The organism is Vibrio sp. 10N.247.310.17, from assembly GCF_041466605.1.
Lineage (GTDB): Bacteria > Pseudomonadota > Gammaproteobacteria > Enterobacterales > Vibrionaceae > Vibrio > Vibrio tasmaniensis_A.
In genome coordinates, this window is record NZ_JBFSTC010000010.1 from 18,738 (window position 1) to 76,408 (window position 57,671).

Consider the following 57,671-nt stretch of genomic DNA (forward strand, 5'->3'; position numbering starts at 1 on the left):
AGCTTCGCTTGCTGTTGGAGTAGAAGATTCAGCTTGTTGAGCCTTCTTGGCTTTAGCGCGAGCAATAGCCGCAGCGACAGCATCTTTCTTGGCATCGCCAGAGCTTTTAGCTGGAGCTTCACTTTCGGTTTGAGCAGCTGATTCTGCTTGTTGTGCTTTCTTCGCTTTAGCACGAGCGATAGCTGCAACAACAGCATCTTTCTTAGCATCGCCAGAACTTTTAACCGGAGCTTCGCTTGCTGTTGGAGTAGAAGATTCAGCTTGTTGAGCCTTCTTGGCTTTAGCACGAGCTATTGCAGCAGCGACAGCATCTTTCTTAGCGTCACCTGATTTTTCAACCGGAGCTTCAGAAGCTGATTCTGTTTGTTGTGCTTTCTTGGCTTTAGCGCGAGCTATAGCTGCAGCGACCGCATCTTTCTTAGCATCGCCAGTACTTGCAACTGGAGCCTCGCTTTCTGTTTGAGTAGAAGATTCCACTTGTAGAGCCTTCTTGGCTTTAGCGCGAGCAATAGCCGCAGCAACCGCGTCTTTCTTAGCGTCACCTGATTTTTCAGCAGGAGCATCAGTTGCTGCTTGTTGTGCCTTGCGCTCTCGAGCTTGTCGTTTACGTTCTTCACGCAGTTTCGACATTTCAGAATTGTCTGGTTCAGCGCTATCCGCTTTCTGAGCCGCAGCTTGTTTTGCTTTTGCCTTGGCAATCGCAGCAGCAACCGCAGGTTTCACCGCTGGTTCCGCAACAGGAGCTTGGTCTGCCGCGGCTTTTTGCGCTTTAACGCGAGCAATCGCAGCTGCAATCGCATCATCACCATCCGCAGATTTCATATCTTTACGACGGTTGTCAGCTGCTTTCTTAAAGCGGTTTTCACGTTCTGCTTTGTCACGCTCCATACGAGCGTTTTTCTCTTCGAAACGAATCTTGGCGCGCTCTGCTGCAGCGGCTTCATCTTTTCGAGTTTTGATCTCAGCTTTTGCTTGGCGGTAGTACTGAACAAGAGGAATTTCACTTGGGCAGACAAATGCACAAGCACCGCATTCAATACAGTCTTTAATATTCAGTTCTTCACACTTATCCAACTCGTTGGCTTTCGCATGCCATTGCAGTTGTTGAGGAAGAAGTGATGCGGGGCAAGCCTCGGCACACGCGCTACAACGAATACATTCCATCTCGTAAGTGCTTGGAGAGATCTCACGACGCGTTGGCGCTAAAATACAGTTCGACGTTTTAGTGATTGGCACATTGGCATGTGGCAAGGTGAAGCCCATCATAGGGCCACCCAAAATTAAACGCGGAAGCTTTTTATCGGCTTTGTAGCCAAACTCTTCAAGTAACTCATGTACTGGTGTGCCTAATAGCGCCCAAACATTACGAGGTTGCTTAAAGGTTTTACCGGTTAATGTCACAACGCGGTTAACCACAGGTTCGCCGTCAATTACCGCTCGCTTAATCGAGTAAAGAGAGCCGACGTTCTGAACCAAAACACCAATGTCTGCAGGGATGCCGCCAGCCGGAACCTCTTTATTAGTAAGGATCTTTATCAGCTGTTTCTCACCACCTGAAGGGTATTTAGTTGGGATAACACGAATGACGATATCTTTGTCTTTCGCTGCAATCTCAAGTGCTTTTATCGCGTCTGGTTTGTTGTCTTCAATGCCGATAACCGTCAGCTTTGGTTGAAGAATGTGTTCAACCACTTCGATGCCTTTTAATACTTCGTCGGCATGTTCTTGAAGCAACTTGTCATCAGAGGTGATGTAAGGTTCACATTCCGCAGCATTGACGATCAAAATGTCGGTACGACCTAAGCCTGATTGAAGCTTCTTAGCCGTAGGGAAGCCTGCGCCGCCCATGCCTGAAATACCAGCTTGGCGAATCACATCAAGCAGTTCGTCAGAGGTCTTTGTCGAGAAATCTTCAACTGGATTTTTTTCAATCCAAGCGTCTAAGCCATCAGGTTTAATAACCACGCACACGTCGCTCAAGCCAGAAGGGTGAGCGGTGGTTCGTGGTTCGATAGCGGTAATCACACCCGATGTTGGTGCATGTACTGGCAAAGTAAAACCAGTCTCTAAGGCCGTCAGTTGTTGACCTTTGAGTACGGCATCACCGACAGCAACCAATAAGTTACCAGGCTTACCGATGTGCTGTTTCACTGGAAGAACGATTTCTTCTGGGAGCCTTGCATGCACGATATCAGTAGTATTCGACTGTTTCTTGTTTTCAGCAGGGTGCACACCGCCCGGGAAGTTCCAAATTGAGCCCGTGCGAATTTGTTCAATTAAAGAGATCATACTAACCCTATGCCTTAGGCTCTGACGCGGTCGCATCAGTTGCTTGGTTAGTGATATCAGTAACAGGAATGATGTTCATCTGCCATTTCCAATTTTCAGTCGTTGTTGCCACTGGAATCATTTCGATACAGTCAGTAGGGCACGGTGCGACACATAGATCACAACCTGTACATTCATCTTTGATTACTGTGTGAAGTGCCTTGGTGCCACCAACAATGGCGTCGACAGGGCAAGCTTGAATGCATTTGGTACAGCCAATACACATATCTTCATGGATGAAGGCAACGGTTTTTACTTTGTTATCTAAGTCATGAACGGAGTCTTCAACTTCTACGCCCATTAAATCTGCTAGCTTTTCAATAGTTGCTTGGCCGCCAGGAGGACATTTGTTGATCTTGTCTCCGTTAGCGATCGCCTCTGCGTATGGGCGACAACCAGGGTAGCCACACTGGCCACACTGAGTTTGCGGCAATATAGTGTCGATTTGATCGACGATCGGATCGGCTTCAACTTTAAAACGGATAGAAGCAAAGCCCAAAATAGCGCCAAAAACAGCGGCTAAAACGGCGAGTGCAATGATTGCAATTAAGATGGTACTCATTCTTACTTCACCAACCCAGTAAAGCCCATAAATGCCAGAGACATTAGGCCTGCTGTGATCATCGCAATCGACGCGCCTTTGAATGGCATTGGAACATCAGCAACCGCAATACGTTCACGCATCGCAGCAAATAGGATCAATACAAGAGAGAAACCAACCGCTGCGCCGAAACCATAGATGATCGACTGAATGAAGTTGTGGTTTTCATTGATGTTCAGAAGTGCCACACCTAATACCGCACAGTTGGTGGTGATAAGAGGCAGAAAGATACCCAATAGGCGATAAAGGGTAGGGCTAGTTTTGTGAACGACCATTTCCGTAAATTGAACAACCACCGCAATAACCAAGATGAAACTCATGGTACGCAGGTATTCAATACCCAGAGGGGTAAGGATGTAGGTTTCTACTAGGTATGCAGATACCGACGCTAACGTTAGAACGAAAGTCGTCGCGAGGCCCATGCCAATAGCAGTCTCCAACTTCTTGGAGACGCCCATAAATGGACATAGCCCTAAAAACTTCACTAGCACAAAGTTATTGACTAGCACTGTGCCAACCAACAACAAAAGGTATTCGGTCATAATGGATTAATTCTTGAGATTCCGATCCCGATATTATCCTGTTTTGCTCACCTAATAACAACCAAGGATCACTAGGGATTTAGACACTTGGTGAAAAAAACATCAGGTAATCGATTGATTACCAAAGCTGCAGTAAGTATAGACATAGATTTTGACGGTGTGAGCGTGCAGCGGTATATCACAATGATCTTTGTCTGATCATTTGAGTACTCAGTGATTTCACTTTTGTCTTCGGCCAAAAGGTCGAAATTGGTTGAAGTAAATAGCGAACTTTTGAGTCAATTGATTGTTGCTAACTCAAGGCTGTTGCTCGGTTGCTTAGAGGGCTTTTAGGAAAGTGAGTACGTTAAAACGCAAAAAGCCGCATCGAGTGATGCGGCTTCTTTAAATTTGGCCCCCTTGTCGAGACTTGAACGCGGGCGGCTAGGTTTGTGACATTAACTTGGAACAAGTTAGTCGCAGTTATATACGAAAAAAGCCCAATCTTTCGATTGAGCTTTTTTCTGAATTTGGCTCCCCTTGCAAGACTTGAACTTGCGACATACGGATTAACAGTCCGCCGTTCTACCAACTGAACTAAAGGGGAATTGCTTGTTAGCGACGCGAATTCTAATAAGACTCCTATTTTCTGTCAATAAAAAATAGCAGAAAAAAACAAGATAAAAAACTTTACTTTCTTGAACGCCTTATCAGATTTAGCTTTGCTTTAGTTATCCACCAAAATTGTGGATAAGTATGTGCGTGAAACTTTAACAACAATAATTGGGATAAATCTGAAAATGTTAAAATCTGCGGTAACGTGATGTATTTAAAAGTTTTATATCGAAACATTACGATTGTATAACTTTTTAAGATTATAAAATAAACAGTAAAACAAGTGCTATTTTTAGATTTTTTGGGGAAAAGTAGTGGATTAAAAATCGAGTAATTTAGCTGAAGAGATCTTGCAGGGGCACAGATAATACCAAGTTCCAAAAATAAAAGCTATAACTGATATCTAATCTTAAGATGCATTTCTCTAGATAATAGTTGCAACGACACTCCTCCTAGAGTGACAATGACCTGATTAAATAAACAGTATGGAAATGGCGACCTATGAGTAAACTCTTTGACTTGGTATCGGACTACAGTCCGTCCGGTGACCAGCCGACGGCAATTACCAAATTACTAGATGGACTAGATTCTGGTTTGGCGCATCAAACTCTATTAGGGGTAACGGGCTCGGGTAAAACCTTTACGCTTGCCAATGTCATTTCCCAATCACAAAGACCTGCCATTCTGTTAGCACCGAATAAGACGTTGGCTGCTCAACTTTATGGTGAGATGAAATCCTTCTTTCCAAATAATGCCGTTGAGTACTTCGTATCTTACTACGATTACTACCAGCCTGAAGCGTATGTACCAACCACGGATACGTTCATTGAGAAAGATGCGTCGGTGAATGCTCATATCGAGCTGATGAGACTTTCGGCGACCAAGGCCTTATTAGAGCGAAAAGACGCCATCATTGTGGCTTCTGTATCGGCTATCTATGGTCTTGGTGATCCTAAATCGTATTTGAAAATGATGCTTCACTTGAGTCGTGGTGAGGTCATGGATCAGCGTGATATTTTGCGCCGTTTGGCGGAGCTACAATATTCAAGAAACGACGTCGCATTTGAACGAGGTCAATTCCGCGTGCGTGGTGAAGTGATTGATATCTTCCCGGCTGAATCTGACCAAGATGCCGTGCGAATTGAAATGTTCGATGATGAAGTGGATTGCATCAGTATCTTTGACCCACTAACTGGTGCGGTTAAGCAAAGAGACCTGCCTCGCTTTACGGTTTATCCAAAAACGCACTATGTCACTCCACGAGAGAAAATCCTTGAAGCGATTGAGAAGATTAAGGATGAGTTGCGTGATAGAGCTCAATATTTAAAAGACAATAATAAGCTTCTAGAAGAACAGCGTATCTCTCAAAGAACTCAGTTTGATATCGAGATGATGACCGAGCTTGGCTTCTGTTCTGGTATCGAAAACTATTCACGATACTTGAGTGGCCGTGCTGAAGGGGAAGCGCCTCCGACGTTATTTGATTACTTGCCTGATGATGGTCTGTTGATTATCGATGAGTCACACGTGACCGTGCCGCAAATTGGCGCCATGTATAAAGGTGACCGTTCGCGTAAGGAAACTCTAGTTGAGTTTGGTTTCCGTCTGCCTTCGGCATTGGATAACCGTCCAATGAAGTTTGAAGAATTTGAGTCTATAGCCCCGCAAACGATTTTTGTGTCGGCCACGCCGGGTCATTATGAGATTGAGAAATCAGATGGTGAGATTGCTGATCAAGTGGTGCGTCCTACTGGCTTACTTGACCCGGTTATTGAAGTAAGGCCTGTCGCTACTCAAGTTGATGATTTACTGTCTGAGATAAGAATACGTTCTGTTAAGGAAGAGCGTGTGCTTGTCACGACGCTAACTAAACGAATGGCAGAAGACTTAACCGAATACCTTAGTGAGCATGGTGTTAAGGTTCGTTACTTGCATTCAGATATCGATACCGTTGAGCGTGTAGAGATCATTCGAGACCTACGTTTGGGCGAGTTCGACGTGTTAGTGGGCATTAACTTACTTCGTGAAGGTTTGGATATGCCTGAAGTGTCGCTGGTGGCGATTCTTGATGCTGATAAAGAGGGTTTCTTACGTTCTGAGCGTTCTCTGATTCAAACCATTGGTCGTGCAGCTCGTAACTTGGAAGGTCGAGCTATCTTGTATGGTGACTCGATTACCAAATCAATGAGAAAAGCGATTGATGAAACTGATCGTCGTCGTGAGAAACAGCAAGCCTATAACGAAGAGCAAGGTATCACGCCACAAGCGCTTAAACGTAATATCAAAGATATTATGGAGCTGGGTGATCTAACCAAGTCGAAGCAGCAGCGCCAATCGAAGCAAGTTCCTCTATCTAAGGTTGCAGAGCCTTCTGAAAGTTATGCAGTACTTACACCGCAACAGCTTGATAAAGAGATCAGCAAGCTAGAAGCTGCGATGTATCAGCATGCTCAGAACCTAGAATTTGAATTGGCAGCACAGAAGCGTGATGAAATTGAGCAACTAAGAAAGCAGTTTATTACCAACAGCTAATCTCACTTTTCACTTAAGAAGTTGATCCCCTCAAGACAAGAATTGAGAGTGTTTCAGGCAAAAAAACAGCCAGTAGTAAATGTTCTACTGGCTTACGTTTGTGAACACTCGGTCCACTAACAACGTCAGTTGGCTAGGTGACCCGAAGGTCATTTATACCGTTGCATCGTTCGTGCCAGATAGATAAAACATTGATTATTTGAAGTAAGTAAAAAAACACACTACAAATATTGTGGCTAATTTGCATAATGCAAAGCGGAATGCGACTATAATAAGAAATGCAAATTATAAATGGCTAGGATATGCAATCAAAAACGCTAGATAACAAATCGAAGTATTTGTTGATGGTCGAGGATACCGCTTCGGTAGCAGCTTTATATCGCTCGTATCTTACACCGCTCGAAATTGATATCAACATTGTCGGCACTGGCCGCGATGCAATCGAGAGTTTGAATCATCGAATCCCAGACCTTATTTTATTAGATCTACGTCTGCCTGACATGACGGGTATGGACGTGCTATTTGCTGTAAAACAAAAATACCCTGAAGTTCCGGTTATCTTCATGACGGCTCACGGTTCTATCGATACCGCCGTAGAAGCCATGCGTCATGGTTCTCAAGATTTCCTTATCAAGCCGTGTGAAGCCGACCGACTCCGTATTACGGTGAACAACGCGATCCGCAAAGCCACCAAACTTAAAAATAGCTCGGAACATCCGGGAAACCAAAATTACCAAGGCTTCATTGGTAGTAGCCAAACCATGCAGCAGGTTTACCGAACTATCGACTCTGCAGCATCGAGTAAAGCCAGTATTTTCATCACGGGTGAAAGTGGTACGGGTAAAGAGGTATGTGCAGAAGCTATTCATGCGGCGAGCAAGCGTGGTGACAAGCCTTTCATCGCGATTAACTGTGCGGCTATCCCTAAAGATCTAATTGAAAGTGAGCTATTTGGCCACGTTAAAGGCGCCTTTACCGGTGCTGCAACTGATCGTCAAGGTGCCGCTGAACTTGCTGATGGCGGAACACTATTCCTTGATGAATTGTGCGAAATGGACTTAGAGCTGCAAACCAAGCTGCTGCGCTTTATCCAAACCGGTACTTTTCAAAAAGTTGGCTCTTCGAAGATGAAGAGTGTCGATGTTCGTTTCGTATGTGCAACCAACCGTGACCCTTGGAAAGAAGTACAAGAAGGTCGCTTTAGAGAAGATTTATACTATCGTTTATACGTGATTCCATTGCACCTGCCGCCATTGCGCGAGCGCGGTGAAGATGTCATCGAGATTGCGTACTCGTTACTAGGTTACATGTCGGTTGAGGAAGGTAAGGCGTTTGTGCGTTTTGCTCAGGAAGTGCTTGATCGCTTTAATCAATATGAGTGGCCGGGTAACGTTCGTCAGCTACAAAACGTATTACGGAACGTGGTGGTATTGAATAACGGCAAAGAGATTACTCTCAACATGCTTCCACCACCATTGAACCAACCGATTGAAAACAGCTTGCGCTTGAAAGAGAAGCAGAACGAAGACATCACGGTAAAAGATATTTTCCCATTGTGGATCACTGAGAAGACGGCTATCGAACAGGCCATAAAAGCGTGTGACGGCAACATTCCCCGCGCGGCCGGTTTCTTAGATGTCAGTCCATCGACGATATACCGTAAGTTGCAAACGTGGAATGCGAAGCAGTAATCACCAAACAATAAGAAAATCATAATGACGAAAGTATTAAATCAGCAAAAAGTTGATGAGCTCGCCGGTGAAATAGGGCAAGAGAATGTACCAGTTTTGCTGGAAATCTTCTTAGGTGAGTTGAAAGGCTACTACGAACATCTAGAGATAAATAAAGCGTCGGATACATCTAAGTACCTGGCTGATATAAGCCACGCACTTAAAAGCAGTGCTGCGAGCTTTGGCGCAGACTCTTTGTGTAGTTTTGCGATTAGCTTAGACGCAAAAGTGAAGCAAGCATTGCCTGTAACCGAGATTGATTTCCAAGATATGCAAGAGCTCCTGTTATCAACGTACACTGAATATCAGCAGTTGATGACGGATCTCTAAAGCGGCTAGTTATTAAAGAGACTAAAAAAGGAGCATGATGCTCCTTTTTTGTTTTTACTGGTCTCTGTCGTCTAGCCTAAGCTATAAGCTATAAGCTATAAGCTATAAGCTATAAGCATTAAGCATTAAGCATTAAGCCAGTTGATCCCTAATCGCTTGTTGGAGTTTTAAACGGTCGTGTCGCCAATCTCGGTTAGGAGAGGCAAGATCAGTGGTCACACAATTCCATTGCCCTTCTAATTCAGGGTGTGGTTCATTGCCCAGTACAATGTCTATCTTTCTTGCCTTACAGGTACGTTCACACCACTCCAATTGTTCTTGAAGCGTCATTTTTCCTGCAGGGCCGTGCTCTGGCGAAAGGTTTTCAACGAAGATAACTTTTGCCTTGGTATTTTCCGCGATTGCTTTGCCAATTTCTGGCAGTAGCAGCGGGGGCATCACACTGGTTAAAAAGCTTCCTGGTCCAAGGGCAATGCAGTCTGCTTGCTCAACTGCAGCAACAGCTTCTTTGGTTGCAGGTACTTCTGGAGATAAGTCCATCATGCGCAGCTTTTCTGTCATGTCATCAACGTTAGTTTCGCCAGTTACCCAACGACCGTCCATTGATAAAGCCGTGAGATCGGAAGGGTGCTCAGTCATCGGGACGATATTGACATCGACCTTGAGCATATTTCGAATTAGGTTAATTGCTTCCAATGGGCGAACGGAAAGGTTGTCTAGTGCCGTTAGCATTAGGTTACCTAAGTTGTGACCATCGAGTTCACCTTGACCGCGAAAGCGATATTCAAACATCATCGAACTGATCGAAGGTTCTGTGATTAATTGGTTGATACAGTTACGAGTATCTCCCCAAGCAATACCACCTTGGCAGTCTCGAATTCTTCCGGTGGAACCACCGTTATCTGTTGTTGCAACAATGCCAGTCGCATTGCTACCAAAGTCTTTTAATGCAGCTAGCATACGACCTAAGCCATGGCCTCCACCGATTGCTACGACTTTCTTTGAAGAGTAAATATTCATTTTTTGTTCTTGTTAGATTATTACCAACTATAATTTAGGTTAAATGCTTCTCGTCAGATACTCAACAAGAGTTATTTTGAGGGTTTGATACGTTTTTTTTGCCGATGTGACCCGTTTTTTGTCATCAGAGCTAGATTCACGTACAAATATTAAGTATTTTATTACTCAGCTACTGTGCGTGTGAATATAACGTGCAGTTGCCATAACTCCGAGCTCTCGCATGCTAAGTCGCACAGTGGTATTTGCTGTACCGATACGCATCAAGAGCCAGTGACATGTTGTCACAAGGGCTTAATTGGAAATGATTATGCCTCCCGTGTTTGGAAAGGTGTTCCGTGGCGCAACAATTCGAAGATAGATTCCATCGCAAGTTTTATTACTTGCGCTTGTCGGTTACAGACGTCTGTAACTTTAAATGTACTTACTGCTTGCCAGATGGTTATAAACCGTCAGGGCAAAAAAACTCGTCTTTTTTAAGTGTTCCCGAGATCAAACGTATTGTGAAAGCGTTTGCAGATTGTGGCACCTCTAAGATCCGCATTACTGGCGGAGAGCCGAGCCTGCGTAAAGACTTTCCTGAAATCATACATACTGTTGCTTCTACTCCAGGCATCGAAAAAGTAGCCACGACAACGAATGGCTACCGCATGGAGAAACAAGTAGGGCAATGGCGTGATGCTGGTTTAACCCATATAAACGTGAGCGTGGATAGCTTAGATTCGCGCATGTTCCATCAGATCACTGGTGAGAATAAGTTTACAGAGGTTATGCGAGGCATTGATAAAGCGTTTGAGGTTGGCTTTGAACAAGTCAAAGTCAACGTCGTATTGATGAAAGACCTCAATAGTCAGGAATTACCAGCCTTCCTTAATTGGATCAAAGACAAACCTATTCAATTACGTTTTATCGAGCTGATGAAAACCGGCGAGATGGACGAGTTGTTCGATAAACACCATGTGTCTGGCGTTGCGATCCGCAACCAGCTTATTGCTAATGGTTGGCTGTTAAAAGTCAAAGCCGTTAATGATGGCCCCGCGCAAGTGTTTGTCCACCCAGACTACAAGGGTGAAATCGGTTTGATCATGCCTTACGAGAAAGACTTTTGTGAGAGTTGTAACCGACTGCGTGTTTCTGCGACCGGTAAACTTCACTTATGTCTGTTTGGCGACCATGGTGTTGAACTGAGAGATCTGATTCAAGAGGATCAACAAGAGCAAGAGCTCATTGATCGAATTCAGGCTCAGCTTCAAACCAAGTCCGTTAGCCACTTCTTACACGATGGCAACAGTGGCATGACTCCAAACTTGGCGTCAATCGGCGGTTAACCCGCTATATACTCTAAAGCATTTTATCGCTCAGCTTCTTTAAGCTGGGCGAATCAGTCTAATCATCGAAAAATTTATATAGGTGAACAAATGGGTCACGCAGAAAGCAAATTTCAAGCAGCAAACATCGCAGTACTAACCGTTTCAGATACTCGTACAGAAGAAAATGACACGTCAGGTGGTTACCTAGCTGAGCATGCTAAAGAAGCAGGCCACAACGTGGTTGATAAGCAAATCGTTATCGATGACATGTACAAGATCCGTGCGATCGTATCTCAGTGGATTGCTGACGAAAGCGTTCAAGCGATTATAATCACTGGTGGTACGGGCTTCACCTCTCGTGACAGCACGCCTGAAGCACTTAAACCACTATTCGACAAAGAAGTAGAAGGCTTTGGTGAGCTTTTCCGCCAAGTGTCTTACGAAGAGATTGGTACATCAACGATTCAATCTCGTGCGATTGCGGGTTTTGCTAACCACACGGTTATCTTTGCGATGCCAGGTTCTACAGGTGCGTGCCGTACAGGTTGGACTAAGATCATCAAGCAACAGATGGATGCGAGTCACCGTCCTTGCAATTTCATGCCACATCTTTCTGTATAAGGTGGATTGAGCATGAGCCAATTTACACACATTAACGCGTCTGGCGAAGCGAACATGGTCGATGTATCGGCTAAAGCAGAGACAGTACGTGAGGCGAGAGCAGAGGCTTTCGTTCAAATGTCAGCAGAAACGCTAGAGCTGATTGTTTCTGGCAGCCACCATAAAGGTGATGTTTTCGCAACGGCACGTATTGCTGGTATCCAAGCAGCGAAGAAGACGTGGGACTTGATTCCACTGTGTCACCCTTTGCTACTGACTAAAGTAGAAGTACAACTTGAAGCCATTGAGTCTGAAAACAAGGTTCGTATCGAATCGGTATGTAAGCTTGCTGGTAAGACAGGCGTAGAAATGGAAGCGCTAACGGCTGCTTCTGTTGCTGCACTGACGATTTACGATATGTGTAAAGCTGTTCAGAAAGACATTGTTATCGAGAACGTACGTCTGCTAGAGAAGACAGGTGGTAAATCAGGTCACTTCAAGGTGGAATCATGATTACGGTACTTTTCTTTGCACAAACTCGTGAACTTGTCGGTGTTGATAGCCTAGAGGTCGATGCGCAATACAATACTATTGAAGCGATTCGTAGCCACCTTGTAACACAAGAAGGCAAATGGGATATCGCATTGGAAGAGGGCAAGCTGCTGGCAGCACTCAACCAATCAATTGTACCTTTGACGACTGAAGTGAAAGACGGCGACGAAGTGGCTTTCTTCCCACCAGTTACTGGAGGTTAACCATGAATGACTCTCGAGTTATTGATCCAAGAGTATTAGTGACTGCTGAAGACTTTTCTGTGGGTGACGAATACGATTATCTAGCTCAAGGTACGGCTGCGGGAGCGGTTGTGACGTTTGTAGGTAAAGTTCGCGACATGAACCTTGGCGACAACGTGATTGGTTTGTCTCTAGAACATTATCCGGGTATGACAGAGAAGTCTCTGAGTGAGATCTGTGACCAAGCTGAAGCGCGCTGGCCTATCCAGAAGATGCGAGTGATTCACCGCGTTGGTGACCTAGATATCGGTGACCAGATTGTTTACGTTGGTGTATCCAGTGCACATCGTGGCGCTGCCTTCGAAGCGTGTGAGTTTGTTATGGACTTTCTGAAAACCAAAGCGCCGTTTTGGAAAAAAGAACGTACTACTGAGGCGACTCGTTGGGTTGACTCTCGAGACTCCGACGCGAAAGCAGCGGAGCGTTGGGAGAAATAATCCACTCCCTAGCGTGTTTCGCTCTTAACGTGAAAGTGTATTTCAGGTTGGGACGTAGATAGTAAGAAAGCCGACGTTTGACGTCGGTTTTTTGTGCGTGCTACAAAGTGATTTATAAATAAAAGGTTCTTTAATAAATGGTTAAGCAGTCAAGTTGCATATGAATTCAACGCGTGATTTAGTCTGTCTTGGTGCATTTCCAAATCTGTTTTGGTGCAGTGCTTTATGCTGTTTTGTATAAAGTGATAATCCTCACAAATAGTGCAGTCTATTTAGGGGATATGTGATGTGCAATTAGATTTCATGTGGCATTAATGTTAATTTGCCGACAGTGTTCTAGCATAAGATGCTAAATAAAAGTATCAATTCAGATACATCAACACTAAAGGCTGTTTTTTAATTAATTCCTATGTGTAATTAACTATTCATTAGGTTTTTATTAGAGATTTACACTGTGACCTTGAGTAATTCGGAGAATTATCCGATTTTTTGCGACTTGTTTATGGCAAATTACTTCAATGGTTGATAGTGTGTGCCTCAATCTTTGTAAGGTTTTAGATTTTTATGCTTAAATTTTTAGCTAAATAAATCTAAATCACTGCCGTTCAGTGAACTTAGCAAAGAAGTCATGGATGCAATACGTAAAACTTGGAGTTTATTAAATGTACAAGAATAAAATCACTCAGGCCCTTCTTCTAGGTGCTGGTTTGGCAGTGGCTGCCACTTCTACTCTTTCTATCGCTGCTGAAGTTCCAGCAGGCACAGAACTAGCAAAAGTTCAGGAACTTGTTCGCGGTAACGGTACTGAAGTTGCGACTATCGACCCACACAAATCTCAAGGTGTACCAGAATCTCACGTAATTCGTGATCTTCTAGAAGGTCTAGTGAACCAAGATGGCGAAGGTAATACAATCCCAGGTGTAGCCGAAAGCTGGGAAACGACGGACAACAAAACATTCACTTTCCACCTACGTAAAGATGCAAAATGGTCTAACGGCGATCCTGTAACAGCTGAAGATTTCGTTTACAGCTGGCAACGTGCAGTCGATCCTGCCACTGCTTCTCCATATGCTTGGTACATGGAATATACCAAGATGGTGAACGCGAAAGACATCGTAGCGGGTAAGAAAGACAAGAGTGAGCTAGGTGTTAAAGCTGTAGATGCAAACACGCTTGTTGTTGAACTAGATACAGCGGTACCATATTTCGTAATGATGATGGGCCACACAACAATGAAGCCGGTACATCAGGCGACTGTTGAAAAATTCGGTGACCAATGGACTAAGCCGGGTAACTTTGTAGGTAACGGTGCATTTGCTGTCGATAAATGGGTTGTTAATGAACGCCTAGTACTAAAGCGTAACGATCAATACTGGAACAATGATAAAACTGTTCTTAATAAAGTAACGTTCCTACCAATCGAAAACCAAGTTGCGGAAATGAACCGTTTCCTATCTGGTGAAATCGACTTTACAAATGAACTTCCAACTGAGCACTTCAAGCGCCTTAAGAAAGAGTATGCTGAAGATGTATCTGTAGCGGGTAACCTATGTACTTACTACTACATCTTTAACACTAAGAAAGCACCATTTGATGATGTTCGTGTACGTAAAGCAATTTCTTACGCAATTGACCGCAATATCGTAAGTGACGCAATCTTAGCGCAAGGTCAAAAACCAGCTTACTTCCTAACACCTGAAATTACAGCTGGCTTTAACCCTGAACTTCCTGCTTACGGCAAGATGTCTCAAAAAGAACGTAATGAAGAAGCTGCACGCCTTCTTGAAGAAGCGGGTTACGGCAAAGACAACCCACTAAACTTCAACCTACTTTACAACACGTCTGAAAACCATAAGAAGATTGCTGTAGCGTTGGGTTCTATGTGGAAGAAAACACTGGGTCTTAAAGTAACGCTTGAAAACCAAGAGTGGAAAACTTACCTATCTTCTAAAGATTCAGGTGATTTCGAAGTAGCACGTGCTGGTTGGTGTGGTGACTACAACGAAGCGTCGTCATTCCTAACGCTAATGAAGAGTAACAACACTACCGGTGGTGTTCACTACGATAGCGCTGAGTACGACCAAATCATTAATAAAGCACTTAACTCTACATCAGCAGAAGAGCGTGAAGCACTTTACCTAGAAGCTGAGGCGTTAATGGCTAAAGACATGCCTATCGCACCTATCTACCAATACGTGAAATCACGTCTACTAAATCCGCACGTTGGTGGCTTCCCTACTAACAACGCGGAAGATAAGATCTTCTCGAAAGACTTATACATCAAAGCTCAATAATAAGAGCTTAGATTCTAAAAAGTTAATATAACTGTAACGATACAGACACTACATGCGCAGGGCGCGCATGTAGCGTCTTTCTAATTTTAATTGTCACAGACTGAAAGAGTGAGTTTATGCTTAAATTCATTATGAAAAGGATATTTGAAGCGATTCCAACCATGTTGGTGTTGATCACTATATCTTTCTTTCTCATGCGTTTCGCACCGGGTAACCCGTTTTCAAGCGAGCGTCCATTACCGCCAGAAGTTATGGCTAACATCGAAGCTAAATATGGCTTAGATAAACCTGTATTTGAACAGTACACCACGTACTTGACCAACATCCTTCAGGGTGATTTTGGTCCATCTTTTAAATACCAAGATTACACAGTAAATGAGCTGATCGCGGTTGCGCTTCCAGTATCTGCGAAGGTAGGTTTTGTTGCCTTTATCTTCACATTATTGATGGGGGTAACGGTCGGAACCATTGCCGCCTTGAAGCACAACACCTGGATCGACTACACCATAATGTCGACCGCCATGCTCGGGGTGGTGATGCCATCCTTCGTGTTGGCTCCAGCGCTTATCTACCTATTCTCTCTACACTGGCATATATTTCCAGCAGGTGGTTGGCACGGTGGTACGTACATGTACATCGTCCTACCCGTTATCGCGATGTCTCTTTTATACGTAGCAACCTTTGCTCGTATCACTCGCGGTAGCATGATTGAAACCCTAAACAGTAACTTTATCCGTACAGCTCGAGCTAAAGGTCTAAGTTACCGTTATATCGTTCTTAAACATGCGCTTAAGCCAGCAATGCTACCTGTTGTTTCATACATGGGGCCTGCGTTTGTAGGTATCATTACAGGTTCAGTTGTTGTTGAAACCATCTTCGGCCTACCGGGTATTGGTAAGCTGTTTGTTAATGCCGCGTTTAACCGTGATTATTCGTTAGTAATGGGTGTAACCATTTTGATTGGTTTCCTATTCATCTTGTTCAACGCAATCGTTGATATTTTACTAGCGCTTATTGACCCGAAAATTCGCTACTAGCAGGGACGCATGGTTATGTTGAAGAAAAAAGAAAACTTAGAAGCGATCGAAAAATTCTCTGAGAGTTTGGAAATTGAAGGTCGTAGCTTGTGGCAGGATGCGCGTATTCGTTTTATGCGTAACAAAGCCGCAATGATCAGTCTGTTCATTCTAATTGTTATGGTGCTATCGGTAATCTTCTTACCTATGTTGGCACAGCATGCTTACGATGATACTGACTGGTACGCAATGCACGTAGGCCCAAATGCTGATCACTGGTTTGGTACCGACAGTTTAGGCCGTGACCTATATGTTCGTACGATGATCGGTGGCCGTATTTCACTTATGGTTGGTGTGATGGGTGCATTCGTAGCGGTACTGATTGGTACGCTTTACGGTGCAGCTTCAGGCTTCATTGGCGGTCGCACTGACCGAGTGATGATGCGTATCCTAGAGATCCTATACGCAGTGCCATTTATGTTCCTAGTTATCGTACTGGTGACATTCTTTGGTCGTAATATCGTACTTATCTTCGTTGCTATCGGTGCGATTGCTTGGCTCGATATGGCGCGTATTGTACGTGGCCAAACGTTGAGTTTACGTAGTAAAGAGTTCATTGAGGCTGCGCACGTATGTGGTGTCAGTAAATGGAAAATCATTACACGTCATATCGTACCGAACGTATTGGGTATTGTTGCGGTTTACTCAACGCTACTTATTCCAAGCATGATCCTTACTGAATCATTCTTATCTTTCCTTGGTCTTGGTGTTCAAGAGCCTATGACAAGTTGGGGCGCGCTGTTACAAGAAGGCTCGCAAACAATGGAAGTTGCTATTTGGCAACTGGCATTCCCAGCGGCATTCATGGTAGTTACGCTGTTCTGCTTTAACTACGTAGGTGATGGTCTGCGCGACGCGCTTGATCCAAAAGACAGATAAAGAAATAGCAATTAAAAGCTATAAAAGATTAAGGAAGCAATAATGAGCTTATTAGATGTCAAAGATCTGCGCGTCGAATTTACCACGCAAGATGGTATCGTAACCGCAGTAAACGACCTGAACTTCTCACTCAATCAAGGCGAAACGCTGGGTATTGTTGGTGAGTCGGGTTCGGGTAAATCTCAAACGGTATTTGCACTGATGGGACTGCTGGCTAAGAACGGCATCATCTCAGGCAGTGCAAAGTTTGAAGGTAATGAGATTCTCAATCTACCTGAGAAAGCACTGAACAAAGTTCGCGCTGAACAGATCGCGATGATCTTCCAAGATCCAATGACGTCACTGAATCCTTACATGAAAGTATGTGATCAGTTGATGGAAGTGCTTATGCTGCATAAAGGCATGGGCAAAGCGGAAGCGTTCGAAGAATCAGTACGCATGCTGGAAGCGGTGAAAATCCCTGAGGCACGTAAACGTATTACCATGTATCCACACGAATTTTCTGGCGGTATGCGTCAACGTGTGATGATTGCAATGGCTTTGCTATGTCGTCCAAAACTACTGATTGCTGATGAACCAACAACGGCGTTGGATGTAACCATTCAAGCGCAAATTATGGAATTGCTGAACGAGCTTAAAGATGAGTTCAATACAGCAATCATCATGATCACCCATGATTTGGGTGTAGTTGCCGGTTCTTGTGACAAAGTACTAGTGATGTACGCTGGCCGTACCATGGAATACGGCACAGTAGATGAAATATTCTATGAGCCTAGCCACCCTTATGCGGAAGGCCTGCTTAAAGCAATTCCTCGTTTGGATACCGAAGGTGAAATTCTGCCGACGATTCCAGGTAACCCACCTAACTTACTTCGCCTGCCAACAGGCTGTCCTTACCAAGATCGTTGTCATCGGGTAATGGACCGTTGTAAGCAAGAAGCACCAATTTTGCAGCCATTTGCGAAAGATCGTCAGCGTGCTTGTTTTTCTGATTGGGAGACTTGGACAAAATGAGTAAAGAATTACTATTAGATATTAAAAACCTTAAGGTTCACTTTAGCATTGCGGCTAAGTCTGCTTGGCCTTGGGCGAAACCATCAAACCTTAAAGCGGTTGATGGTGTGGATGTTCACCTTTACGAAGGTGAGACTCTGGGGGTAGTAGGGGAGTCTGGCTGTGGTAAGTCAACATTTGCACGCGCAATTATTGGCTTAGTTGAGGCAACTGAAGGCGAAGTTATGTGGTTAGGTCAAGACCTGACTAAGATGCAGGAAGTTAAGCGTCGTGAGACTCGTAAAGAGATTCAGATGATCTTCCAAGACCCACTAGCATCGCTTAACCCACGTATGTCAGTTGGAGACATCATTGCTGAACCTCTACAAACTTTCTATCCAGAGCTTTCTAAACAGGAAGTGAAAGATCGAGTTAAGGAGATGATGGCAAAGGTTGGTTTACTACCCAACGTGATCAACCGTTACCCACATGAATTCTCTGGTGGTCAGTGTCAACGTATCGGTATCGCGCGTGCACTTATCTTGAAGCCTAAGATGATCATCTGTGATGAGCCGGTTTCTGCTCTGGATGTTTCTATCCAAGCTCAAGTAGTTAACCTTCTTATGGAACTACAGAAAGAGTTGGGTTTGTCTTTGGTATTCATCGCGCACGATTTGTCGGTTGTGAAACACATTTCTGACCGTGTCTTGGTGATGTACTTAGGTAATGCTGTTGAGCTAGGTGAATCAGATGCCTTGTTCTCAGATCCTAAACACCCATATACCAAAGCATTGATGTCTGCAGTTCCAATTCCAGACCCTCGCTTAGAGCGCAGCAAAACGATTCAGATGTTGGAAGGTGATTTACCATCGCCAATCAACCCACCATCAGGTTGTGTGTTCCGTACTCGTTGCCCTGAAGCAACTGAGGCCTGCGCGCAAACCAAGCCAACCATTCAAGGCGATGACGTACACGCAGTATCTTGCTTGCACGTACAAGTCTAGAACCCGTTTGATACGGTTCAGCCTGTGACAGGCTTAAGCGCAACTTTTTATAGGTTGCGCTTTTTTTATGCTTACGTATTCGAGCACCTTCACCTTCATCAAATTATTTGAACAACTAAGCCAACTTCTTCTAGTTTTGAAAAAGTTGGCTTTTTTTATAATAGAGAAAAGTTTGGATGACAGAGGTTTGGATATGGGTAAGTTAGTTGAAGGTGTTTGGCATGACGTTTGGTATGACACCAAAGAAAGCGGTGGCAAGTTTGTTCGCGAAGATGCAGGCTTTCGTCACTGGATAGAGAACAAAGCCGGTGCACAATTTCAGCCGGAAAGCGGTCGTTATCACTTATACATATCATTGGCTTGCCCCTGGGCGCACCGAACTTTAATCTTCCGTGAACTTAAAGATCTAACCGATCATATTGACGTGACGGTAGTCTGCCCTGACATGATGAGTGAAGGGTGGCAAATGGGGCTACCTGAACCTCTATTCGGCCATACTCGTATGCATCAAATTTACACTCAAGCCAAACCTGATTACTCAGGTCGAGTGACGGTTCCAGTATTATGGGACAAGAAAACCAATACCATCGTGAGTAACGAGTCCTCTGAAATTATCCGCATGTTCAACTCAGAATTTAATGAGTTAACAGGCAACACGGATGATTACTATCCGTGGGAATTGGCTAAGAAGGTTGATGAGTGGAACGAGTATATCTATCCAAGCATCAATAACGGCGTTTATCGTACTGGCTTTGCAACGACACAAGAAGCTTATGAAGAAGCGTATGACGCGTTATTTGAGGCGTTAGACAAAGTAGATGCACATCTTAGTGAACATCGTTATCTAGCGGGTAACGAGATTACAGAGGCAGATTGGCGCTTGTTTACCACTCTGGTTCGATTCGATGCGGTGTATGTTGGTCACTTTAAGTGTAACAAGCAGCGAATTTCAGACTACGTCCATATTCAGGGCTACTTAAAAGAGCTCTACCAGGTCGAAGGCATTAAAGAGACGACCGATTTTTATCACATCAAGCGCCACTATTATTACAGCCATACAGGTATAAACCCAACCCAAGTTGTGCCGAAAGGACCTGCGCTAGACTTAGAATCAGTCCATGGGCGAGGTTAGATTAATCTTAAGAGCATCAAGTAACCTTAAGCGTTAGATATAAAAAAACCCTAGATAAGAATCTAGGGTTTTTTGCTTTCTACAAAAGAAAAATTAGTTAATTACTTTTTCTTCAGCTTGAGCTGCTTGGTCTGCTTGGATAGCCGTTAGAGCTACTGTGTAAACGATATCGTCTACTAGAGCGCCACGAGACAAGTCATTTACTGGCTTGCGCATACCTTGAAGCATTGGACCGATAGACACTAGATCTGCTGAACGCTGTACCGCTTTGTAAGTCGTGTTACCCGTGTTTAGGTCTGGGAATACGAATACTGTCGCTTTACCTGCAACTGGAGAGTTAGGCGCTTTAGAAGCGGCTACGTTTTCCATGATTGCTGCGTCGTACTGAAGAGGACCGTCGATCACTAGATCAGGACGTTTCGCTTGAGCAAGTTTGGTTGCTTCACGCACTTTATCTACGTCTGCACCTTTACCAGATTCACCAGTAGAGTAAGAGATCATAGCAACGCGTGGGTCGATACCGAATGCCGCAGCAGAATCTGCAGATTGGATAGCGATTTCAGCAAGCTGTTCAGCTGTTGGATCTGGGTTGATCGCACAGTCACCGTATACAAGCACTTGATCAGGCAGAAGCATGAAGAAGATTGAAGATACGATAGAAGCATCAGGAGCAGTCTTGATGATCTGGAACGGAGGAACGATAGTGTTCGCCGTTGTGTGAACAGCACCAGAAACTAGGCCGTCAACTTCGCCAGCTTCAAGCATCATAGTACCTAGGAATACTGAGTCTTCTAGCTTCTCACGAGCAACAACTTCAGTCATGCCTTTAGCGCCACGAAGTTCTACTAGACGAGCTACGTAGTTTTCGCGAACTGATGCAGAATCGATGATCTCAACGCCAGCGCCAAGCTCAACACCTTGCTGCGCTGCAACGCGACGGATTTCTTCAGGGTTACCTAGAAGTACACACGTTGCGATACCGCGCTCAGCACAGATAGCCGCAGCTTTAACTGTACGTGGCTCGTCACCTTCAGGAAGAACGATGCGCTTAGCCGCTTTACGAGCAAATTCAGTTAGCTGGTAACGGAATGCTGGTGGGCTTAGACGACGGATGCCTTGAGTACCTTCAGATAGAGAATCAATCCAAGGGCCATCAATGTGGCTTGCAACGTGATCGTTAACGAACTCGATACGCTCTTTATCGTCAGCAGGAACTTCTAGGTTGAAGCTCTGTAGGTTTAGAGACGTCTGCCAAGTGTTACCTTGAGCTTTGAAGATCGGTAGACCTGAAGCGAATGCTGGTGCGCAAAGGTTAGCAATGCTTTCTGGAATGTCGTAACCGCCAGTCAGTAGGATTGCGCCAATCTCAACACCGTTTTTCGCAGCAAGAGCCGCAGCAACGATAACGTCAGGACGGTCTGCAGAAGTTACTAGCAGTGAACCTGGCTTGAAGTGCTCAATCATGTGCGGTAGAGAACGTGCACAGAAAGTGATGCTCTTAATACGACGAGTTGAGATTTCACCTTCGTTAACGATTTCAGCGTTAAGGTGCTTAGCCATATCAACCGCACGAGTTGCGATTAGGTCGATGCTCCATGGCACACAGCCAAGAACACGGATAGGGCTAGAATTGAAGATTTGCATTACTTCAAGGTTCGCTTGCTGAGCGCTGTCTGCATCATCAAAGATTTCAGATAGGTCAGGGCGAGTACGACCAGCTTCATCAACAGGAGCATTAAGCTTGTTGATGATTACGCCTTTGATATTCTTGTTTTTTGTACCGCCGAAGTTAGAACATGCTACTTCGATACGCTCTTTAAGTTGCGTAGGGTTGTCAGTACCAGGAGTCGCAACGAATACGATCTCTGCGCCAAGCGTTTTTGCGATTTCTGCGTTCACTTGGTTTGCAAACGGGTGCTTACGAGTAGGGACTAGGCCTTCGATTAGCGTTACTTCAGCGTCTTTGTTGATTTTGTTGTATTGCTCAACAACAGATTCAAGAAGTACATCCATTTTTTCACTACCGATCAACGCTTCAGCTTTAGTCATCGCAATTGGTTCACCAATCTTGATGTCGCTGTTTGTGCTAATGATAGTTGATGTTAGATCTGGTTGATCGCCACCGCTACGAGGTTGAGCGATTGGTTTGTAGAACGAAACACTTACGCCTTTGCGCTCCATCGCGCGAAGAACACCCATGCTTACACTAGTAAGACCAACACCAGCGCTTGTAGGGATAAGCATAATAGTACGGGACATTGAGGAGTACCTTTAACTATTGGAATGAAAAAAGCTCAACTCCTGTTCCTACCAACATTTATATAGGGGTAGGAATAAAAGTTGAGCCCCATTTTTCTTAGATAAAAATCTGACTAGCGTCGAGTGAAGCTAGTCAGAAAATTCGATTAAAGACCTGCTAGTTCAGCTGTATCTTCTGCAATCACTAGCTCTTCATTAGTAGAGATAACCATTGCTGGTACACGGCTGTTTTCAGTCGTGATAGTACCTTCGCCGCCGAAACGAGCTTTAAGGTTAGCTGCGCTATCTACTTCGATACCGAAGAATGCAAGACGGTTAAGAACCATTTCACGGATTGGCGCTGAGTTTTCACCGATGCCACCAGTGAATACGATAGCGTCAAGGCGACCTTCTAGGGTTGCAGTGTAGCTTGCAACGTATTTAGCTAGACGGTGACAGAATACGTCCATTGCACGAGTAGCTTCTTCTTTCTCGCCGTAGTTGTCTTCAACGAAACGACAGTCAGAAGTTACTTGAGTTAGACCTTGTAGGCCAGACTCTTTAGTGAACATTGTGTTGATTTCATCAACGCTCATGCCAAGTTTGTCATGTAGGTGGAACATAACAGCAGGGTCAAGGTCGCCACAGCGAGTACCCATTACAAGACCTTCAAGAGGAGTAAGGCCCATAGAAGTATCTACAGATTGGCCATTCTTGACTGCACAAACAGATGCGCCGTTACCTAGGTGACAGTTAATGATGTTAACTTCTTCAATAGGTTTGTCTAGAAGCGTGGCACACTCACGAGTAATAAATAGGTGAGATGTACCATGTGCACCGTAACGACGAATACCGTGATCTGTGTATAGGTTGTATGGAAGCGCGTATAGGTAAGCTTCTTCTGGCATTGTCGTGTGGAAAGCAGTATCAAATACAGCAACGTTTTTTAGTGCTGGGAATGATTTTTGAGCTGCTTTAATACCGATAAGGTGCGCAGGGTTGTGAAGAGGAGCGAAAGTCGCTGCATCTTCGATACCTTTAATTACTTCATCAGTGATTAGTGCTGATGAAGTAAAGTTTTCACCACCATGCACAACACGGTGACCGATTGCTGCAAGGTTTTCAGAAAGTTCTGGCTTAGAAGCAAGAATAGTTTCTACCATGAAGGCTAGTGCTTCTTCGTGTGCTGCGCCATTACCTAGTTGAGCTTCGTGTTTACCATCAAGTTTCCACTTGATACGAGCTTCAGGAAGATGCAGACATTCTGCAAGACCTGTTAGATGCTCGTCACCAGATACTGCGTCAACTACAGCAAATTTAAGAGAAGAACTACCACAGTTTAAAACTAAAACTAGCTTAGACATTAATGACTACCTGTTTATTTTTCTGATCGAAATCAGTTAAGGATGAAAATTAATCTCAAGAATAGTCGAAGCACATAGGCTTGCGTACTAACCTTGGTCAAAAAAACGTTAATTTCCGTATAAAGTGAAAGCGCTCTTTATCAAAAAGAGGCTTGTGCATTCCTTGCAGAAGTCTTCTCAAAGTTGCTTAAATTGTAAATAAGGGCAACAATGAGATTGAGGCCTGCAAATAATAGCGATATTGTGCAAATATAACAAAAAAATTTGAAAGAATATTATTTTTCGTCAAATTTTTGTGTTTTTAGTTGATGATTTCAACTTTTTTTTAATGGGAGACTCATATGAGCAATAGAGTTGGTTTAGCTAGTAGTTTAAAAGATGGCCAAAAGTACATGGATCTCTGGCCCGTCCGAAAAGAGTTAAACGCGATCTTCCCAGAACAGCGCATTATTAAAGCGACCCGTTTTGGCGTGAAAGTGATGCCTGCGATTGCTGCTATTAGTGTTCTTACACAAATGGTCTTTAATAATTACCAAGCGATGCCACAAGCTGTGGTCATGGCTTTGTTTGCAATCAGCTTACCGCTTCAAGGCATGTGGTGGTTAGGTAATCGCTCAAACACACAACTTCCACCTGCGCTAGTCTCGTGGTATCGCGAACTTCATGAGAAGATCACTGAAACGGGTTTTGCGTTAGAGCCAATGAAGTCGCGCCCTCGTTATAAAGAATTGGCGATCATTTTAAATCGCGCATTTCGTCAGCTAGATAAATCCTCAATGGAACGTTGGTTCTAATGAGTTTCAACTCTCCTCTTGTCTGAGAGCAACTATTCTTCATTGATGGTTTGTTCTCAGGTTTGACTTTAATATTTTCACTTCGTTTTTATTCATCTCGCTCCCCCTCATTCCTTTTTTCTCTTACTACTCATGTAGTTTCTTACTTTTCAAATTCTGCCTTTCACTATTTCACGCATTTTTCGAGCCTTGTTGTGTTTTTGTTAAATATAACTTCAAGTCATCAATGGTTACAGGTAATAATATCAATAGTGATGTTGTTCTCTTTGAGCGAGCAATAATGAGCAGAGCTTGATTCAGGGAGCGATAATGAGTTCTGTAAAAAAGGTATTGGCAGCGGTCGTAAGTTGTCTGTTGTTGCTATGGACAAGCAATGTCATGGCGAACGTTGCCAAAGTTTCGGTTTCACAAGTTGTTGACCATCCAGATCTGAATGCAACACGTCTAGGACTTCTTGAAGGATTGAGAGCAAAAGGTTACGAACCGGGTAAAAATTTAGAGTTTTCTTATGAAATGGCTGGTGGCAATCCCGTTCAGGCAGCAAAAATAGCCAGAGAGTTAGTTAGTGAGAACCCTCATGTATTAGTTGGCATCGCGACACCGACCTCTCAAGCGTTGGTTTCAGCGACTCGAACGATCCCGATTGTGTTCACCGCGGTGACAGACCCTATCGGAGCAAGACTTGTTAAACAATTGGAGCAGCCGGGACGAAATGTCACGGGCCTTTCTGACTTATCACCTATTTCCCAACATGTATCTCTTATTAAAGAGCTACTCCCCAATGCAGTTTCAGTCGGTGTGGTTTATAACCCAGCAGAGGCAAATGCTGTTGCTTTAGTAGGGCTGTTAAAGCAGTCTACACGAGACTTTGGCTTTACTTTGCATACTGCTAAAGCGTTGACTATCGATGATGTAGAAGAAAAAACAGCATCCGTGGCTAAAAAATCTGATGTTATCTACGCGCTAACCGATAACACGGTGGCAAGCGGTATTGAAGGACTTATAAATGCAGCAAACCAAGCTGGCACACCCGTGGTTGCAGGAGCAACGTCTTATGTTGGCAAGGGAGCAATAGCTGGGTTAGGTCTAGATTACTATGACGTTGGGGTGCAGACCGCTGATTATGTGGCCGCTATTTTGGACGGACAAAAACCAGGGAAGTTGAGTGTTAAAACGGCTCAAAGCTCTCAGTTGGTAGTTAACCTAGATGCCGCTCGTATGCTTGGTTTGACGCTACCTAAGTCTGTGGTTGATCGTGCGATAGTCAGTCGTTAATAGGTATTTACATCAAAAAAATCATGTTTGATAAGTCACTTTGTTAACAGGGACTTAAACCATCATAATGAACAACATTAGTCGACTCTCACCATTAGCTGCGATCTATTTTATTCATTTTTAAGTAGTTATTTACCCGATAGGTGCATCGTTAATACCAACTTACATTATTTTACATCGAGAGGGCTGTCGATTAATGTCATAATATTAATGGAACTAATGAAAATAACTGAGCGCTAAGAGCACATTCTATGAAAGTAAATAGGCACTTTAGCCTTACCTTTGTCTTCGGCTTTCCCGCTGTGATCGCGACCATGTTACTTGGGCTGATAGGAAAAAATTATTTTGATGCGGTTGAAAAAGACATCAGCAGTGAGTTTCAGCGTATTGAAGAAGTGTTTAAACGAACGACCAAAATTGTTACCGCTCTAGATTACAGCTTCTCTAATTACTACAAATCAGGAAACCCTCTTTTCCTTGATCACAATAAGCAAGTGGTTGATGGTCTTTGCCGAATTTGGCCCATTGACGTATTACTTCTTGCTGACGGAAAAACCGCAGATATCCCCTCTGTCGATATCGACTATATGTTGGTTGGTCAAGAACCCCTTTGTAATGAAACCAGTGATAGCTATAAAAGTGCGTCAGAAAAAATTGCTCTCGCGCCAATTCTTTCATTTTTGTCCCAGCTTGATGAATATCACAACGGCGTACACTTTATTGATACTCGTGGGTATGTGATCTCTTCGCCAGAAGACTTTGCTAAAGAGCTAGGGAAAGAACTACTTTCGACCATAAAAAGCCGCCCGTATTGGCAAAGAACCGCCAACAATCCAGAACAATTGACTTTAACGGGTCCTGCGTATCGATTTGACTCTCTTGACCGTATGATAAGCATGACGATTCCGGTGTTTCATAAGGGGATACATCAAGGAATGCTTTCTGTTGAGATTGACGCCAGTAAATTGCTTGCGAGTTCGAATGAGCACTTAGCCGGTAGAATCGATATTATTGATACCACCTTGGTTAATCCGGTTGATAGCGCTACTTTCTATCGCGCGATACAACTGGAAGGAGTCACCTCTCATCACGCGATGTACTACGAATTAGATTTTGCCAAAGAGGTAGAGCACTTTTTTGTCTACGAGAAAGACAGTCTGATTGTCGCTATCATCGTATATCTATTCTCTGTAACGCTCTTTTTCTTCGTTAACTCCAATATTGAACGTGGTTACTTCAAAGAGCTAGCAGCTAAAGATCCGATGACCGGGCTGCTAAATCGCAGAGGATTGGAAGCTTTTTGGCGCAGTGTGGAGCATGACCAGTTATTCGCCTTGACTGTATTTGACATTGATAATTTCAAGTTGATTAATGATACCTTTGGGCATGACAAAGGGGATGATGTTATTCGCTACATGTCCCGCCAGATAAGTAATAGCATTCGAAGTAGTGATGTAGCAGCAAGGTTTGGTGGTGAAGAGTTTGTCGTTTATCTTAAAGGTGATGATCGTGAAACGTTAATGAGGACATTAGAGCGTGTTAAAAATGCTGTCTGTGCAAACTCAGCTAACATTGTACCTAATGGTTTTACTGTCTCTGGTGGTGTTTGTATTACTGAAGCTGAGCATAATAACCTAAGCTTTGAAGAGATATTCAAACACGCGGATGAAAAGTTGTACGTGGCTAAGACGACAGGTAAAGACCGCATCGTATTTTAACCACGCTATTGAACTTCTATGTTAGAGAAGAAGGGGAACTAACTCACACAGTTTGGCGATGTTCCTCTTGATAACGCTGAAGGCGCTCCACAATAGGTGGCGCTTTCTTGAAAGTGCGAATTTCTTTAAATAGTTCGTTCGCTTCAGGGTAGCCTTTACTTAGATAAACAAACCACTGCTTCACTCTATTGGGGTAGTACATGCCTTTGTCCCCTTTTATTTGAAACTCTGAATAGCGTAGCAAAAGTTCGATGACTTTATTCCACGGCATTCTTGGGTGGTTGTGCTTAACGACGTTGCCAAGATTTGGAATGTTGAAAGCGCCACGACAGACCATCAATGAATCGACGCCAGTGGCTTCTATGCAATCTTGACCATCTTGATAGTTCCAGATTTCCCCATTAGCAATCAAAGGTAGAGACGTTTTTTCTCTTATTTGATTGATGTAATCCCATTTAATTTCGCTGGCTTTATAGCCGCCAACTTTGGTTCTTGCATGCACAGTGAGTTCGTCTGCCTTTGCTTGTTCGATAGCGTCGACAATTTCAAAGCACTCTTCCGGGTGCTCCCAACCCAATCGAATTTTTGCAGATACGGGAATGTGTGCTGGCACCGCATCTCGACAAGACTTCACCACTTGATAGATGAGTTCTGGTTCTTTTAGCAGTGACGCACCGCCATTACTTTTGTTTACCGCTTTTGCAGGGCAACCAAAATTAAGATCAATGCCTTTAGCGCCTAAACTAGCAGCTTGAAAAGCATTCTCGGCCATCCAATTTGGGTGTTGTCCTAGAAGCTGGAGATGGATTGGAACACCAGCCATGGTTTGAGAGCCTTGATGCAATTCAGGGCAAATACGGTGAAAAACATGCGGAGGAAGAAGTTGATCAACTACGCGCACAAATTCCGTCACACAGAGATCGTAATCATTGATCTCTGTGAGAATTTCACGCATTAGATGGTCTAAAACGCCCTCCATAGGGCCAAGTATTACTCGCATTTGCTTTACCGAAACTGAATGGATCGAAAATTAAGACGCGTGATTGTACGGGCAAGTTAAAAGCTTGTCACTATGAGCTAGGTGAATCTGACGTAACAGTTATTTCACCGGTTAGAGGGAAGTAGTTGAGCCTTGGTAAATCTTCGCCTAGCGAGTAACCATCAGTGTAGTAGTAATAGCAGCTTGGATCTGATGTATACCAAGCAACGATCGGTTCTTCTGAAGGGAATACTGAGCTACCGTGATCTCTAACGGTGAGGTCAGTATTCATGAGCGCCCGCCAAAGCCTTGCGCAGTCACTCCCTCTAATTGCAGTCCCCGAATTAATCGGTAGTTGATCAACAGCGATTGGAAAACCAGTCGATGAAGGATAAACGCTGCCTTCACCATAATCGACATCTTGATTAAAATCAGGCTCTCCATCAACAAGCCACTGTGAGTGGTAAAGGTTAACCGCAGTTCGAAAAGAAGAAAAAGCACCTTGAGCTATAGCTTCATGGCTATCGCGTTGGTAATTTAGAAAGCGAGGAGCTGCGGTAACGGCAAGTATGCCTAAAATAACGACGACAGAGACTAGCTCTATCAAAGTAAAACCATTTTGGTGTTGTTTCATAATGTATTCTATATATAACTAAATATTTCAATGACTCTTTTACACTTCAAACTTAAATTTTCAAAATGAAATAAGTTTAGTTTGCTGAATTGAACTAAAGATAATGTTTGCGTGGCTACTGGTAGGTGTAATTAATCATAGAGCTATACGAATAATTACTAATTGTTAGCCTTGTGGGTATAATGGAGACAACAGAATTGACCGACTAGTGAAGTAATATGAAGTATCAATTATTGAGTCTTCCTGACTCAATTAACGACGTAACAGCCCAGTTTGTAGAAGGTGCTATATTTGCATCTAACCTTGCAACTAAACCTCTTGATCCAGAGGCTTGGTTACCTATAGCTATTCCTGAAACTGGTCAGGACTTCGTTCCTCAAGTCACCGAGCAAATTAATCGCCAACATAACCTCATTCAGCGAAGTGAATATTTGCTTACAGAAGTGCTTGATGCAGATAATTTTGCTGAACAGCTAGCCGATTTTTCTGAAGGTTTTATGATGGTCTGGCCGACGATTGAAGAACAGTGGCAGGAAACGTCAATCGCAGATGGCACATTACGCATGCTACAAGCAATGTTAACAACATTCATGCTGGCGATTGATGAAGAACAGACAATCGAGCAAATGAAAGCAGCTGGATTAGAAACCCCGCCAACTTTGAATGATCTCGTCGGGCAAGTCGATTTGATGGTGACAGAAGTTGCGCTAGCAGCGGATGAAGCGATGCTCGGAAATAAATCTCAAAGTGTGAATCCGTTTAAGGGCATCGGCCGAAATGATGTTTGCCCGTGTGAAAGTGGTAAAAAGTTTAAACAGTGCTGTGGTAAAAAATCTTAATTGCATTGTTAATAGATAATAAAAAGTCGACGTAATGTCGACTTTTTCGTTTCTTAACATGATGTGCTAATTGTTAGTCATTCTTCGATTTAACGAATTGAGAAATCACTACAAAACCGAAAGCAACCAAGTTACCCGCGAAGATAATCACTAGCCATTGAGGCATTGAAAGTTCTAAGAACTGCCATACAACCTTGCTGCAGTCGCCGTAGGCCTCAAACATCCACGGAGCCCATTGGTTTAGAGGTGCCCAGCTAGGGAAGGTCACGAACAGGTCACAGGTAGCGAAAGGAGATGGGTTAAACTGGTAGTCAACGTGCTCTAAAGCAAGCATCAACCCTTTATACGCACCTAACCCCCAACCAAGTAGACCTAGCCAACGTGAAATCGGATTATGCGGGGCAATAGCACCAATCATTGCTGCGATGCCGATAGCGAGCATAGCAACGCGCTCGTAGATACACATTACGCAAGGGCCAAGCATCATCACGTGCTGAAAGAAAAGAGCACATGCTTCAAAAAAGACAATAAAAGCCAGCAGTAAAAGCCAAGATAAACGTCCCTTAGAGAAGTCTTTGAGCATTGCAAAAAAGTTCACGAATTTAATCCTGTCAATAAAATAAAAAAGCCCTGATTACTCAGAGCTTTTTATCTTGGATAAGTTTCCTAATCAACTAATATTTTTGATTAGTTAGATGCACCTATTGTGTTTAGCGATAGAAGTCCGGGTTAGTGGCCACCGGAGATAACTGGAGCTACCACTTCACCCGTACGGTGAATGATCCAACCTGCATCATAGAACCATGCTGTCATCGGTTCTACGAAGAACACAATACCGGCAAGGCCAACAAGTGCTAATACGAGAGTATATGGCAAAGCCATGATGACCATGCGGCCGTAAGACAGTCGAATTAACGGAGCAAGTGCTGACGTTAATAGGAATAGGAATGCAGCTTGGCCGTTTGGCGTAGCAACAGAAGGTAGGTTGGTACCTGTGTTGATAGCAACAGCAAGCAGATCAAATTGGTCGCGAGTGATGACGCCTTCAACCAGAGCTGTTTTAACTTCGTTGATGTAAACCGTACCGACGAATACGTTGTCAGAAACCATCGACAAGATACCGTTGGCTACGTAGAAGAGTGCGAGCTGTGCGCCTTTATCTTCAACGTGAAGTACAGCATCGATTACTGGCTTAAATAGAGCCTGGTCGATGATTACAGCAACAACCGCAAAAAAGACGGCAAGAAGTGCGGTAAATGGCAGTGCTTCTTCAAAAGCTTTACCCATCGAGTGCTCTTCAATTACACCTGTAAACGCTGTAGCTAAGATGATCACTGAAAGGCCAATCAAACCGACTTCAGCGACGTGAAGCGCAAGGCCAACAATAAGCCAAACTGCGATTGCACTCTGAACCCATAGTTTAGCTACATCTTGTTTTGTACGGTTTGCGCGTTCTTTGTTGTCAAATTCAACTAAGATTTGGCGAACGTTATTTGGCAGCTCTGCACCGTAGCCAAACACTTTGAATTTCTCGACAAGTGCACAAGTTAAAATACCACAGAAGAAAACAGGCAGTGTAACTGGCAGCATGCGGATAATAAATTCACCGAACTCCCAACCCGCTTGCTTAGCAATTACTAAGTTTTGTGGTTCACCTACCATGGTCATTACACCACCCAGAGCAGTACCAACACCGGCGTGCATAAGTAGTGAACGTAAGAATGCGCGGTAGTTTTCAAGGTCATCACGTGTTAGCTCAGAGATCTCTTCATCATGAGTATGATCGTGCGCAGACGTTGTGCCCTTACCTGATGCAACCTTGTGGTAGATAGAGTAGAAGCCCACTGCAACGCTAATGACTACGGCGATTACTGTCAGCGCATCTAGGAAGGCAGACAAGAATGCTGCGGCGACACAGAAAGCGACAGAGAGTAGAATTTTGGATTGGATACCGAGCAGGATCTTCGTAAAAATGAACAGAAGTAGTTCTTTCATGAAGTAGATGCCAGCAACCATGAATACGAGTAAGAGTAATACTGGTAGGTTTGCTTGTAGCTCATGATAAACCATTTCTGGTTTAGTCATGCCAATGGCGACGGCTTGAATTGCCAATAAGCCACCGGGTTGGAGAGGGTAGCACTTTAGAGCCATAGCTAGAGTGAAAATAAACTCAACCACTAATAGCCACCCCGCAACAAATGGGTCAACTAGGAAAAAAACAAACGGGTTGATGATTAAAAAGGAAATGATGGCAAGTTTATACCAATCAGGAGCTTTACCAAGGAAGTTTTTGATAAAAGCGTTTCCGAGAGACATCGGCATGTTAATACTCTTTTATGTTGATTATGAATAGACAAGCAATACAACATTTTGAGAATCGAGCTGTAGATTTAGTTAAAACCTATAACTAACAGTGACTTAGAAAAACTACATTCCATGTAATGTTCTGTGGTCTTGCCAAGTCACTCCCTTAGAAACTCAAGCACTGCTTATTTTTGAGCGCAACTCTACTCTTAGATAACATTTAGTCAACAGGAAAACCCCTGTAGCACTAAAAATACCTCTTTTTTGTTGAGAAACGCGATCAAAGTAGCGCAAGCATACCACTTAAAATGTGATAAAAACCGACTAGAATCAATATTTCAGCGAAATGATTAAAATTTACAGAATAACGACGGCTTATATATGATTATTACAACTTAATATTGCAAATTAATAGATTTAAAAATATGACCAATCTCATTGATTTTAAAAAGAATTTGTTGTGTTAATGGTTTGTTTAAATGATGGTTTGTAGTCGCTTGCTATCCAAACCTTGAGTGCAAACGTGTGCTGAACTTTAGAGTTTTAACTCTACTTGGGTTTTGAGTGAGTAAAATTTTTTGGGGGTATTTCCGCAGGGTGTTAACTAGTGGTATGATGAGTAAATTAGAACAAAATAATTAAATTGGATTGAAGTGTAGATGGTCATTAAGGCAAAGAGCCCGGCAGGATTTGCAGAAAAGTATATCATTGAAAGTATTTGGAATGGCCGTTTCGCTCCAGGTTCTATCTTGCCCGCAGAGCGTGAGCTTTCTGAGCTGATTGGTGTTACACGTACTACGCTTCGTGAAGTACTTCAGCGTCTTGCTCGTGATGGTTGGTTGACAATCCAACACGGTAAGCCAACTAAAGTTAATCAGTTTATGGAAACGTCAGGTCTTCATATCCTTGATACATTAATGACGTTGGACGTTGATAACGCAAGTAAAATGGTAGAAGACCTGCTTGCTGCTCGTACTAACATCAGCCCTATCTTTATGCGTTATGCATTCAAAGCAAATAAAGAGGCTTCAGAGCGTACGATTACTAACGTAATTGAATCTTGTGAATCTTTACTTGCGGCACCTACTTGGGATGAATTCTTAGAATCGTCGCCATATGCTGACAAGATCAAACAATCGGTGAAAGAAGACGTAGAAAAAGATGAAGCGAAGCGTCAAACGATCTTAATTGCTAAAACTTTTAACTTCTACGATTACATGCTTTTCCAACGTTTAGCATTCCATTCAGGTAACCAAATTTATGGCCTGATCTTCAATGGTGTTCGTAAGTTGTACGACCGTGTTGGCAGCTACTACTTCTCTAACCCAGAAGCTCGTCGTTTAGCCATGGAGTTCTACAAAAACTTGTTTGTTATTTGTGAAAGCGGTGAGCGTGAGAATTTACCACTTGTGATTCGTAACTACGGTATCGCAAGCGCACAGATTTGGAACGAGATGAAGACAACGTTACCGACAAACTTTACTGAAGACGACAGCTAAGTCTTTTCATAAAAGTATTGTTCGGTTGTTTTACTTATTGAGTAAACGACGTAAAGAAACGAAAAAGCGGCGAGATAATCAAATTATCTCGCCGCTTTTTATTTATTGATAGTTGGTGAAAACGTATCAATAGGCAGTAACTTACCCTGCAAACTCTTCTGAGTCTGGACGGTTAGTAAATTGCACGCCATTTAGAAAATCGCAAAGTAGTTGGTCTTCACATACTTTGTAGTTCTTGTTCTCTGGCTTACGGAAGTAGGCACCAATCTCGTACTTACTTAGGCTGATGCCTACCACTTCTAATATATCTAATACATCTTCTGCTTTCATGTTCAACGCAATACGCAGCTTCATGAAAATCATGTTGTTAGTCAGAGCAACTTCAGGTTTAGGTTGAACACCTTCTTTTTTGCCACGCTTAATATTGATAAAACCATTTAGGAATACCGCTAACTCTTTATCTTTCATCTTAGAGCATGACTTGTCGTTGTCGTCTTTTAGCCAATTAATCACTTGGTCATGAGCAACGGTCACATCAGCTTGCTCGATAGCTTTAATGATCTGTGCATTTTTAAGGTTTAGCGCGTGTTGAATACGACGCAAGATTTCGTTGTTAGTCACTGGGGATTCCTAAAAAGGGTTTGAAGAGTAAAAGGTGTTGGTTAGCCCGTTATTGTCGGCAAACAAATTTCTACTCTACATAGCATAGTTGACGGCGACTCTAACAGAGAACGCTTATTTTCGGTAGATATAAAAAATCCCCAATGCTTATCAACTCATTCAAGTTAAAAGTGCATTAGGGATTTCGCTATGAGTGCTTGTTATCTGACTGAAGCCAGAGCTACATTACACGCATGCCAGGTTGAGCACCTTCGTGTGGTTCAAGGATCCACAAGTCACTGCCACCAGGACCAGCAGCTAGGATCATGCCTTCAGACATACCAAACTTCATCTTACGAGGTTTAAGGTTTGCTACCATGACAGTTAGCTTGCCTTCTAGCTCTTCAGGTTTGTACGCTGACTTGATACCAGAGAATACTTGGCGAGTTTCACCACCGATGTCCAGTTGGAACTTCAGTAGCTTGTTCGCTTTTGGTACTTCTTCACATGAGATAATACGAGCAATACGCATATCGACTGCTGCAAAGGCATCGAATTCAATCTCGTCTGCGATTGGCTCTTTGTCTAGCTCAGTTTGGCTTGCTTGCTCTTTTTCAGCTTCTGCTTTTTCTTTCGCAGCTGCTTCTGCGGCTGCATCTTCTTTGGAAGACTCGATCATTGCTTCCACTTTCTTCGGATCAATACGGCTAAACAGCGCTTTGAACTTAGTGATTTCGTGATCAGTTAGCGGTGTAGCAATCGCTTCCCACGTTAGTTCTTCGTTTAGGAAAGCCTCAGTGCGAGCCGCAAGCTCTGGCATAACGGGTTTCAGGTAAGCCATTAGCACGCGGAATAGGTTAATACCGACAGAAGAAACTTCTTGAAGCTCTTTCTCTTTACCTTCTTCTTTTGCAAGAACCCAAGGTGCTTTTTCGTCGATGTACTGGTTAGCTTTATCAGCTAGTGCAGTAATTTCACGGATAGCGCGGCTGAACTCACGAGTTTCGTATAGCTGACCGATACGCTCTGCAGCAGCAACGAATTCGTTGTAAAGTTCTGGTTCTGCAAATTCAGCAGAAAGCTTGCCTTCGAAACGCTTAGTGATGAAGCCTGCGTTACGAGACGCTAGGTTAACAATCTTGTTTACTACATCCGCGTTTACACGTTGAGTGAAGTCTTCAAGGTTAAGGTCAAGGTCATCGATACGGCTGTTTAGTTTCGCAGCGTAGTAGTAGCGTAGACACTCAGGGTCTAGGTGATTTAAGTACGTACTTGCTTTAATGAATGTGCCTTTCGACTTAGACATTTTCGCACCGTTCACCGTTACGTAGCCGTGTACGAATACGTTGTTTGGCTTACGGAAACCAGCGCCTTCTAGCATTGCAGGCCAGAATAGGCTGTGGAAGTAAACGATGTCTTTACCGATGAAGTGGTAAAGCTCAGTTGTGCTGTCTTTCTTCCAGTACTCGTCAAAGTTGAGATCGTCGCGCTTGTCACATAGGTTCTTGAAAGAAGCCATGTAGCCAACAGGAGCGTCTAGCCAAACGTAGAAAAATTTGTTTTTCTCGCCTGGGATTTCGAAACCGAAGTAAGGTGCATCACGTGAGATATCCCACTGTTGCAGGCCAGACTCGAACCATTCCTGCATTTTGTTTGCAGTTTCATTCTGTAGAGAGCCAGAACGAGTCCACTCTTTTAGCATGCTTTCGAACTGAGGCAGATCGAAGAAGAAGTGCTCAGAATCTTTCATTACTGGAGTTGCGCCAGAAACCGCTGATTTAGGGCTAATTAGCTCAGTTGGGCTGTATGTCTCACCACAGTTATCACAGTTATCACCATACTGGTCTTCTGACTTACACTTAGGGCAAGTACCTTTTACGAAGCGGTCTGGTAGGAACATCTCTTTCTCAGGATCGAAAAGCTGAGAAATAGTACGGCTAGAAATGAAGCCGTTCTTTTTAAGTTCGAGATAGATGTGAGAAGCCAGTTCACGGTTCTCTTCGCTATGTGTGCTGTGGTAGTTATCAAAGCTGATATCAAAGCCAGCGAAGTCTTTTTGGTGCTCTTCACTAACAGCAGCGATCATCTCTTCTGGCGTGATACCCATCTGTTGAGCTTTAAGCATAATTGGCGTGCCGTGAGCATCGTCAGCACAGATGAAGTTTACAGTGTTGCCACGTAGACGCTGGTATCGAACCCAGATATCAGCTTGGATATGCTCAAGCATATGACCAAGGTGAATAGAGCCGTTAGCGTACGGAAGCGCACAAGTTACCAAAAGTTGTCTTGGATCAGTTGCCATACTTAATAATTCGCTTTTTTGATAGGTATAAATTTTGAGAGGTAATACTACTTTATAACGTGTGATACGCCAAGGTATCAGACAAAGGATTCCCCTAGTTTTTTAGGGGTTCAGTCTTCATCTCGTGGGTGATAGCATAAATAAAAAAAGGAGCCCCAATGCGTAACTTTACTTCTAAGCAAGATTTCTGTTCATGGTTGAATGAGTTCGAGTCACCAATCCTCATCCCAGAGTGGGCGCTACACCAAAATATTGTATCGGTTGATCCGCGTGGGTCATTTGTTATTACCTTGCCTTTTGCTGCCAATCAGCTCGCGGTTGAACTGGAACAGTGGATCCACTCCCAGATTGAACAGCAACTTGTTAGCGCTTTTCAGTTTGAAGTAAAAGTGAAGCCGTCTGCGCTAGAAACAACAGTCGCGACACCTTTGAAGGGCGTTAAGAACATTATCGCCGTGACGTCGGCAAAGGGTGGGGTGGGTAAATCGACAACTTCGGTAAACCTTGCGCTTGCGTTATCTAAGTCAGGTTCAAAAGTGGGCTTGTTGGATGCGGATATCTATGGTCCATCTGTGCCGATGATGCTCGGTCAGCTAGACGCAAAACCAGAAGTGCAGAACAACAAATGGATGATGCCAATCGAGGCGCACGGCATTTTTACGCATTCTATCGGTTACCTTGTATCAAAAGATGATGCAGCTATCTGGCGTGGTCCAATGGCGGCTAAGGCGTTAGGTCAGCTCGTGAATGAAACCGTATGGCCAGAATTGGATTACCTTGTTATCGACATGCCACCGGGTACGGGTGATATTCAGCTAACGCTTTCGCAGCAGATCCCAGTGACGGGCGCGGTTGTGGTGACCACCCCTCAAGATTTGGCATTAGCCGATGCGCGTAAAGGTGTGGCGATGTTTGATAAAGTGAGCGTGCCAGTGGCAGGCTTAGTGGAAAACATGAGCTACCATATCTGTAGCCACTGTGGCGAGAAAGAGCATATCTTTGGCGCTGGTGGCGCGGAAGCCATGTCAGAAGAGTTTTACCTCGATATCTTAGCGCAAATTCCGCTGCACATTGATGTACGGGAAGATATTGATGCAGGTTGCCCAACCGTTATACGTCGTCCAGACAGTGAACACACGCGTCATTACTTAGAGCTTGCTGAGAACGTGGCTGCGAAGATGTTCTGGACTGGTAAGGCGAGACCAGAGGCGATTAACTTCTCGATGGTTGAATAGCAATGGCTGATCACAAAGGTGTGTAAATCACGTTTGGGTGAGATAAACAACGGTTGGATTAGGTGGATAGCCATAGGGGTTGTGCATATAGTTGTATTTAAGTTATTTGAAAGCAAACGATTGTTTTAAGTAAATGTATTGAGATCATCAATTTGACTGCAATTAGCTAACATCGCGACTAGAATCTATATGCTTTAGCCCCTATAATCAGGCGGTTTATCTATTCCCACCACCAAACCATATCGGGTGCAAATTAATGTCTGATAATAATCAATGTGTCATCGTAGGTATCGCTGGCGCTTCAGCTTCAGGAAAAAGCCTGATCGCGAGTACAATTTATAATGAGCTGCGCGAAAAAGTAGGCGACCATCAAATTGGTGTTATCACGGAAGATTGCTATTACAGCGACCAAAGTCACTTGAGTATGGAAGAGCGAGTTAAAACTAACTACGACCACCCAAATGCACTAGATCATGACCTTTTATGCGAACATCTACAGCAGCTAATGAGTGGCAATGCCGTAGAAGTTCCTGAATACAGCTACACAGAGCACACACGCACTTCTGAAACGACTACACTTACTCCTAAGAAAGTGATCATTTTAGAAGGTATTCTGCTTCTGACAGACCCGCGTCTTCGTAAACTAATGCACGCAAGCGTATTTATGGATACACCGTTGGACATCTGTCTACTACGTCGTGTTAAGCGTGATGTAGAAGAGCGTGGTCGAACAATGGATACGGTACTTAAACAATACCAAGAAACAGTACGCCCAATGTTCATGCAGTTTATCGAGCCTTCAAAACAACATGCAGACATCATCGTTCCTCGTGGTGGTAAAAACCGTATTGCGATTGATGTGCTAAAAGCGCATATTGCGAAGTTGTTGAAGTCTTAATCGAACAAAATTTTGCCTAAGTGACTCACTTAGCTTTATTTTTTACCGAATCAGTGGCACTTTTATAGTGCCACTTTCTTTTGGAATCTAAGCAAGGAATATGCGGATGAAGAAACTACTCATTTTCATAGCTGTACCAGTGTTTGTTGTCGTTGCAGCAATTCTGGCACTAGTGCTGTTAGTGAATCCCAACCAATTTAAGCCATTAATTGTCGAACAAGCCCAAAAACACACAGGCCTAGAGCTCGTGATCGAGGGTGATATCAGTTGGCAATTCTTCCCATCTATTGGCTTCGAACTTGGTCAAACTGAATTACGTAACCCTGAAGGGTTCACTCAACCAAACCTGTTTAAGGTTGATACGGTTGGCGTTGATGTTTCGGTTACTCCGCTATTTAGCAATCAACTAGAGATCGGCAATATCACTCTAGATGGTGCAGAATTTTATTTAGAAACGCTTAAAGATGGTCGCAAGAACATCGATGCGCTCACACAAGTGTCTGCTCCTAAGGAGTCTGAACCTGCAGCGGATACAAGTTCTGAAGCAACACCGGCGCCTCAAGAGCAAACTTCTACAGACACATCTGGCTGGACGATCAATCTTGCAGGTGTAACAGTCTCAAACGCATTGTTTGAGATGGACGACAAGCAAGCAGGTTCATTCACTAAGCTATACGATGTGTCTTTGAGTCTTTCTGAGTTTGCCGTTGATACATGGACGACCGCGACATTTGCGGCTTCTGGTGAAAACAACCAACAGAAGTTCTCTGCAAATGGCAGTGCTGAATTCAAATTAGCGGAAGGCTTTGCAAGCTACGCATTACGAAATATTGACCTTAATGCGAAGTTCAATGATCCACCAACGTCGATCGAGTCAGCGAAGATTGGCTTAAATACGTTTGAGTTCGATAAGGTTAACCAACTGACTTATGCGGTGATTGGTAATGCTGCTGGTCTTGACCTTGATCTTAAAGGTGGCGGTGACTTAACTGTCGATAGCGCGATCTCAAAAGTTACACTGAACAAGTTAACATTAGACTCAACATTCAAAGGTGAAACGCTTCCTCAATCACCAATGAAAGTGGATATGCTGTCTGACTTAAGCTTTGATCTAACGAAGAGTCACTTGAGCTTTGTGCTAGAGAAGCTGCAAGCTAACGCTATCGCACTAGACGGTAAAGCGGACATCACTTTATCTGAAATACCAAAGGTTCGTTTTTCTCTTCATAGCCCGAACATCGATTTAGATGAGTTCTTAGGCCTAGGTAATACAGAAGAAACAGCGAGCGCTGCGCCTTCTGATTCTGCTGGTGGCTCAACTTCAAATACTACAGCTTCTTCGACGTCAAGTTCAGATAACTCGGCTCCTGCGAAAGAAGTAGAACCTGATCTGTCAGCTCTGAAAACGCTCGATGTGAAAGGTAATATCACAATCGATAAGTTCAAGGCGAACAACGCAAAAATGCAGAACGTGAAAACGGCGTTCTCAGTTAACCGTGGTATCGCAGATCTGACATCGTTTACCTCGAATCTTTACCAAGGCTCTATCTCGGCAACAGCACGATTAGATGCACGCAAGACGCCTGCGACTTACACGGCTAAGAAAAAGATTAAAGGCGTAAAAGTACAACCGTTACTGGTTGACGTAGCGAACAACGATACGCTGGAAGGTACCGGTAATATCGATGTTAACGTTAAAGGTAAGAGCTTGACGCCAACAGGAATCAAGAAGAACTTGGTAGGTACTATTGCGATTAACTTTGAAGATGGTGCGGTTAATGGCATCAACATCGCGCAACTGATTAGAGAAAACTACGCTAAGATCAAAGGCGAAAAAGTCGAAAGCAAAGATGAGTCTCAAAAGACAGATTTTAGTGCAATGAAAGCAACACTCAAGGTTGATAAAGGTTGGGTTTCAACGAACGACTTATCGGCACAGTCGCCTCTTTTACGCGTGACAGGTCAAGGTAAAGCAAACTTCATCAATGAAACGGTCGACTTCCTGGTTCGCACGTCAATTGTTGGTTCGCTTGAAGGCCAGGGTGGTAAGAGCATTGATGATCTCAAAGATGTGACGATTCCAATTAAGGTAACCGGCCAGTGGGCTGACCCGAAATTTGGGCTTGTTTTTGATGATGTGTTGAAACAGAAAGCTGAAAAAGAGATTGATCGCGGTATTAAGAAACTTGAAGAAAAATACGGTGACAAGATCAAAGATGAGAAAACTAGAGATGCAGTCAATGGTTTACTCAAAGGCTTGTTTAACTAATCGCCATTTTAAATAAATAGCATATAAATAGCGCCATTCCTTATTACGAGGAATGGCGCTTTTGTTTGGCTGCCGATAATACCCAAGAGAGATTCCCTATGAAGCTCGCCCCTCGCATTAGGGAATGACGATAGGTATTAGTGCCTTGTTCAAGGGCGTGACAGTCTAGTGGTCGTCATCCTCGAGAGGGAAGAATGACCGAGTCGGGGATCTCTGGTTGAATGCAATTACCAGTCAACGCCTTGCAGAGCTTTAACACCAGATTCAAAAGCGTGTTTAACGTTACGAACTTCAGACACGGTATCGGCCATGTCCGTTAAAGTTCGATGCGCTCCACGGCCTGTGATGATCACTGATTGCATTTTAGGGCGGTTATTCAGAGCTTCTACCACTTCATCCAATTCAATGTAGCCATAGCTCACCATGTACGTCAGCTCATCAAACAGAATTACATCAATCGACTCATCAGCTAGCATGCGTTGGCACTCTTTCCATACGCGCTGTGCGGCTTCAATATCTTTTGCCTTACTTTGAGTTTCCCAAGTAAAGCCTGTACCCATCACTTGGAACTCTACATCGAGTTTTTGAAGAACGTTCTTTTCACCGTTATCCCAAGTTCCCTTTACAAACTGAGCAACGGCACATTTCTTACCGTGACCGACTGCACGTGTAATCGTACCGAAACCTGATGTCGATTTCCCTTTACCGTTGCCAGTAATAACCAATAACAGTCCTTTCACTTCTTGCGCTGCTGCAACACGTGCATCGACTTGCTCTTTTACTTTCTGTTGTCTTGCTTTATGGCGTTGTTCTTTGTTGTCTTCGGTCGACATAACAAATCCTTTTAAGTTGTGATTACGCCTATCATAGCCTAACTTAACGATAGCAAAAACCATCGGAAGAACAGGTGATTACGGATGAAAAAGATACTCGTGGTTTGTATGGGGAATATTTGTCGTTCGCCAACAGGTGAAGCGGTGCTGAGAAAGAAAGCTCAGCAGATGGATATTAATGTAACGGTCGACTCCGCTGGGACAATTGGCTTTCATCAAGGCAACGCGCCAGACTCACGTTCAAAATCAGCAGGAGAGAAGCGAGGCTACAGCTTTAAAGGGATTACTTCTCGTAAAGTGGTAGATAATGACTTCGAAGAGTTTGACCTGATACTTGCGGCAGACAAGGCGAATTTAGATGACTTAGTGAGCCAGTGTCCAGTTCACCTCCAATACAAGCTCGCGTTATTTTTGAGTTTTGGAGAGTCACAATATCAAGAAATTCCCGATCCTTATTATGGTGAGGGGAATGGCTTTGAATTAGTGTTGGATTTAATCGAAGAGTCGAGCGAAGCGATACTGCGTTCAATATAGTGTAGAGGCTGTGTTCTTGGTGGGCGATAAAGTATCAAGGTTCATCGATATAAAAAAGGCCGACATTGAATGTCGGCCTTTCTAAATCTAGCTTTAAGCTATGACTAAGCTTACTTAGACATTACTTTGTAGATTGGGTCTTCTGCAACGTTCGCTTCAACTAAGCTACCGGCTTTGTGCAGCATAGCAACACAGTCTTGGCTTAGGTGGCGAAGGTGAAGTGTTTTACCTAGTGCCGCGTAACGGTCAGCAATCGTGTCGATCGCTTCAATAGCAGAGTGGTCAGTAACGCGTGAGTTTGCGAAATCAACGATAACATCTTGTGGATCGTTGTATGAGTCAAACAACTCAAGGAAGTTAGCGGTTGAACCAAAGAAGATTGGACCGTTAACTTTGTACTCTTTAGAGCCTTCAGCGTTAACCGATGTGTCTGCGTAGATGTGCTTAGCATGTTGCCATGCAAACATTAGTGCAGAAGCAACAACACCCACACCAACTGCTACCGCAAGGTCTGTTAGTACTGTAACTACAGTTACAAGGACGATAACGAAGAAGTCTTGCTTAGGAACGCGACGTGCCAACTTGAAGGTTGCCCATTCAAACGTACCGATAACAACCATGAACATAACGCCCACAAGTGCTGCTAGAGGAATCATTTCAATCAGTGCAGAGCCGAACAGGATGAACATCAGTAGTGCAACTGCCGCTACGATACCTGAAAGACGACCACGACCACCTGAGTTTACGTTGATCATCGATTGACCGATCATCGCACAACCACCCATCGCGCCAAATACTGAACACGTCACGTTCGCCATACCTTGACCAACACATTCGCGGTTAGATTGGCCACGAGTGTTTGTCATTTCGTCTAGTACGGTTAGCGTTAGTAGTGATTCGATTAGACCAATCGCTGCAAGAATCACTGCGTAAGGCAGGATGATGTATAGCGTTTCTAGGCTAAACGGTACTGCTGGAATAGAGAATGTTGGTAGAGAGCCCGCTAGTGTTGCTGCTTCGTCACCAGACATAGTACGTAGGAAATCAACAACAGTGCGAGTTTCAAGATCAAGGCCTACAACCAAAGCTGTTACTGTAACAATAGCTACCAATGAAGAAGGTACTGCTGTAGTGAGCTTAGGTAGGAAGTGGATGATACCCATAGTGAGTGCGACTAGACCTAGCATTAGTGTCATTTGACCGCTTGGTAACCAAGTTAGCGCACCTGTTACGTCTGGTGCTTTAAATTGTCCAAGCTGCGCTAAGAAGATAACGATCGCTAAACCGTTCACGAAACCAATCATTACTGGGTGCGGAACGATACGGATGAATTTACCTAGCTTAAATACACCCGCTGCAATTTGCAGAAGGCCGGCTAGCATAACTGCCGCAAATAGGTATTGAACGCCATGGGTTGCTACTAGGCTAACCATTACAACAGCCATTGCGCCAGTTGCACCAGAAATCATACCTGGACGACCGCCGAAGACAGAAGTGATTAAACCTACGATGAATGCTGCGTAAAGACCAACCATTGGGTCAACGCCTGCAACAAAGGCGAATGCTACGGCTTCAGGTACTAGAGCTAAGGCTACGGTAAGACCTGAAAGCACATCATTTTTTACAGAGTGCTTTGAAAATTGTGGGAATTCGAACATGTTTGCTCAGCTATGCTTAAAATGGGTTTACCGACACGAGTGTATTGCGTAGCCAAACAGTGATGAAAAAGAGCGGCAATAGCTAAGTGTCGAAAATATAAGTGCGCGAATGCTACCCAAAAATGTGATTAAGTTCAAGGTTGAACCCTATTTTGAGCAATATATCTATTATAACTAATCGGAACTGTGGATATAAAAAAAGGGCGACTTATGAATAAGTCGCCCTTAGATAGTTCTCTGCAGATTACTCTGCGAAGCTCATTAGTATTGAGGTTTAGTCATGCCTGCGCCGGCTTTATTTGACGCTGCTTGGCTACCTGCACCTTTCGATACAAAACGCTCAGTACGGAATGGAGCCGCAACAACTTGAATCTCTTTGATCTCTTGAGGACCAGGAGCTTTAGTCATTGGTGAACCTGCTTGTTTTTTAGCAACAGCTGCCTTTGGTGCCGCTTTAGGAGCTTCTGCTTTTACCACAGGAGCTTCTTCTACTTTTACACTTTCAGCTTTAGGTGCTTCAGCTTCAACAACTGGTGTTGCTTCTACTTGCACAGCTTCTACTTGCACAGCTTCTGCTACAACAGGCGATTCAACTTTCGCAGTTTCAGCAATCACTGGAGTTTCAACTTTCTCAGTTTCAACTACCGCAGGAACTTCAGTTACCTGAGTTTCAACGACAGTTTCAGCTTCTTCACGGCGGATAATGACTTTACCCATCGCAAGTTCAGGACATGCAAAGCCGCCAGCCATAGCTGTGTTACTTTGTGGTGCCGTCTCTTGAGCTACGTTTTGCTCTTGTACAGCAACTTGAGTTTCAACTGCTACTTGAACTTCAGCCACTTCAGGTTTTGCCTGATTATGGTGAGGTTTTGGAATGAAGCGAGGCATCACTTTACCCATAGCCATCTCTGGAGAAGCTACACCACCTTTACGTAGGCGGAATGGGTTAGGACGACGATCACGACCGCGACGACGACGTTGACCACTTGCACGTAGGTGACGTGGAGAACGACGGTTGCGACGTTGCTTTGGCTCTTCCTGTTCTGTTTGTTCATCAGCGTTTGCTTGAGTTGCTTCTACTTGTTCCGCAACTTTTTGCTCTTGAGCTACTGATTGTTCTTTCGCAATAGACTGTTCTTTAGCAACAGCAGACTCATTTGACGAGTTTTCTGAAGCTTCAGCTTGTTGGTCTTTAATACGAACTTGTTTGTTCAGTTTACGACGCTGACGACGCTCTTTAATCTTAGCTGCTTTCGCTTCTGGCTTAGCCTTAGGCGCTTCTAGTTTATCAGCTTGAGCTTCTGCCGCTAGCTGTAGACCTTCTTCTGCTAATTTAGATGGTGCTAGCTCTTCGCGTTGCTTCTGCTCATCACGTGACTTATTGCGACGGTCTTGCTTAGGCTTACGAGGCTGGCGATTTTGCTGTGGAGCAGTTTCTTTCTGCTCTTCAGGTTTCTCATCACGAACTGGTTTACGACGGCGTTTGTTGTCACGGTTTTCGTTACGATTGTCACCACGCTCACCACGTTGTTCACCACGGTCACCACGTTGGTTACGACGACGGTTATCGTTACGATCACGGCGTTGACGGTTGCCGTTGTTGCGATTGTTCTTAGGTTTCTCTTCTTGCTTCTCTTCTTCTTTTTTCTCTTCTTGAGTTGAAGAGCCAAATAAGAAGCTACCGATAGCTTTGAAGAAACGACCAACTAAACCTGGTTCTTGAGTCGCTGCTGATTCAGCTTTTTTCTCTTCTACAGCTTTAGGAGCTGGAGCAGGAGTCGGTGCTGATTGAGCAGGAGCTGCGAAGCCTTTAAGAGCTGGCTCTTCGATCTTCTTAGGACGAATAGTCTGTTCTGCAGGCTCTTTGCTTTCTGCTTCTTTTAGAGCTTCTAGCTTGGTAGGCAGCAAGTAAGACAGTAGGTCGAACTCTTCACCTTCACGAACACGGATAACCTCAAAGTGCGGTGTTTCCATGTCAGAGTTAGGAACTACAGTGATCTTAACTTCTTGGTTCTTCTCGATGTGGTTTACTGAGCGACGTTTTTCGTTCAATAGGTAAGAAGCGATAGGAACAGGGACTACAGCAAGAACTTGCGCAGTGTTGTCTTTTAGAGCTTCTTCTTCGATCAGACGTAGAACAGATAGTGCTAGAGATTCGTTATCACGAACAACACCAGTACCTGTACAACGAGGACAAATGTGGTGGCTTGCTTCTGCTAGTGATGGACTCAAACGTTGACGAGACATCTCTAGAAGACCAAAGCGAGAAATACGACCAATCTGAACACGTGCGCGATCTAAACGAACGGCATCACGTAGACGGCTTTCTACTTCGCGTTGGTGGCGAACCGGAGTCATATCGATAAAGTCGATAACAACAAGACCACCTAGGTCACGTAGACGTAATTGACGTGCAATTTCATCGGCTGCTTCTAGGTTAGTGTTAAGTGCTGTTTCTTCGATATCGCCGCCCTTTGTTGCACGAGCAGAGTTGATATCGATAGAAGTCAGAGCTTCTGTTGGGTCGATTACGATAGAACCACCAGATGGAAGACGAACTTCACGTTGGAAAGCAGATTCGATCTGGCTTTCAATCTGGTAATGGCTGAATAGTGGTACTTCACCATCGTATTTCTTAACGCGATTCATGAAATCTGGGCGTATTAATTGAATGTGCGCTTGTGCACGTTCAAAAATAGTATTGCTGTCGATTAGAATCTCGCCAATATCACGACGTAGATAGTCACGAATCGCACGAACGATAACGTTACTTTCTTGGTGAATAAGGAAAGGAGCTGCATTTGAATCAGAAGCTTGCTTGATAGCGCCCCAGTGATTCAATAGAACGTTCAAGTCCCACTCAAGCTCTTCTGCACTTTTGCCTACACCCGCTGTACGCACGATTAAGCCCATACCTTGAGGAAGCTCAAGAGTGCTTAATGCTGCTTTCAGTTGAGTGCGTTCATCACCTTCGATACGACGAGAAATACCGCCAGCGCGAGGGTTATTTGGCATAAGAACTAAGTAACTACCCGCCAAAGAGATGAAAGTTGTCAGTGCAGCGCCTTTGCTACCACGTTCTTCTTTCTCAACTTGTACGATTACTTCTTGTCCTTCTCTTAGCACTTCTTTAATGCTAGGACGGCCTTGGTATGTATAACCTTCAGGGAAGTATTCGCGGGCAATTTCTTTAAGAGGGAGGAAACCGTGACGTTCTGCGCCGTAATCAACAAATGCCGCTTCTAGGCTTGGTTCAATACGGGTAATACGTCCTTTGTAGATATTCGCTTTCTTTGATTCGTGACCTGGACTTTCGATATCTAGATCGAACAGTCGCTGGCCATCAACCAAAGCGACACGCAACTCTTCTTTTTGAGTTGCGTTAATTAACATTCTTTTCATTTAGAAATTCTCATTGTCTTTTCTTATTTTCATCATTGGTCTTATCGCTTTAGTTCGTTTCTCATGGTGCCAGATCCCATGGCTTTATCGGTGCAGCCTCCCGGCTGGAGAGGGATGCTCTGGGGCACGTCAGTCATCATAGGGAGTTAGCCTATGATCCGCGATGTGGCGGTGAATACTCAACATGAGTGTACGTGAGTAGAGCGATAAGGAACTCAGTTGACCGTGTCTTACGCCGATTGCAGCACTGTCTAATCTGAGTCATCTACTCATTTACTTGCTTATGAATGGTTAGCTGTTTAAATATTAGTCAATCCATTGATAGCAGCTGTGAACTATAGCAGTGGTCGGTAAACACAGCAATCTGCTTTGTCGTAATGCGGTAAAAAAAACAGTTTTTGTTTGGGTTTTGATAGCTCTAACTCACTGTCTATAAATAATTTATCAATTGATATTTTAATTTGCAGGAAGCTTGGTGCTTTTTTGTTCGAAGAATCAAAGAAATATAGAACTTCAATGACCTTTTAGGGATAGAGTCGCCGGGATTTTAGATAAATAAGTTCAGAATAGGGTTAAGAAAATCTCAATTATCAAAAGTGACAGTGATACAATAACCCAATGAGCGAAATTAGAACCCAAGTCCAATTTGTCGACATTGACGAAGATATGGCTGGTCAGCGTATTGATAACTTCTTACGCAACCAATTAAAAAACATCCCGAAAAGCATGATTTACCGAATCGTGCGTAAAGGCGAAGTCCGCGTTAACAAGAAACGTATCAAGGCTGAGTACAAACTAAAAGCTGGCGACTTAGTACGTATCCCTCCCGTTACTATTGAAGAGAAAACGGAAGAGAACGTACCGAGTACGAAACTCAATAAGGTTTCGGAATTGGAACAGTGCATCATCTATGAAGATGATCACATGCTGATTCTCAATAAACCATCAGGTACTGCGGTTCATGGTGGCAGCGGCTTGAAGTTTGGCGCGATTGAAGCATTACGTGCTCTTCGCCCTGATGCTCGTTTTCTTGAGTTAGTGCACCGTATTGATAGAGATACGTCTGGCATTTTGCTTGTTGCTAAGAAGCGCTCGGCGCTAAGACACCTTCAAGCACAGTTCCGTGAAAAAACGGTTCAAAAATACTATTTCGCTTTAGTGATGGGCGAATGGAAAAACAGCTGTAAAGTCGTCAACGCACCTTTGTTAAAAAATGAAGTGAATAGCATTGTTCGAGTGAACCCGAATGGTAAAGCTTCTGAAACCCGCTTTAAGGTTTTAGAGAAATTCCAAGAGGCGACGTTGATTCAAGCTAGCCCAATTACAGGCCGTACACACCAAATCCGTGTGCACGCTCAGTATACTGGTCATCCAATAGCTTGGGATGATCGTTACGGTGATCGTCGTTTCGATGCTTATACGGGCAAAGTAGGACTGAATCGTCTGTTCTTACATGCAGCCAACATCAAGTTTACCCACCCGGGTAGCGAAGAGAAGATGGATATCTCGGCGCCAATGGAAAGAAGGCTAGAGAAAGCCTTAACTGGTTTACGTAAGCTTTAAGAAGATACGAGATTTTTCGTGAATTGAGTATAATATGCATCAAATGGAAAAGGTTGACGAATATCGTCAACCTTTTTTATTTTCATATGTTGCAGAAGCTCCCCAACTCGCTCGTTCCTCGCTCTTGAGGATGACGACTTTTTAAGGTCACGTTCTATATCATTAGCGGATTAGATAAAATTCGCGTTCCGTCATTCCCTGGACTGACGAAGGAAGGAGTAGGGAATCTCCAACAGAGTGGTAAGTATCGCTTACAACACGTTCATTCCTTGTGCCTCAAGCATATCGACTAAATCGATCAGAGGTAAGCCGATCAGCGTGTTTGGGTCTTTACCTTCCATCTGTTTAAACAATGCAATACCTAACCCTTCGCACATAAAACTGCCCGCGCAGTAATAAGGCTGCTCTTTCTCAACATAAGAAATGATCTGTTGCTCAGTTAAATCGCGGAAATGCACAACAAAGGTGTCGAGACGCGTGTCAGCTTTACTGGTCTCGCTGTTCCATACCGTTATCCCAGTATAGAAAGTGATGCTCTTACCACTTTGACGAGACAACTGCTCAATCGCTTTCTCACGAGTATGAGGTTTGCCAATAATTTCTTCGTCAATCACACATACTTGATCGGAACCAATCACTAGGCTTGGTTGTTCGACAGCACAAGACTTGGCTTTGGTTTCAGCAAGACGCATTACCAATTGTTGAGGAGTCTCTTCTGGAAGTGGCGTTTCATCGCAGTCAGGCTTCGCTGTGACAAAGTCTAACTGTAGTTTTTTGAGGATCTCTTGCCTAAATGGAGATGTAGAAGCTAAAACTAGTTGGTAATTTCTCATTTTAATTTACAATTCGTGTAAGCATTTAGTTCAGGATAACGTAACTTAGCCTGCTATTCATAATGCTCTGAACAGGAAAGGTAGGAAAGTACATTTTTTTTGCCATTTCCTTTGACTAAACACGATTTGGAAGATAAGATTCGCGCCCTATGCAAAAGGAAAAAATACCGCGTACAGTTGATCCGGCAAGAACGGCTCAAAAACGACTCGATATGGATGGTATCATTCAAGTCAGTCTTTTAAAGCGTTTAACCGAAACAACTGAAGGCGTAAAACGTGACGCGCAAGTCTCAATGTCATTTGGGCTTGATGAACAACGATTAGTCGTTATCTCTGGTAAAGCTAACGTCGAAGTCGATTTAGAGTGTCAACGTTGTAATGAGGTTTTCGCACATGAGTGCGATGTCCAATTTACTTATACTCCTGTTTACAGCGAGAAAAGTGAAGAGGAAGCACCGGAAGAGTACGATTTGGTAGATCTAAACGAGTACGGTGAGTTAGACCTGATTCAATTAGTTGAAGACGAGTTCATCCTTGGATTGCCACAAATAGCAATGCACGACGATGCGAAATGTAGCGTTAACTCAAATAACTTGGTGTTTGGTGAACTTCCTGAAGAAATTGAGGAAGATAAAAAGCCGAATCCATTTGATGTTTTAAAAAACTTAAAGAAGTAACTTATTAGTAAGTATCTTTAAGAATTTACATAGGAGTAGGGTCAATGGCCGTACAAAAGAGCAAGAAATCACGTTCAATGCGTGGCATGCGTCGTTCACACGATGCGCTAACTACAGCTGCACTTTCTGTAGACGCAACTTCAGGTGAAACTCACCTACGTCACAACGTGACTGCCGAAGGTTTCTACCGCGGCAAAAAGGTTATCAACAAGTAAGGTTGACCTTTGCAAAATCTAACCGTTGCGCTTGATGCAATGGGCGGGGACTTCGGTCCTCGTGTTACAGTGCCTGCCGCCGTGCAGGCACTGTCGTATTTCCCAGAGCTAAAAGTCATTCTAATAGGTGATCGAAACGCGATCACATCTCAATTATCTTCATTAGGTCGAATGCCTGATTCTCGTTTGAGTATCCAGCATTGTGATCGAGTCATTTCCAATTCTGAAAAACCTTCACTGGCCCTACGCAACAGTCAGGGTAGCTCTATGCGTGCTGCTATCGATCTGGTTGCCGAGTCACAAGCTGATGCTTGTGTGAGTGGTGGCAACACCGGCGCACTGATGGCGTTATCTCGTTTCCGACTCAAACTCCTTCCTGGTATTGATAGGCCTGCATTGGTTTCAGCTTTGCCTACCGCTTCTGGCAACCGTACATGGATGCTTGATTTAGGAGCGAACGTTTCTAGTGACGCGGATTCACTGTTTCAGTTTGCCGTAATGGGCAGTGCATTAGCAGAACAACATTTAGGTCGCGTGCCTCGTGTCGCTATCTTGAATATCGGCGCTGAAGAAATCAAAGGCAATGACCTTGTAAAACGATGCGCTGAAATGTTGTCGAATACTCAGTCTGTGAACTTCATAGGCTATATTGAAGGTAATCAATTACTTCAAGATGCTGCTGATGTCGTCGTATGTGATGGTTTTGTGGGCAATGTCTGCTTAAAAACGTGTGAAGGTACGGCTCAGCTCTTTATTGATAAGCTAAAAACGCGCATGATGGCTTCAACAATAAAGGGTTGGATCGCCAGAATGTTGTTTTCTGAGCTATTTACTGAATTAAAAACCTTGAACCCCGACCAGTATAACGGCGCAAGTTTGTTAGGATTGCGCGGCATTGTCATTAAAAGCCATGGAAGTGCTGATGTGTCTGCAGTCGTCAACGCGATTGGTGAGGCAGTACACGAGGTCAAACGACAAGTCCCCAGTCGCATTAGCGATCGTTTGGAAGCGGTTTTACTCGAGAGGCATTATTAGTCTTCATGTATAGCAAAATTTTAGGTACTGGCAGCTACTTGCCATCTCAGGTGCGTACTAACGCAGACTTAGAGAAAATGGTAGAGACTAGCGATGAGTGGATCGTTGCTAGAACAGGTATTAAAGAGCGTCGTATTTCAGCGGAAAACGAAACTGTTGCGGATATGGCGTTTTACGCTGCTGAGAATGCCATTGAAATGGCAGGTATCGACAAAGAAGATATTGATTTAATCATCGTTGCGACAACCAGCAGTAGCCACACATTTCCGTCTTCGGCATGTCAGGTACAAGGCAAGCTTGGTATCAAAGGCTGCCCTGCGTTTGATTTGGCTGCGGCGTGTTCTGGTTTTGTCTACGCACTGTCTGTTGCTGATCAACACATCAAGACTGGCATGTGTAAGAACGTTTTGGTAATCGGTGCGGATGCACTGTCAAAAACCTGTGATCCGACTGACCGCTCTACTATCATCTTATTTGGTGATGCTGCAGGTGCGGTGGTTGTTGGCGCAAGCGAAGAGCCAGGTATTTTGTCTACTCACATTTACTCTGATGGTAAATATGGTGAGCTTCTAAGCCTAGAAGTTCCAGAGCGTGGCGGTGATGCGGACAAATGGTTGCACATGGCGGGCAACGAAGTATTTAAAGTGGCGGTAACTCAGCTTTCTAAGCTAGTGAAAGACACATTAGCGGCGAACAATATGGATAAGTCAGAGCTTGATTGGTTAGTTCCACATCAAGCGAACTACCGTATTATCTCGGCAACCGCTAAAAAGCTGACGATGTCGCTTGATCAAGTTGTGATTACTCTTGATAAGCACGGCAATACGTCGGCAGCTACCGTACCAACGGCCCTTGATGAGGCTGTTCGCGACGGGCGAATTAAACGTGGTCAAACGCTTCTACTTGAAGCGTTTGGTGGCGGCTTCACTTGGGGTTCTGCGTTAGTTAAATTCTAACCCCAAGCGATAATCAACAAACAAGGCACATAACTTATGTGCCTTATTCAATTTTTTGCTTTGCTTAAAGGAAAATTACTATGAGCAAATTTGCTATCGTATTCCCAGGCCAAGGCTCTCAAGCTATCGGTATGCTTGCTGACCTAGGCGAACAGTATGAGGTTGTTAAAAAGACATTTGCTGAAGCTTCAGAAGCACTTGGTTACGATCTATGGGCATTGGTTCAAGATGGTCCAGTAGAAAATCTAAATGAAACTTTCCGTACTCAACCGGCTCTACTAACAGCGTCTGTTGCAATCTGGCGTGTATGGCAAGAGCTTGGTCTAGAGCAACCTGCAAACCTAGCCGGCCACAGCCTAGGCGAATACTCTGCACTAGTGTGTGCGGGTGTTATCGACTTTAAAGAAGCGATCAAGCTGGTTGAGCTACGTGGTCAACTGATGCAAGAAGCGGTTCCTGCGGGCGTTGGTGCAATGTACGCAATCATCGGTCTAGATGATGAAGCGATTGCTAAAGCGTGTGAAGAAGCGGCACAAGACGAAGTTGTGTCTCCAGTTAACTTCAATTCACCTGGCCAAGTTGTTATCGCGGGTAACAAAGCAGCAGTAGAGCGCGCTGGTGCACTATGTAAAGAAGCAGGCGCTAAACGTGCACTTCCTTTACCAGTATCTGTGCCGTCTCACTGTGCCCTTATGAAGCCTGCAGCAGACAAGCTAGCGGTTGCTCTGAAAGCTCTAGAGTTCAACACGCCGGCACTGCCTGTTATCAATAACGTTGATGTTATTGCTGAAACAGACCCGGCAAAAATCAAAAGCGCACTTGTTCGCCAGCTGTACAGCCCAGTTCGTTGGACTGAAGGTGTACAAGCTATGAATGAGCAAGGCGTAGAGAAGCTACTAGAATTAGGCCCAGGTAAAGTTCTTACCGGTCTAACAAAACGAATCGTAAAAACTATGACAGCTGCTGCAGTTAATGACACTGCATCACTAGAAGCTGCTAAGTAAATAAACACTTAATAGAGAAGTTATGATGAATTTAGAAGGCAAAGTTGCACTAGTTACAGGCGCAAGCCGTGGTATCGGTCGTGCAATCGCTGAACTTTTAGTTGAGCGTGGTGCTAAAGTTATCGGTACTGCTACGTCTGAAGGCGGCGCTGCTGCAATCAGTGAGTACCTAGGTGAGAACGGTAAAGGTCTTGCTCTTAATGTAACGGATGTTGACTCAATTGCAGCTACACTGAAAACCATCAACGATGAATTCGGTGCGATTGACATTCTGGTTAACAACGCAGGTATCACTCGTGATAACCTACTTATGCGTATGAAAGACGATGAATGGAATGACATCATCGATACTAACCTAACGCCTATCTTCCGCATGTCTAAAGCTGTATTGCGTGGCATGATGAAGAAGCGTCAAGGACGTATCGTAAACGTTGGTTCTGTAGTCGGTACTATGGGTAACGCTGGTCAAGCTAACTACGCAGCTGCAAAAGCAGGCGTAATTGGTTTTACTAAATCAATGGCTCGTGAAGTTGCGTCTCGTGGTATTACAGTGAACACTGTAGCACCTGGTTTCATCGAAACTGACATGACTAAAGCGCTAAATGATGACCAACGTGCAGTAACTTTGGCGAATGTACCAGCAGGTCGACTAGGTGACCCTCGCGAAATCGCTGAAGCTGTGGTATTTTTGGCGTCACCTGCGGCAGCTTATATCACAGGTGAAACACTTCACGTCAATGGCGGTATGTACATGGTGTAAATTATGTGCAACATTTGTGCATGATTTAAGTCAAGATCATACGTAATTTCGGTTAAAATCGTGAAAATTGTGGTTTGACCAGAAAAGTTGACCTTGCAACTTTCAATAGATTGAATAAACTACGGAAAACATCGCATAAAGCGAACTCTGTAAAGGAAAAGAAAAAATGAGCAACCTCGAAGAACGCGTAAAGAAAATCATTGTTGAACAGCTAGGTGTAGACGAAGCTGAAGTTAAAAACGAAGCTTCTTTCGTTGATGACCTAGGTGCAGATTCTCTAGACACAGTTGAGCTAGTAATGGCTCTAGAAGAAGAATTCGACACTGAGATTCCAGATGACGAAGCTGAGAAAATTACTACTGTTCAAGCTGCTATCGATTACGTAACTAGCGCTCAGTAATAATCTCTCCCAGGCGGTCACCTCGACCGCCTGTGTTTTATCTAACTCATCTATCCTCATCTTAAATCACCTCAATCCCCGGAGTGTAATATCGTGTCCAAGCGTCGTGTAGTTGTCACTGGCATGGGTATGTTGTCGCCGGTAGGCAACACTGTAGAATCTTCTTGGAAAGCCCTGCTAGCTGGTCAAAGTGGTATCGTTAATATCGATCATTTTGACGCAACCAATTTCTCAACTCGTTTTGCAGGTCTAGTTAAAGACTTTAACTGCGAAGAGTATATGACTAAAAAAGATGCTCGTAAGATGGACTTGTTCATCCAGTACGGCGTCGCAGCAGGTATTCAAGCTTTAGATGATTCAGCCCTAACTATTACTGAAGAAAACGCTCCTCGTGTAGGCGTTGCTATCGGTTCTGGTATTGGTGGTCTTGGTTTGATCGAAGCCGGTCACAAGGCTCTAACTGAAAAAGGCCCTCGTAAAATCAGCCCGTTCTTCGTACCGTCGACGATCGTGAATATGATTGCGGGTCACATGTCTATCATGCGTGGCCTACGCGGTCCAAACATCGCGATCTCTACAGCATGTACGACTGGCCTACATAACATTGGCCACGCGGCTCGTATGATTGCATACGGCGATGCTGACGCAATGCTAGCGGGTGGTGCTGAAAAAGCATCGACACCACTAGGTATGGGCGGTTTTGGTGCGGCTAAAGCACTGTCTACTCGTAACGATGAGCCTCAAAAAGCTTCTCGTCCATGGGACAAAGGCCGTGACGGCTTCGTTCTTGGTGACGGTGCAGGCATGATGGTTCTTGAAGAGTATGAACATGCTAAAGCTCGTGGCGCTAAGATTTACTGTGAGCTAGTTGGCTTCGGTATGTCGGGTGACGCTTACCACATGACATCTCCAAGTGAAGATGGTTCTGGTGGCGCACTAGCAATGGAAGCGGCTATGCGTGATGCTGGCATTACTGGTGAACAAATCGGTTATGTTAACGCACACGGTACTTCGACTCCTGCAGGTGACGTAGCGGAAGTGAAGGGCATCAAGCGTGCTCTTGGCGAAGCAGGCAGCAAGCAAGTCTTGGTTTCTTCTACGAAATCAATGACTGGCCACCTTCTAGGTGCTGCAGGTTCTGCTGAAGCGATCATCACTGCGATGTCTCTAATTGATCAAATTGTTCCACCAACAATCAATTTAGATGATCCTGAAGAAGGCTTAGATATTGACTTAGTACCTCACACTGCGCGTAAAGTTAGCGGTATGGAATATGCTGCATGTAACTCATTCGGTTTCGGTGGTACTAACGGCTGTTTGATCTTCAAAAAGATTTAATCATCTTATATAAGAGTCAAACATCGTAGATAGTCATAATTAGAACTGTTTTTAAACGGCTCGATGCTTTAGCATTGAGCCGTTTCTTTTTATGGGGAAAAACATGTTTTGGGTTGATGGAGAAAGTCAGCAAACTGTCGATATCTTAGATCGCTCGTTTCAGTATGGAGACGGCTGTTTTACTACCATGCTTGTTCAAGATGGCCAGATTCAATATTTTCACGATCATCAGCGTCGTGTTGATGATTGTCTTAAAGCGTTACGCATTTCCGAACTTGATTGGAATACGGTTAACCTTTGGCTCGATAATGCACTTGAACATATCCAACACAATGCGCTTCCTGGTACAAAGAGCCTTAATGGTTCAACGAATCTTCAAGATAAAAACAAGCCTCATGATGAAAAAGCAGGGCTCAAGCTGCACGTTAGCCGTGGGGCTGGCGGTCGTGGCTACAGTGCCAAGAATATCGCCAAGCCAACGATAACCATCAGTACATTTGATTACCCAAATCATTATTCCGCGTGGCAAGATTCCGGTGTAGACCTCGGTATCTGCCAACAAGCACTGGGTTTGAGCCCATTATTGGCCGGTCATAAGCACAATAATCGCCTTGAGCAAATCTTGATGAAAGATGAAATGGATCAGGCCGGTGAAGTGGATGGCGTGGTTCTGGATATATCCGGTAACGTGATTGAAACCACCATGGCTAATCTGTTTTGGCGAAAAGGGCAGACGATTCACACTCCTCAACTGACGCAAAGTGGCGTTGCTGGGGTTATGCGTAAGCAAGTGTTAACCGCGCTGAATCAAGCTGAACTTTCCGTTACTATTAGTGACTACTGCTTATCTCAACTCATGCAAGCTGATGAGGTTTTCATGACCAACTCCATTTTAGGGGTTGCCCCAGTTACCCGTATTAGTGATACCCAATTCAACATTGGAACCGTTACTCGTAGCCTTCAAGGACAACTAAACTCGTGATCAAAAAGTTATTTATTTTTATTATCTTGTGCCTAATCGCAGCCGCGGCTGCTGGTTTTTATGTTTACAACCAAGCGCAAGATAACCTGAAACAAGTTATTCAATTAGAAAAACCACAAGTCGTGACTGTTGCTTCAGGTAGCAGCTTTAACCGCGTTCTAGCCCAGTTGATTAACGAGGGGCTTTTCGAGGCTTCTCCTTATGAGAAATTAATCCGTAAGTTACATCCTGAGCTTGTAGACGTAAAAGCGGGTACATTCCTGCTTGAACCGGGTTTAACCTTAGAGCAGGCGCTACAAGTGCTTGTAGAAGGGAAGGAGCACCAATTTACCATTACCTT

At 44.0% G+C, this 57,671-nt stretch carries 50 protein-coding genes, 1 tRNA gene and 1 riboswitch (1 of these 52 only partly in view); of the genes, 34 read left to right on the plus strand and 17 right to left on the minus strand.

The features are described from left to right. From rsxC to AB6D80_RS05175, 4 genes are all read right to left on the minus strand, one after another. A partial coding sequence (rsxC, locus tag AB6D80_RS05160) for an electron transport complex subunit RsxC (protein ID WP_372187917.1) occupies positions 1–2,289 on the minus strand: 2,289 nt, incomplete at its 3' end. A gap of 7 nt (positions 2,290–2,296) precedes the next feature. Beyond that, positions 2,297–2,890 carry an electron transport complex subunit RsxB gene (rsxB, locus tag AB6D80_RS05165; RefSeq protein ID WP_372100659.1) on the minus strand — a complete coding sequence of 198 codons (594 nt, stop codon included), beginning with the start codon at positions 2,888–2,890 and terminating at the stop codon, positions 2,297–2,299. 2 nt (positions 2,891–2,892) lie between these two features. Then, positions 2,893–3,471: an electron transport complex subunit RsxA gene (gene rsxA / locus AB6D80_RS05170; protein ID WP_004734039.1), complete on the minus strand. Its 579-nt coding sequence runs from the start codon at positions 3,469–3,471 to the stop codon at positions 2,893–2,895. 510 nt (positions 3,472–3,981) lie between these two features. Next, a tRNA-Asn gene (locus AB6D80_RS05175) sits at positions 3,982–4,057 on the minus strand. Positions 4,058–4,566: 509 nt separating this feature from the next. Between AB6D80_RS05175 and uvrB the strand changes: the two genes are divergently transcribed. The 3 genes from uvrB to luxU all read left to right on the plus strand — a co-directional run bounded on the left by uvrB (position 4,567) and on the right by luxU (position 8,657). Then, positions 4,567–6,597, plus strand: a complete 2,031-nt coding sequence (gene uvrB / locus AB6D80_RS05180; RefSeq protein ID WP_372187919.1) for an excinuclease ABC subunit UvrB — start codon at positions 4,567–4,569, stop codon at positions 6,595–6,597. A gap of 302 nt (positions 6,598–6,899) precedes the next feature. Next, positions 6,900–8,288, plus strand: a complete 1,389-nt coding sequence (gene luxO / locus AB6D80_RS05185; RefSeq protein ID WP_004734031.1) for a quorum-sensing sigma-54 dependent transcriptional regulator LuxO — start codon at positions 6,900–6,902, stop codon at positions 8,286–8,288. Positions 8,289–8,312: 24 nt separating this feature from the next. After that, the gene (gene luxU / locus AB6D80_RS05190; RefSeq protein ID WP_017063462.1) at positions 8,313–8,657 is read left to right on the plus strand and encodes a quorum-sensing phosphorelay protein LuxU; all 345 of its coding nucleotides are present in this window, start codon (positions 8,313–8,315) and stop codon (positions 8,655–8,657) included. Positions 8,658–8,789: 132 nt separating this feature from the next. Here luxU and AB6D80_RS05195 read toward each other — a convergent pair whose 3' ends face one another. After that, on the minus strand, positions 8,790–9,677 hold the full coding sequence (locus tag AB6D80_RS05195; protein WP_372100662.1) for a YvcK family protein: 888 nt from the start codon (positions 9,675–9,677) through the stop codon (positions 8,790–8,792). Between the two features lie 194 nt (positions 9,678–9,871). Continuing rightward, positions 9,872–10,024, plus strand: a riboswitch (molybdenum cofactor riboswitch). Between AB6D80_RS05195 and moaA the strand changes: the two genes are divergently transcribed. From moaA to AB6D80_RS05250, 11 genes are all read left to right on the plus strand, one after another. After that, positions 10,013–11,002 carry a GTP 3',8-cyclase MoaA gene (gene moaA / locus AB6D80_RS05200; protein ID WP_026012219.1) on the plus strand — a complete coding sequence of 330 codons (990 nt, stop codon included), beginning with the start codon at positions 10,013–10,015 and terminating at the stop codon, positions 11,000–11,002. It overlaps the preceding riboswitch by 12 nt. A gap of 90 nt (positions 11,003–11,092) precedes the next feature. Further along, a complete protein-coding gene (gene moaB, locus AB6D80_RS05205) occupies positions 11,093–11,605 on the plus strand; it encodes a molybdenum cofactor biosynthesis protein B (RefSeq protein WP_017099055.1) in 513 nt (170 codons plus the stop codon). 12 nt (positions 11,606–11,617) lie between these two features. Next, positions 11,618–12,097, plus strand: a complete 480-nt coding sequence (moaC, locus tag AB6D80_RS05210) for a cyclic pyranopterin monophosphate synthase MoaC (protein ID WP_004734026.1) — start codon at positions 11,618–11,620, stop codon at positions 12,095–12,097. Beyond that, positions 12,094–12,339, plus strand: coding sequence for a molybdopterin synthase sulfur carrier subunit (gene moaD, locus AB6D80_RS05215; RefSeq protein WP_017085813.1), 246 nt, complete (start codon positions 12,094–12,096; stop codon positions 12,337–12,339). The genes moaC and moaD overlap by 4 nt, the downstream gene beginning before the upstream one ends. Positions 12,340–12,341: 2 nt before the next feature. After that, entirely contained in the window at positions 12,342–12,815 is a 474-nt protein-coding gene (gene moaE, locus AB6D80_RS05220) for a molybdopterin synthase catalytic subunit MoaE (RefSeq protein ID WP_017078101.1), read from the plus strand. Positions 12,816–13,477: 662 nt separating this feature from the next. Continuing rightward, complete coding sequence (locus AB6D80_RS05225) at positions 13,478–15,109, plus strand: ABC transporter substrate-binding protein (protein ID WP_017101197.1); 1,632 nt, start codon at positions 13,478–13,480, stop codon at positions 15,107–15,109. A 116-nt stretch (positions 15,110–15,225) separates the two neighbouring features. After that, positions 15,226–16,146: an oligopeptide ABC transporter permease OppB gene (gene oppB, locus AB6D80_RS05230; RefSeq protein WP_004734022.1), complete on the plus strand. Its 921-nt coding sequence runs from the start codon at positions 15,226–15,228 to the stop codon at positions 16,144–16,146. 15 nt (positions 16,147–16,161) lie between these two features. Beyond that, the gene (oppC, locus tag AB6D80_RS05235; RefSeq protein WP_004734021.1) at positions 16,162–17,064 is read left to right on the plus strand and encodes an oligopeptide ABC transporter permease OppC; all 903 of its coding nucleotides are present in this window, start codon (positions 16,162–16,164) and stop codon (positions 17,062–17,064) included. Positions 17,065–17,106: 42 nt separating this feature from the next. Next, on the plus strand, positions 17,107–18,078 hold the full coding sequence (locus tag AB6D80_RS05240) for an ABC transporter ATP-binding protein (RefSeq protein ID WP_017078105.1): 972 nt from the start codon (positions 17,107–17,109) through the stop codon (positions 18,076–18,078). Next, positions 18,075–19,061 carry a murein tripeptide/oligopeptide ABC transporter ATP binding protein OppF gene (gene oppF, locus AB6D80_RS05245; RefSeq protein WP_004734019.1) on the plus strand — a complete coding sequence of 329 codons (987 nt, stop codon included), beginning with the start codon at positions 18,075–18,077 and terminating at the stop codon, positions 19,059–19,061. Before AB6D80_RS05240 ends, oppF begins: the two co-directional genes overlap by 4 nt. 193 nt (positions 19,062–19,254) lie before the next feature. Next, complete coding sequence (locus AB6D80_RS05250; protein ID WP_372187920.1) at positions 19,255–20,193, plus strand: glutathione S-transferase family protein; 939 nt, start codon at positions 19,255–19,257, stop codon at positions 20,191–20,193. Positions 20,194–20,286: 93 nt separating this feature from the next. Here the strand turns inward: AB6D80_RS05250 and pta are convergent, their stop codons facing one another. Together pta and AB6D80_RS05260 are read right to left on the minus strand one after the other, a co-directional pair. Beyond that, positions 20,287–22,452 (minus strand): phosphate acetyltransferase, encoded by a 2,166-nt coding sequence (pta, locus tag AB6D80_RS05255; RefSeq protein WP_029224061.1) that lies wholly within the window; start codon positions 22,450–22,452, stop codon positions 20,287–20,289. 146 nt (positions 22,453–22,598) lie between these two features. After that, positions 22,599–23,795, minus strand: a complete 1,197-nt coding sequence (locus AB6D80_RS05260; protein ID WP_017099050.1) for an acetate kinase — start codon at positions 23,793–23,795, stop codon at positions 22,599–22,601. A gap of 341 nt (positions 23,796–24,136) precedes the next feature. Here AB6D80_RS05260 and yfbV point away from each other — a divergent pair, with 341 nt between their 5' ends. The 3 genes from yfbV to AB6D80_RS05275 all read left to right on the plus strand — a co-directional run bounded on the left by yfbV (position 24,137) and on the right by AB6D80_RS05275 (position 27,582). Next, positions 24,137–24,589 carry a terminus macrodomain insulation protein YfbV gene (gene yfbV / locus AB6D80_RS05265; protein WP_017099049.1) on the plus strand — a complete coding sequence of 151 codons (453 nt, stop codon included), beginning with the start codon at positions 24,137–24,139 and terminating at the stop codon, positions 24,587–24,589. A 309-nt stretch (positions 24,590–24,898) separates the two neighbouring features. Continuing rightward, the gene (locus AB6D80_RS05270; protein ID WP_017099048.1) at positions 24,899–25,864 is read left to right on the plus strand and encodes an ABC transporter substrate binding protein; all 966 of its coding nucleotides are present in this window, start codon (positions 24,899–24,901) and stop codon (positions 25,862–25,864) included. A 251-nt stretch (positions 25,865–26,115) separates the two neighbouring features. Then, the gene (locus tag AB6D80_RS05275) at positions 26,116–27,582 is read left to right on the plus strand and encodes a sensor domain-containing diguanylate cyclase (RefSeq protein WP_017102829.1); all 1,467 of its coding nucleotides are present in this window, start codon (positions 26,116–26,118) and stop codon (positions 27,580–27,582) included. A gap of 43 nt (positions 27,583–27,625) precedes the next feature. On the opposite strand, the gene dusC is transcribed toward AB6D80_RS05275, so the two are convergent. Continuing rightward, the gene (gene dusC / locus AB6D80_RS05280) at positions 27,626–28,582 is read right to left on the minus strand and encodes a tRNA dihydrouridine(16) synthase DusC (RefSeq protein WP_372187922.1); all 957 of its coding nucleotides are present in this window, start codon (positions 28,580–28,582) and stop codon (positions 27,626–27,628) included. A 70-nt stretch (positions 28,583–28,652) separates the two neighbouring features. Beyond that, complete coding sequence (locus AB6D80_RS05285; RefSeq protein WP_009848626.1) at positions 28,653–29,195, minus strand: prepilin-type N-terminal cleavage/methylation domain-containing protein; 543 nt, start codon at positions 29,193–29,195, stop codon at positions 28,653–28,655. A 218-nt stretch (positions 29,196–29,413) separates the two neighbouring features. Here AB6D80_RS05285 and AB6D80_RS05290 point away from each other — a divergent pair, with 218 nt between their 5' ends. Beyond that, complete coding sequence (locus AB6D80_RS05290; protein ID WP_012603553.1) at positions 29,414–30,034, plus strand: SEC-C metal-binding domain-containing protein; 621 nt, start codon at positions 29,414–29,416, stop codon at positions 30,032–30,034. 73 nt (positions 30,035–30,107) lie between these two features. On the opposite strand, the gene dsbB is transcribed toward AB6D80_RS05290, so the two are convergent. Both dsbB and nhaB read right to left on the minus strand, forming a co-directional pair. Beyond that, on the minus strand, positions 30,108–30,632 hold the full coding sequence (gene dsbB, locus AB6D80_RS05295) for a disulfide bond formation protein DsbB (protein WP_009848624.1): 525 nt from the start codon (positions 30,630–30,632) through the stop codon (positions 30,108–30,110). Positions 30,633–30,763: 131 nt separating this feature from the next. Then, complete coding sequence (nhaB, locus tag AB6D80_RS05300; protein WP_009848623.1) at positions 30,764–32,356, minus strand: Na(+)/H(+) antiporter NhaB; 1,593 nt, start codon at positions 32,354–32,356, stop codon at positions 30,764–30,766. A 641-nt stretch (positions 32,357–32,997) separates the two neighbouring features. Here nhaB and fadR point away from each other — a divergent pair. Then, on the plus strand, positions 32,998–33,837 hold the full coding sequence (gene fadR, locus AB6D80_RS05305; protein WP_009848622.1) for a fatty acid metabolism transcriptional regulator FadR: 840 nt from the start codon (positions 32,998–33,000) through the stop codon (positions 33,835–33,837). 141 nt (positions 33,838–33,978) lie between these two features. Here the strand turns inward: fadR and AB6D80_RS05310 are convergent, their stop codons facing one another. Beyond that, complete coding sequence (locus AB6D80_RS05310; RefSeq protein WP_017099045.1) at positions 33,979–34,458, minus strand: DUF1456 family protein; 480 nt, start codon at positions 34,456–34,458, stop codon at positions 33,979–33,981. A gap of 220 nt (positions 34,459–34,678) precedes the next feature. Beyond that, positions 34,679–36,739: a methionine--tRNA ligase gene (gene metG, locus AB6D80_RS05315; RefSeq protein ID WP_017102828.1), complete on the minus strand. Its 2,061-nt coding sequence runs from the start codon at positions 36,737–36,739 to the stop codon at positions 34,679–34,681. Positions 36,740–36,897: 158 nt separating this feature from the next. Between metG and apbC the strand changes: the two genes are divergently transcribed. From apbC to AB6D80_RS05330, 3 genes are all read left to right on the plus strand, one after another. Further along, positions 36,898–37,974, plus strand: coding sequence for an iron-sulfur cluster carrier protein ApbC (apbC, locus tag AB6D80_RS05320; RefSeq protein ID WP_009848619.1), 1,077 nt, complete (start codon positions 36,898–36,900; stop codon positions 37,972–37,974). A gap of 256 nt (positions 37,975–38,230) precedes the next feature. Further along, complete coding sequence (gene udk / locus AB6D80_RS05325) at positions 38,231–38,872, plus strand: uridine kinase (protein WP_004734002.1); 642 nt, start codon at positions 38,231–38,233, stop codon at positions 38,870–38,872. 106 nt (positions 38,873–38,978) lie between these two features. Next, a complete protein-coding gene (locus tag AB6D80_RS05330) occupies positions 38,979–41,141 on the plus strand; it encodes an AsmA family protein (RefSeq protein WP_017102827.1) in 2,163 nt (720 codons plus the stop codon). Positions 41,142–41,368: 227 nt separating this feature from the next. Here AB6D80_RS05330 and cobO read toward each other — a convergent pair whose 3' ends face one another. Beyond that, positions 41,369–41,974, minus strand: coding sequence for a cob(I)yrinic acid a,c-diamide adenosyltransferase (gene cobO, locus AB6D80_RS05335; RefSeq protein WP_029222898.1), 606 nt, complete (start codon positions 41,972–41,974; stop codon positions 41,369–41,371). 84 nt (positions 41,975–42,058) lie between these two features. Here cobO and AB6D80_RS05340 point away from each other — a divergent pair, with 84 nt between their 5' ends. Beyond that, a complete protein-coding gene (locus tag AB6D80_RS05340; RefSeq protein WP_017099041.1) occupies positions 42,059–42,508 on the plus strand; it encodes a low molecular weight protein-tyrosine-phosphatase in 450 nt (149 codons plus the stop codon). 110 nt (positions 42,509–42,618) lie between these two features. Here AB6D80_RS05340 and AB6D80_RS05345 read toward each other — a convergent pair whose 3' ends face one another. Then, on the minus strand, positions 42,619–44,166 hold the full coding sequence (locus tag AB6D80_RS05345; RefSeq protein ID WP_017102825.1) for a SulP family inorganic anion transporter: 1,548 nt from the start codon (positions 44,164–44,166) through the stop codon (positions 42,619–42,621). Positions 44,167–44,427: 261 nt separating this feature from the next. After that, positions 44,428–47,568, minus strand: coding sequence for a ribonuclease E (gene rne / locus AB6D80_RS05350; protein WP_372187924.1), 3,141 nt, complete (start codon positions 47,566–47,568; stop codon positions 44,428–44,430). Between the two features lie 618 nt (positions 47,569–48,186). On the opposite strand from rne, the gene rluC reads away from it, so the two are divergent. Continuing rightward, complete coding sequence (gene rluC, locus AB6D80_RS05355; RefSeq protein WP_017099038.1) at positions 48,187–49,131, plus strand: 23S rRNA pseudouridine(955/2504/2580) synthase RluC; 945 nt, start codon at positions 48,187–48,189, stop codon at positions 49,129–49,131. Positions 49,132–49,382: 251 nt separating this feature from the next. Here the strand turns inward: rluC and AB6D80_RS05360 are convergent, their stop codons facing one another. After that, a complete protein-coding gene (locus AB6D80_RS05360; protein WP_009848611.1) occupies positions 49,383–49,964 on the minus strand; it encodes a nucleoside triphosphate pyrophosphatase in 582 nt (193 codons plus the stop codon). A 149-nt stretch (positions 49,965–50,113) separates the two neighbouring features. On the opposite strand from AB6D80_RS05360, the gene yceD reads away from it, so the two are divergent. The 10 genes from yceD to mltG form a co-directional block, all read left to right on the plus strand. Next, on the plus strand, positions 50,114–50,641 hold the full coding sequence (yceD, locus tag AB6D80_RS05365) for a 23S rRNA accumulation protein YceD (protein ID WP_004733994.1): 528 nt from the start codon (positions 50,114–50,116) through the stop codon (positions 50,639–50,641). Positions 50,642–50,685: 44 nt separating this feature from the next. Then, the gene (gene rpmF / locus AB6D80_RS05370) at positions 50,686–50,856 is read left to right on the plus strand and encodes a 50S ribosomal protein L32 (RefSeq protein ID WP_004737376.1); all 171 of its coding nucleotides are present in this window, start codon (positions 50,686–50,688) and stop codon (positions 50,854–50,856) included. 9 nt (positions 50,857–50,865) lie between these two features. After that, entirely contained in the window at positions 50,866–51,891 is a 1,026-nt protein-coding gene (gene plsX / locus AB6D80_RS05375; protein WP_012603565.1) for a phosphate acyltransferase PlsX, read from the plus strand. A 5-nt stretch (positions 51,892–51,896) separates the two neighbouring features. Next, the gene (locus AB6D80_RS05380; protein ID WP_010437276.1) at positions 51,897–52,847 is read left to right on the plus strand and encodes a beta-ketoacyl-ACP synthase III; all 951 of its coding nucleotides are present in this window, start codon (positions 51,897–51,899) and stop codon (positions 52,845–52,847) included. A gap of 80 nt (positions 52,848–52,927) precedes the next feature. Beyond that, positions 52,928–53,851: an ACP S-malonyltransferase gene (gene fabD, locus AB6D80_RS05385; RefSeq protein ID WP_372187926.1), complete on the plus strand. Its 924-nt coding sequence runs from the start codon at positions 52,928–52,930 to the stop codon at positions 53,849–53,851. Positions 53,852–53,876: 25 nt separating this feature from the next. Continuing rightward, positions 53,877–54,611, plus strand: coding sequence for a 3-oxoacyl-ACP reductase FabG (gene fabG / locus AB6D80_RS05390; protein WP_029222897.1), 735 nt, complete (start codon positions 53,877–53,879; stop codon positions 54,609–54,611). Between the two features lie 166 nt (positions 54,612–54,777). After that, positions 54,778–55,011, plus strand: coding sequence for an acyl carrier protein (gene acpP / locus AB6D80_RS05395; RefSeq protein WP_012603569.1), 234 nt, complete (start codon positions 54,778–54,780; stop codon positions 55,009–55,011). 93 nt (positions 55,012–55,104) lie between these two features. After that, the gene (fabF, locus tag AB6D80_RS05400) at positions 55,105–56,349 is read left to right on the plus strand and encodes a beta-ketoacyl-ACP synthase II (protein ID WP_004736554.1); all 1,245 of its coding nucleotides are present in this window, start codon (positions 55,105–55,107) and stop codon (positions 56,347–56,349) included. 103 nt (positions 56,350–56,452) lie between these two features. After that, entirely contained in the window at positions 56,453–57,331 is an 879-nt protein-coding gene (gene pabC, locus AB6D80_RS05405) for an aminodeoxychorismate lyase (RefSeq protein ID WP_017102822.1), read from the plus strand. Then, positions 57,328–57,671, plus strand: the beginning of a protein-coding gene (gene mltG / locus AB6D80_RS05410; protein ID WP_012603571.1) for an endolytic transglycosylase MltG. The gene runs 673 nt beyond the window's last position; the window shows 344 of its 1,017 coding nt (coding positions 1–344); it begins with the start codon at positions 57,328–57,330; its stop codon lies off the right edge, out of view. Before pabC ends, mltG begins: the two co-directional genes overlap by 4 nt.

Coding starts and splice junctions, on each gene's coding strand:
- AB6D80_RS05290 (WP_012603553.1), top strand. CDS start 29,414: ATGAAGTATCAATTATTGAGTCTTCCTGACTCAATTAACGACGTAACA.
- moaD (WP_017085813.1), top strand. CDS start 12,094: ATGATTACGGTACTTTTCTTTGCACAAACTCGTGAACTTGTCGGTGTT.
- rsxA (WP_004734039.1), bottom strand. CDS start 3,471: ATGACCGAATACCTTTTGTTGTTGGTTGGCACAGTGCTAGTCAATAAC.
- uvrB (WP_372187919.1), top strand. CDS start 4,567: ATGAGTAAACTCTTTGACTTGGTATCGGACTACAGTCCGTCCGGTGAC.
- fadR (WP_009848622.1), top strand. CDS start 32,998: ATGGTCATTAAGGCAAAGAGCCCGGCAGGATTTGCAGAAAAGTATATC.
- AB6D80_RS05345 (WP_017102825.1), bottom strand. CDS start 44,166: ATGTTCGAATTCCCACAATTTTCAAAGCACTCTGTAAAAAATGATGTG.
- AB6D80_RS05240 (WP_017078105.1), top strand. CDS start 17,107: ATGAGCTTATTAGATGTCAAAGATCTGCGCGTCGAATTTACCACGCAA.
- AB6D80_RS05270 (WP_017099048.1), top strand. CDS start 24,899: ATGAGTTCTGTAAAAAAGGTATTGGCAGCGGTCGTAAGTTGTCTGTTG.
- luxO (WP_004734031.1), top strand. CDS start 6,900: ATGCAATCAAAAACGCTAGATAACAAATCGAAGTATTTGTTGATGGTC.
- AB6D80_RS05330 (WP_017102827.1), top strand. CDS start 38,979: ATGAAGAAACTACTCATTTTCATAGCTGTACCAGTGTTTGTTGTCGTT.
- udk (WP_004734002.1), top strand. CDS start 38,231: ATGTCTGATAATAATCAATGTGTCATCGTAGGTATCGCTGGCGCTTCA.
- nhaB (WP_009848623.1), bottom strand. CDS start 32,356: ATGCCGATGTCTCTCGGAAACGCTTTTATCAAAAACTTCCTTGGTAAA.
- acpP (WP_012603569.1), top strand. CDS start 54,778: ATGAGCAACCTCGAAGAACGCGTAAAGAAAATCATTGTTGAACAGCTA.
- metG (WP_017102828.1), bottom strand. CDS start 36,739: ATGGCAACTGATCCAAGACAACTTTTGGTAACTTGTGCGCTTCCGTAC.
- fabD (WP_372187926.1), top strand. CDS start 52,928: ATGAGCAAATTTGCTATCGTATTCCCAGGCCAAGGCTCTCAAGCTATC.
- oppB (WP_004734022.1), top strand. CDS start 15,226: ATGCTTAAATTCATTATGAAAAGGATATTTGAAGCGATTCCAACCATG.
- AB6D80_RS05225 (WP_017101197.1), top strand. CDS start 13,478: ATGTACAAGAATAAAATCACTCAGGCCCTTCTTCTAGGTGCTGGTTTG.
- apbC (WP_009848619.1), top strand. CDS start 36,898: ATGCGTAACTTTACTTCTAAGCAAGATTTCTGTTCATGGTTGAATGAG.
- AB6D80_RS05380 (WP_010437276.1), top strand. CDS start 51,897: ATGTATAGCAAAATTTTAGGTACTGGCAGCTACTTGCCATCTCAGGTG.
- AB6D80_RS05285 (WP_009848626.1), bottom strand. CDS start 29,195: ATGAAACAACACCAAAATGGTTTTACTTTGATAGAGCTAGTCTCTGTC.
- rluC (WP_017099038.1), top strand. CDS start 48,187: ATGAGCGAAATTAGAACCCAAGTCCAATTTGTCGACATTGACGAAGAT.
- oppC (WP_004734021.1), top strand. CDS start 16,162: ATGTTGAAGAAAAAAGAAAACTTAGAAGCGATCGAAAAATTCTCTGAG.
- luxU (WP_017063462.1), top strand. CDS start 8,313: ATGACGAAAGTATTAAATCAGCAAAAAGTTGATGAGCTCGCCGGTGAA.
- moaE (WP_017078101.1), top strand. CDS start 12,342: ATGAATGACTCTCGAGTTATTGATCCAAGAGTATTAGTGACTGCTGAA.
- AB6D80_RS05250 (WP_372187920.1), top strand. CDS start 19,255: ATGGGTAAGTTAGTTGAAGGTGTTTGGCATGACGTTTGGTATGACACC.
- yceD (WP_004733994.1), top strand. CDS start 50,114: ATGCAAAAGGAAAAAATACCGCGTACAGTTGATCCGGCAAGAACGGCT.
- rsxB (WP_372100659.1), bottom strand. CDS start 2,890: ATGAGTACCATCTTAATTGCAATCATTGCACTCGCCGTTTTAGCCGCT.
- cobO (WP_029222898.1), bottom strand. CDS start 41,974: ATGTCGACCGAAGACAACAAAGAACAACGCCATAAAGCAAGACAACAG.
- dusC (WP_372187922.1), bottom strand. CDS start 28,582: ATGCGAGTAATACTTGGCCCTATGGAGGGCGTTTTAGACCATCTAATG.
- AB6D80_RS05360 (WP_009848611.1), bottom strand. CDS start 49,964: ATGAGAAATTACCAACTAGTTTTAGCTTCTACATCTCCATTTAGGCAA.
- fabG (WP_029222897.1), top strand. CDS start 53,877: ATGAATTTAGAAGGCAAAGTTGCACTAGTTACAGGCGCAAGCCGTGGT.
- AB6D80_RS05340 (WP_017099041.1), top strand. CDS start 42,059: ATGAAAAAGATACTCGTGGTTTGTATGGGGAATATTTGTCGTTCGCCA.
- moaB (WP_017099055.1), top strand. CDS start 11,093: ATGGGTCACGCAGAAAGCAAATTTCAAGCAGCAAACATCGCAGTACTA.
- AB6D80_RS05260 (WP_017099050.1), bottom strand. CDS start 23,795: ATGTCTAAGCTAGTTTTAGTTTTAAACTGTGGTAGTTCTTCTCTTAAA.
- pta (WP_029224061.1), bottom strand. CDS start 22,452: ATGTCCCGTACTATTATGCTTATCCCTACAAGCGCTGGTGTTGGTCTT.
- AB6D80_RS05195 (WP_372100662.1), bottom strand. CDS start 9,677: ATGAATATTTACTCTTCAAAGAAAGTCGTAGCAATCGGTGGAGGCCAT.
- yfbV (WP_017099049.1), top strand. CDS start 24,137: ATGAGCAATAGAGTTGGTTTAGCTAGTAGTTTAAAAGATGGCCAAAAG.
- pabC (WP_017102822.1), top strand. CDS start 56,453: ATGTTTTGGGTTGATGGAGAAAGTCAGCAAACTGTCGATATCTTAGAT.
- rpmF (WP_004737376.1), top strand. CDS start 50,686: ATGGCCGTACAAAAGAGCAAGAAATCACGTTCAATGCGTGGCATGCGT.
- rne (WP_372187924.1), bottom strand. CDS start 47,568: ATGAAAAGAATGTTAATTAACGCAACTCAAAAAGAAGAGTTGCGTGTC.
- oppF (WP_004734019.1), top strand. CDS start 18,075: ATGAGTAAAGAATTACTATTAGATATTAAAAACCTTAAGGTTCACTTT.
- moaC (WP_004734026.1), top strand. CDS start 11,618: ATGAGCCAATTTACACACATTAACGCGTCTGGCGAAGCGAACATGGTC.
- AB6D80_RS05275 (WP_017102829.1), top strand. CDS start 26,116: ATGAAAGTAAATAGGCACTTTAGCCTTACCTTTGTCTTCGGCTTTCCC.